The sequence below is a fragment of the Brasilonema sp. UFV-L1 genome (assembly GCF_012912105.1).
GTDB lineage: Bacteria > Cyanobacteriota > Cyanobacteriia > Cyanobacteriales > Nostocaceae > Brasilonema.
Genome location: NZ_QMEA01000045.1, coordinates 1 through 57,671, shown reverse-complemented (window position 1 = coordinate 57,671; position 57,671 = coordinate 1). Strand labels below are relative to the sequence as shown.

Below are 57,671 nucleotides of genomic sequence, written 5' to 3'. Positions count from 1 at the left end.
GCTTTGAATTGAGCTGCTCCTTCTAAAAATCTAGTACCTTGACATATCCCCTTTGCTAATAATAAGTATTGAATAAATCCCAGCGCACAGCACACTAGTATAAGCACAATTTGCAGGCGCGATAAAAATAGGAAATCCCGCTTGTTGCGGATGAGATAGTAAGCGCAACTAATCAGGGGTACATAGCCCAAAAAAACTTTGAGACCGAGTATTCCCATAGCTATTGGTATTTCCTTAGTTGAGTTAAAGAGTTCAGCTGAAGACGGGTTTAGCTGTTGTACTCCATTAACAAAAACTAGCGTTAGCAAGCATATACCCAACAAAATAAACAATGGAGTTTTAATGGCTTGAGGAATTATCAGAGGTAACCGCTGCTTACGACACATCTGCCAAAGTCCAATCAGCGCTGGAATGTAGAAGGAGTCTTTTGCTAATTGGAGTATAGGACTATTGCCAATGTAGTATGTAATAGTACCTGAAAAGGGCACGTAAATCAGGAAGGCAAAAAAGGCTTGGCGAGGATACTTGTAAGACAAAGCGATCGTGATGATTCCCAGTAAACCTGGGACTGCTGTCTTAATTCCTCCGACAAAAGCCATGAGAATGCCAAAGAAGAGACCGCAAAAAGCAGTAGTAATGAAAAAATTGGTGAATTCTTTGCGCGCTTTTGCAGCTTTACGCTTTTGGGCTAAACGTTCTTTGAGACTAAGGGTTGTAGTTTCCTGACTCTTCTGTTTTTTTGCTTTTTTGTATTTGTTGGATTTTAATTTTCCTGTCAGCATGGCGTTGCTGTATATTTAACCATAAATTCATTAGCTGTGGGTATTTTTTACGAAAAAGGAGCGAAGCCATGCTTACGCTTCGCCTCCGTTCAAGAGTCAGAACTTAGTTAAGTATTCTTTCCGACTGGTAGATGAGTCCCTTTATAGATGATTTTGAATGTAGTGCTTATGTTATAGCGAAATTCTTGCTCAATGGGTACAAAAAATCAACCGACTATATGATATTGACTAGAAGCTAATTTTTTCGCAACATGTTGATGTCGATGGTGATGACCGTACCCTGGATTTGTCCACTTGTCAGAGCATAGTATGAGACAAATCCACGGCTTGGACTGTCGAAGAGATACCCACGACGTGAGGCTGGAATTTTACCTTGCTTGACCAAGGACATGAAAGCTTCAAGATATCTGCGTATACTTTGACGATTACCCGGAGTTGCTTTTGTATGGTTTTTAATCAGCATCATGAACAAATCCAAGCTACGCTGATCTTGTCCGTCAATTAAACTACCGTTTTCTAGGAAAGAACTTGCTACAACTTTTCCATCAATTTGTTGCACTTTGAATAGAGTGTAATAGCGCGATTCTTTTTTGGGATCGTTCACATAGCAGACCCAGGAACCATCTGGATTTTTTATAAAACCTTGTTGCGTAAGATAGGAAAGCACAGAATTAGTTGGCTGATTTTGTGGAGTCGGTAACAAATCTGCCACTGAATCAAAAGAGCAAATTCTTTGCAGTGTTCTGTGTTGGGGAGCAGTGGTAACTTCTTCTGCTAGTGCAACAGAAACACCAGTAAACGCAGACGCTAAGACAGCGAATGCGCTAAGTAAACGAATAATTCTATTCATGTTTTTTACTTTTAAGTGATTATTTGGACATCTTTTCGTAGTGGTCAGACGTCCCATTTTAGTTCTTAATACTTATATTCAATACTCTGATGATATTTCCGGAAAAAAGTCTTGAGACACATTTAATCTATTTGGTCTCGTTGTTAGTATTTGTCTATACTTATTGAAATAAAAATAACTAATAACAATCTATATATACTTGAATTAAATTTTACTAATTTTCACTTTTTTAGTTAGCTTATTAACAATAAAAAATAGAGGCGTCAGTCGCTATTATTCAGTAATAATTCTGCTAAAGTTTCTACCTGCGTGATTTTATGAAATTCTCTACTGCCTTAAAACAGTACACAGTACACAGTAAACAGTGACCAGTACACAGTACACAAGTCAGGAGTCAGGAGTCAGGAGCGGAGCCGGAGCCGCTCCGCCTCCGGTCAGAAGTCGCAATTCTTTATTTCTTCCTTCTGAATACTGAATTCAGAATTGCTGAATTCTTCTTCAAACTGGTAACTGATAACTGGTAACTGCTAACTGGTAACTGACAACTGGTAACTGTTAAAATGGTTAAGTATTTCTATCAAGGCTTAACGTCTTTCCTGATCCACTTATCAACATTTTGAGGTTGATAATTTGCCAATAAATCTAGCAAGTTTTCTGGTTCAGATGCTTCCAATACTAAAGAGCGATGAATAGGACGTAAAAATTCTTCAGTCACTGCTTGGTCAAAAAATTTCAGCAAAGAATCGTAGTAACCTTTGATATTCAACAGAGCAAAAGGTTTTTGGTGTAACCCTAATTGTGCCCAAGTGAGGATTTCGCAAAACTCCTCCAGCGTTCCGTAGCCTCCAGGAAGTGCTACAAAAGCATCGGACAGTTGCGCCATCATAGTTTTACGTTCGTGCATGGATTTGACAATATGCAGTTGTGTCAGTCCAGTGTGAGCAATTTCTTTTGCAACCAGAAAATCTGGAATCACACCAAGAACCTCACCACCAGCTGCTAAGCATCCATCAGCAACTGTACCCATTAACCCAACATTCCCACCGCCATACACCAAACCTAATTTCCGTCGCGCCAGCGCTTTACCCAATGCTATAGCCGCTTGTTTGTAAGCTGGTTTCACACCCATACTAGAACCACAAAACACGCAAATGTACTTCATTGAGCTTGCCTGTAGAATCTAAACTCCATACATTATTCTTTCACTGTCTCCTGTTCCCTGTCCCCTGTTCCTTCTTTTACTGCTTTTAATTTCGGGTAAGCAATGCGTTTGTGATGGAATTGCTGCCAAACTTGCACGAAAATTTCGGCAATTTGCTTCATTTCCTCTCGTGTTAACCCTGAATCAACTAGTTGATTGTCTTGCCATCTGGCGCGAAGAATATTGTTAAGCATTGTTAAGGCTTTTTCTGGTGTGGCGTCTCTAAGCGATCGCAGCGCCGCTTCACAAGAATCCGCTAACATCACAATCGCTGTTTCCCGTGACTGGGGAATTGGGCCATCGTAGCGAAAATCTGCCTCGTTTACTTTTAAACTTGGATCTAGAAGCGCCATTTGCTGTGCTTGGTAATAGAAATAAGCAATTTGCATCGTTCCCTGATGCTCTGGAATAAAAGCTTGAATTGAGGAAGGTAAACTGTGCTTCCGCGCCATCACCAATCCTTCACTCACGTGCTTTTTGATAATGTCCGCACTGATCCAAGGGTTTTGGATTTCTGTGTCGTGTTTATTCGGTCCCCCCATTTGATTTTCAATAAATGCCATCGGGTCGTGCATTTTACCGATATCGTGGTATAATGTACCGGCTCTGACAAGTTCGACATTGCATCCTAATTGTTTGGCAGCGGCTTCAGCAAGAGTCGCCACAAGCAAGGTGTGCTGAAAAGTCCCAGGAGTTTCAGTCGCAAGTCTTTTCAATAAAGGGCGGTTTGGGTTTGCCAGTTCTGCCAAACGGATAGGAGTCACTAAGTCAAAGAGTTTTTCTAGATAAGGACTCAACCCCATACCCACAATACTCCACACTAAGCCAGAGAAAGCAAAGAATGCAGTTTCTTGCAGGATTATGTAGTACGAAGGAAATCCCAATGTAGCACTCAGCAGGAGTTTGATGACGAGGTAAACACCGCCCTCTGTTAAGGCGATCGCCACACTTAAAAGTGCGAGTTCTTCACGCGATCGCAACCGTTGTGCAACGCAACTGCCTAAAATTCCTCCTGATAAACCAGCGAAAAGAGCAATTTTACTTATTTCTAGACTCATGGGTAACACGAGTGACAGCAGTCCGATAACAGTGACGCCCAAAGTCGGTCCATAGAAGCTACCCAATAATAACCCAACAGCACTCCAGGTCGTATAAGGTGTACCCATCATCAGTACTAGTGGTACACTTAGAGTCAGCAGTAAGATTAATAGGCGATCGCTCTGCCGGAATCGGTACTTGATCCGCCGTTCTACAATTGCAAAAATACCAACAGATGCAGTGACAACGCTCCCTAATTGTATCAATCCCAGCCAATGAATCTCGCGCTGAATCAAGTGGTAATGCTCTAGTACATCAAAGTTCCATTCACTGAGCTTCTGTCCTTGACGGACAATCACCTCGCCCTTGTAAACGGTGACAATGACTGGTTCTACCTCAGCAGCTAGCTTTGCAGCCGTAAGCTGAGTGCGCAATTCATCTTTCTTCAGGTTTGGTTTAAGTACAGCTAACAAAACTTTATTAGCCAAAGGTTCAGCTTCTTTTGGTACCAACGTCTGCACTTGTATACGGACTGCATTTTGTTGGATGTTTTTTGGTAACCCAGGTGGAATACCTTGGGTGAGAATCCGCTCTAAACTTTGCTGGATTCCCATTTTTGTTTTCGCCCAATCTTCATCTGACAAGCTCAACACAGAAGCTTCATCGTAAACTGTATCTGGTTTCGCGCTCACCAGATTTGTCAGCTGAGTCTTTGCTTGAGCGTATCCCTGGCGTATTTTTGCAATTTGAGCAATCAGTGAAGACAAGTGTTGCTTGGAAGTCGCAATGCGATAAGCATCTAATTCCGCCACCGCTTGTGCAAAGTCTACATTTTTGAACAAATCATTTGATTTTGAGTCTTCAGTGTTAAGTGCATAAGCATCCCAAACAAGGTATTGTGACGTTTGTGATAAGACAACCGCATCTGTATCAGATGCTTGTTGTGATCTGGAAAAAATCTCAGACTGTGATAACAAAGCAGAGACTTTTTCTACATCCTTATGTTCTCTTTGACTCCTCTGTTTTTGAAGCAACACTCTTGATTTTTTCTTGTTAGTACTTTCTACAGCTAACAGAAGTGCTTCCCATTCCCAATGGGAACAAGAACGCAAGTAGCGCTGGGTAGAGAAAGATAAAATTAAAGTGTCAAAAAAAGGAAAAGATCCCACATAAGCTCGAATTTCGTTTCCCTGTTCCAGAATCTGTTGTAAATTTTGCTCAATTTCTGTATTGATGTTTGTATCTATCATCAGTACTGGTAAGGAACTTTTCGTGGCGGCTTTGCGCTTTTGGGCTGTTTTTTTCTTATTTTCGATTTTTGCTGTATGTGGTGCTCTGATTGTTTGTGGTGCAACAGTCTCCACCTGCAACTGGGGTTGGTTATATAACTTTTGCCCCATAACCCCTGTCAGAGAGACAACTGTGATCACGAAAACAATTGAGGAACGCTTTGCTTTCACCCAGCGCGAACCTACTGCGTCAATACCATTTTTATTTTTGATCAATTGTGTCATTGAGCTTGACACTCTTGCTGTTGAGCAGCCGTCTTTCCCATTTTTTTTTGATGATGTAGTATAATAGCGCCGCACTTTGTACTGTCGCCGCCAAAAAGTCAACTTCTGGGTCAAGGATTGAAAAAATTGCTGCGTTTTCATGACCTGTGACCGCAGTTACTCACCTTGATAGGTTAAAACAAGACGATCTGGAGCGAGAACATACTTGAAGCTGATTTGCCACTATAGCTACCTACAGACTTTGATTTGGGGTTTCCTTTCTTATACTAGTATTAAAATTTACTTTGATAAATGAAGATTTCAATCACTTTGTCATGTTTAGTTTTTGGCACCTAGTCACGTTGACTGATAAAAAAATGTTAGCGCGACCGAATGACGCGAGGAGCTGCTGTTGCTTGTAAAGACATTAGACGAGGTTTCATCAAACTGCTTTCCTCTATAACTTCATCTGCATGCGGAGCAATGTTATACACTCCTGACCATACAGCTATCATTGCATCAGATAATTCTAGCATTTTAGAAGCGTTAGCCAGCCGTTTCGAGTCTTTTGCTAACCTTTGTTGCGTAAGCATGACTTGCCAGGTAACAGGAATACCTACTGCGCTATTGTATGCTCCTGATAAAGCACCAGTCATTGCACCTATTGCAGAAGAACGATAACGAGCTTGAGTGGCTCGCAAAACGCAAAGACGAAAGTCTTCTATGGTACTAACAAAGCAGTAAAAAGCCATAGCAATGATGTGACTTAACTTTTCTTCCTTACCGAATTCTGCTTGTACCCTTTCTAAGCCTACACCGTGTTCTAACAAATGATGAACTTCTAATAATTGTTGTGGCAAATTGGTCTGTGTTTCCCCAATAAAGGAGATAGTCTGAGAAATGAGGTTTTTTGGAGAGAGTTTTTCCGTCAGAGATTGAGCGATCGCATAGCCGACTGCTAGTGTTCCATCCCGTATGAGTGGATCATTTTGCCAAATTTCCGTCGCCAGCAATAAGTTATCGCGTAACTTTGTCGTGTTGTCATGAAAAAATAGTGCCACTGGTAATGTGGCAAGAATTGCCCAATCGCTATTTTCTAAGTTCGTAAATTCTTGTTGCTGACGCTGACGCCAAAGATCAGCGTCAAATCTACCTAAAGAAATTAAATTTTCAGAACAGAAAATTGCCATGTCACTCCAGTGCAAGGATAGTATTTTCAACGTGTCTGCACCCTGTGACTGCTTTCTATGACTTGAAGCTATTTTTTCCCCAAGAATTGCCCCAAGTATTGTTCCTTTAAACCGACTTACAACAGAGTAGCGCATGTTATCAATTAAATAAAAATTAAGAAGAACACATCAGCTCAGAACTCTGCTGCTAGGAATACATCTCCATACCCCTTTGGGGAATTCAAAATATGGCACTATGTCCACAGGACACGCTGCGCGCCTAGAGTGCCTGCGCTTTGCGCATACGTGCTGCGCTGCCCTATGCACGCATTCACTCATTCAAAAAAAAAAAAAAGAATTCTTAATTTTGATAACGCAGCGTGCCCTACGGGCATACTTTGAATTTTGAATGAGTGAATGTTTGAGTAGCCAGTGGGAGTTGTATCCTTGTTTACTACTCATAATTCTGGAAAGCAGAGCGTAGGCGTGGCTCCACTTTAACACACAGATTCAGTATTCAGAATTTTGATGAAAAAACCCGGTTTCTTATAGTTTAGCCAACGACAAATCGGTCTTTTTGAGGACTATTCTGGGTTTTCGGCATTCGTGAATCGGTGTTCTAGCTACAGAGTATGGGCAAACAAAACGTTACCGAACAGAAATTGTTAAGTTCTTTATTTCAGTCAAAAGTGAAAAGAAACACTATTGTCTATCCTTATAGGTATGACCTCTACTAGAGGTTACACCAATGCCAATTACTTCTAGGAAGGCAGCTCCTCTGTGTTTAGAGCAGCTTATTTCTCCCGTCTCCTCCGAGCAGAACTTTGAAAGGTTCTCCCCGCCCTGGCTCACTTTTGACTGACTTTTGCCTTTTTAGTTTCTTATATGATGCACCAATGCCTGCAAGCCTAGTAAATAACTTTGTGCCCCAAAACCACTGATTTGCCCAATTGCAACTGGGGCTATATATGAATGATGACGAAAGTCTTCTCGACGGTAGATATTACTCAGGTGTACCTCGACCGTAGGTAAGTTAACAGCAGCCAGCGCATCTCGCAAAGCCACGCTCGTGTGAGTGTATGCCCCTGCGTTGATTAAAATTCCCTGATGCTGTCCCAGTGCTTCATGAATAGCATCTACCAAAGCGCCTTCGTGATTTGACTGTGTGTGAAATACGTTCGCCTGTAATTTTTTTCCTTCTTCTTCTAACAGGCGATTAATTTCAGCCAAAGTCAATGAACCATATATTCCTGGTTCTCGCTGTCCCAGCAAATTTAAGTTTGGCCCATGCAGCACGAGAACGCTCACATGCTCAGCAGTTAAGTTTAACACGTTAAGCTTCTTAGCGACGGCGTGAACGGTCTTCTACAGGAATCGGAATAAGTTCCGGTTCCTGTTCAGCCTCTGGTCCCAAAAGGGCTTCTATCAGCTTGCGTGCCAATTCCTTTAGTTTTTCTAGCACGTTTTCTATATAGTCCATTGAACTGACCGCTCCTGAGATACTACCAACTATGTTTATTATCGTTCACGGAGTAACCAGAGTATTTTTGCACCCCTAGCTTAAAACTATGATAGTCTACACTCTGTGAACTTTGAAAATTTGATGTTGTTTTCTCTTCTACATTTTAGATTATCACATCACCACCAGTACAGACATCCTCTTACTAAGGAAGGTGAAGAGTTAACTCCGTCACCAGGCGCATGGTGGGGGGTTCGGCAGTTACTTTACTTGGGGAGACCGCGCCACATGCGACAAGTCGAGTCTGTCGCTTGCGGGGGTCTCGCCCCCCAACCCCAAAGGGGACCGGTGAAGCCCCCCAACCCCGTGGAAAAATTCGGTAAAAAACGGAGTCAGCACGCCAGGTCTCTCAACGCGCTTAACCCGCGCACGAGACTGGCTCCTTTGTCTAGTTTCACTGTCGGCACCCACGAGTACTCGTTCTAATAAGGCTGACTCCGTTTTTTATGGATTCATGCGTCCCCAGAGGGGACCCCTAATACCGTTTCACTTTAAGGTTGATACAAATAGGAAGCACTTGGGTTGCACAGAAGAGGAAAAGAATTTGTATCACGAATTTCGTGAAACGGTATTAGGGGCTAGCCCGTTCTGAGTTCTTTGTTCGGTTATTTTTTTTTGCGGTGGTACTTGATGATTTGGTTGTTGATTTAGAGTTAGAACTCCTCGATTTACTTGTTGTTTTACGAGTCGATTTTGCTGTGGATGCTTTGGATGCTAACCACTCCAGTGCTGAAGCAAGAGTCACATCATCTACCGATACACCTTCTGGAATTCTGGCGTTCGTTTTACCGTGCTTAATGTAAGGTCCGTAGGGACCGTTATAGATGTTGACTGGTTCGCTATCTTCTGGATGAGAACCTAATTCCCGCAAAGCTGCCTTAGACTTGCTATTAGTGGTGCTGCGTCCTTTTTTCGGTTCAGACAACAACTCTAAAGCACGTTCTAAAGAAATTGTCAATATGTCATCACCAGCTTTGAGGGAGCGGTAGTCTTTTTCTCCACTTTGGTTATGAACAACATAAGGTCCAAAGCGCCCCAAATTTGCTTGGATTTGAGCGCCTGTCGCCGGATGAACTCCCAGTGTTCGGGGTAGTGACAAAAGACCAACAGCCTGCTCAAGAGTGACGTTTTCCGGCGTGACTCCTTTGGGTAAAGAAGCTTGTTTGGGTTTTGGGTTTTCCTCAGTTTTGTCACCCAATTGCACATAGGGACCGTAAGGACCAATGAGCACATAAATCGGCTCGCCAGTTTCGGGATGACGACCGACTTGTTCGGGACCTACGGTTTTTTGCCGTAGCAGTGTTTCTACCTTTTGGGGGTCAAGATCCGCAGGAGTAAGATCTTTGGGAATCGAGGCGGTGACAACATCATCACCATTCTCTTTTTCTATGTAAGCACCATACTTACCAATACGGACTTTGGCATCTAGGTTTTCTAGTTCTACTGTCCGGGCAACATTTGCATCTATTTGATTTTCCTGTTCTTTGACTAAGGTTTCTAGACCTTTGTCTCCGAGATAGAATGTCTTAAGGTAGGGTAGCCATGCAGCTTCACCGGTCGCAATATCATCTAGGGTTTGCTCCATCTTGGAAGTAAAGCTTGGATCAACAACATCTGGAAAGTGTTTTTCCAAGAGTTCCGTGACAGCAAAGGCAGTAAAGGTAGGTATGAGGGCATTACTCACCAATTGGGCATAACCTTTATCAATAATAGTGCCAATGATGCTAGCGTAGGTGCTGGGACGCCCTATGCCTTCGCTTTCCAGAGTTTTTACTAAGGTCGCTTCGGTGTATCTTGCTGGCGGTTGGGTTTCGTGACCGATTGCTTCTAAATCACTGCAGTTGGGACTATCTCCCACTTTGAGGTTAGGCAAAATGACTTCTTGGTCTTCCAGCGCTGCTTCTGGATCGTCAGAACCTTCCACATAAGCACGCAAGAATCCAGGAAAGTCAATGCGTTTGCCAGAGGAGCGAAAACCAGCATCTTCTACTAGCAGTTGTACGATGATTTGAGTTTGGCGAGAGTCTGCCATTTGGCTGGCGACAGTCCGCTTCCAAATTAAGTCGTACACTTGGAACTCCCGACCGCTTAAACCTGTTTCTTGGGGAGTGCGGAAGGTACTACCTGCGGGGCGAATTGCTTCGTGGGCTTCTTGTGCGCCTTTGGATTTGGTGGTGTACTGCTTAGGTTGAGGGCTGAGGTAATTTTTCCCATAAAGTTTTTCTACACAGTCACGGGCGGCGGCGATCGCCTGCTCTGACAGATGCACCGAATCTGTACGCATATAGGTAATATATCCTTGTTCGTACAAATTCTGGGCTATGCGCATCGTATCCCGTGCGGAGAGGCGCAGTTTACGGTTAGATTCCTGCTGTAGAGTCGAGGTGGTAAAAGGTGGCGCCGGTTTACGCGTTACAGGACGTTCCTCTATGTCTGTGACTTTCCAGGTTTTCCCTGTGAGGCGTTCTTTGAGGGCTTCTGCTTGCTCCTGATTGAGTAGAATGACTTTGCTGTCTGGGGGAATTTTCCCTGTGGCGGGGTCAAAATCGCCTCCATTCGCCAGCCTTGTTCCTCCGAGTGTGACCAATTGAGACATAAATGATTCTCCTTTCAGAGAATCAGGGGGGGTTAACGTTGCTTTCAAATCCCAGTATGATCCTTGGCGGAAAGCACGACGTTGGCGTTCCCGGCTGACTAAGACCCGTACCGCAACAGACTGAACGCGTCCTGCAGATAATCCCCAGGCGATTTTTTTCCACAACAGGGGAGACAGGGTATAGCCTACAAGTCTATCCAAAATCCGTCGCGTTTCTTGAGCACGAACCAATTGTTCATCAATGTTACGACAGTTTTTCAAGGCTTTTTTGATGGCGTCAGAGGTAATTTCATGAAACACCATCCGCTTTGTAGGAACTTTTGGCTTGAGCAACTGGTATAAATGCCAGCTGATGCTTTCACCTTCGCGATCTTCATCTGTTGCCAAAATCAGTTCATCTGCTTCTTTGAGGGCGTCTTTAAGCTGAGTGACAACTTTCTTCTTATCTTTAGGGACGACATACAGCGGTTCAAAGTCGGCGTCTACATTTACCCCGAGCTGTGCCCATTTCTCCCCCTTGACATTGGCGGGAATTTCAGTAGCTGATTGGGGAAGGTCACGTACATGACCCATAGACGCTTCCACCCGGTAGTCTCTTGGTAGGTAGTTGCGAATGGTACGAGCTTTGGTCGGAGATTCGACGATGACGAGAGTTGACATGGAAATTTCAAAAAGAATAGCTGCTAAGCTAAACAGTCAATTGAAATCGTTAAGAGCACATTGGTCAAGCTAAAAGCTGACTCTTACGGAATATGTGATTTCATCCTTACACAAATTGCCTGCAATAATGCAAGTCCCACTAGCCGACGTCCAGCAACTTCCGGATCGAAAGGTAGGGACATGCCTGCATGTGAGTTTTCAGTTATCTCAATCTTTAACTTATAATCAGCAAAATTGGCGACTATAGTTTTTAAAATCCCCCAAGGTGAACAAAAAAATTTCTTGTATGACTTTAACTTGCTTGATTGTGATAGTGTGTACGAGCAACTAGATAAGAGTTGGTAAAGAATCTGCGCTCCCAACTTCCTTCACCTCCTCATTTTTGAAAAGACTCATTTTTCTGCATCATGACATAATTCCATAGCATCCAGATTTCTGTCGGTCATCAAAATTCAATCAAACTTAATAATCTTGAGTGATGCGGAGTATCGTAAAGCGTACTATCACTGCCCCACCGCTACATTGATTACGCTTTCAGGTAAAAAACCAGGTTTTTTTGAGTTCATCTTACGAAAACTCCGTTTTTCCAGCAAAAACCGGCTTTTTGGGATAACTGTACCGGTGCTTTAGAAATTATACGTCTTTGTTGAAACTCTCAAAAAACAAGGCGACACAGCACAAGGAAAAAGAATTTGACTTGTTTGTTCTATTCGTCCCTGGTGCTGTGCCCCCCAAGGGGCGCTTTTGACATTCATTTCTGAAGTGACCAACAAGGATAAAACAGGCAAAAACCTCGCTGATCTCTGTTTTCTCCTTTGCCTGTGTTCTTTGACTTCTCCCTTATGCCTTTGTTTACCCAAAGGAACTTTTTGTCGAAAACTAAATTCTTAAAAATAAAAAAGAAGTTAATACTAAATTAATTTGTTCTTGCTATATATTTATCGACTGAGCACGGTAATTTTTATTAAAAAAACTGTAAAAGTCATCTGTCTTAGGAAGTATTTAAGTAAGTGATCTACTATATAGAAAATATAGTAAAAGGTAATAGTCAAAATCAAAAACAAAGGCTAGATTTAACCTTTATTTAAGAAAAGCTGTGTTAGCATAAGTGTAGAGAAGTAAATTCGGCGATTCTGACCTTGTTATTATCAATTACTGCAAGCAGCTCTCCGGATAGACATCTCTTTATATTTGGATTCTGGAGAGTTTCATGTCAATTTACGTAGGTAACCTATCCTACAGCGTTACACAGGAAGATCTGAGCAAAGTGTTTTCTGAGTATGGTGCTGTAACGCGAGTTCAATTACCCACTGACCGGGAAACTGGTCGCGCCCGTGGCTTTGGTTTCGTAGAAATGGAATCAGAACAAGCGGAGGACAAAGCGATTCAAGCCCTAGATGGTGCTGAGTGGATGGATCGTGTGATGAAAGTCAATAAAGCCAGACCACGCGAGGAGAAAGGTGGTCGCTCTAGCGGTGGTAGCTGGGGTGGCAGAAGCAACGGTGGATATTCTGGTAGGGGACGCTATTAAGGCTTGAAGTGATTGATGAATCAAGCTTCACCAGCAATTGTCGAAAGGCACAAGAAGCATTCGCCTTGCGAAACTTAATATGCAACAGGATTAGCAGTTTCTAAAAAACTGCTTCCACAGCTTTGTATGCAAGCAGATCAGTCTATGGCTGGTCTGCTTAATTGTATGAGATCAACTTTTCGTTAGTTTTACTTCGGTTGTTCAATCGGACTGACTAAACTTAAACATAATTTAATCTGATGGTAGGAATCCCCCAATACATTAAGTGGATGCAACACGAGCAAAAGACAATAGAATGAACACAGTTAGACCATTATGTCTGATAGCCAAAACCAATACAGCTCATGGATTTTGCTAATCTTGCATCAGCGTTGAATGCTGGAACAATTCTGCCAGAGGGGATTGTGATTGTCACCCTCTTGGGAGTTTTGATTGTTGATTTGATTTTAGGGCGGACATCCTCGCGCTGGATTGGATATCTAGCAATTGCAGGTTTACTTGCTTCTATCGTCGCCCTGTTCTTTGAATGGGAGAGTACAAATCCCATTTCTTTTGGCGGTGCCTTTAATGGTGACGACTTAAGTATCGTCTTTCGCGGCATTGTAGCATTATCTGCCGCTGTCACCATTTTGATGTCGATTCGCTACGTTGAACAAAGTGGTACCGCTTTAGCGGAATTCATAGCGATTTTGCTCACTGCGACTCTGGGAGGAATGTTTCTATCCGGGGCGAGTGAGTTGGTGATGATTTTCATCTCTTTAGAAACCCTGAGTATTTCCTCTTATTTGCTCACAGGTTACACTAAGCGTGACCCCCGCTCTAACGAAGCAGCACTGAAATACCTATTGATTGGTGCTTCGAGTACAGCAGTGTTTTTGTACGGAGTTTCACTGTTGTACGGTTTATCGGGTGGAGAAACTCAACTGAGTGCGATCGCCAGTGAAATAGCGACATCTGGTTTTGGTCAATCTCTAGGTTTAGTGATTGCTTTGGTTTTTGTGGTTGCGGGTATTGGCTTTAAAATCTCCGCTGCACCTTTCCACCAATGGACACCAGACGTTTACGAAGGCGCACCCACGCCAGTGATTGCGTTTTTATCAGTTGGTTCCAAAGCTGCTGGGTTTGCTTTAGCCATTCGCTTGCTGACAACAACCTTCCCTCTCGTTGCTGACGAATGGAAGTTTGTTTTCACCGCCCTCGCGATCTTGAGTATGGTGTTGGGTAACGTCGTCGCCCTCGCCCAAACCAGCATGAAACGGATGCTGGCTTATTCTTCCATCGGTCAAGCCGGGTTCGTTATGATTGGCTTAGTTGCAGGAACAGAAGCAGGATATGCCAGCATGGTATTTTATCTGCTGATCTACCTGTTCATGAACTTATGCGGTTTTAGCTGCGTGATTCTGTTTTCCCTGCGGACAGGAACTGACCAAATTGCCGAATACTCTGGTTTGTATCAAAAAGACCCACTTTTGACACTTGGGTTGAGCATTTCTCTGTTGTCCTTAGGCGGTATTCCACCACTAGCCGGATTCTTCGGTAAAATTTATTTATTCTGGGCTGGTTGGCAAGCTGGACAATACGGACTAGTTCTGCTGGGGTTAGTGACTACTGTCGTCTCCATTTACTACTACATCCGCGTAGTCAGGATGATGGTTGTTAAAGAACCTCATGAAATGTCTGATGTGGTGAAGAATTATCCACAAGTCAGTTGGAGTTTACCTGGTTACAGACCTTTACAGGTGGGCTTGGTGATGACATTAATCGCCACTTCTATCGCTGGAATCTTGTCAAATCCAATATTTACTTTGGCTAACAATTCCATTGCTCATACTTCAATTTTACAACCGACAACAGTTGTAACTACTCAAGTGAGTGCAGTAAATAACGAGTAGGTTAGTCATGTCTTGATAGTTGCGCTTATGCGCAACTACCAACGCCAGAATTTTGTAGAGTAAAGAATTGGTGAATTCAGTCATGGCCACTAACGGGCTTGCACTCTATTTATTGATCGGGTTATTTATCGCGATATCCTGCGTTCTTCGTTCTTCTTAATAACAAGCTATGCTAATTTTATTCTGAATTCTGATTTCTGACTCGGTGAATTCTGATTGCATGACTTCCTCACAACAAGCCCAACTGAAATCTGAAATAATGGCAATGCCTACGTGGTTGCGTCGTTCAATAGGCAAAGCTAGCGAACTTTCTACAGTACAACGTATTATTAAGCAGCACCAAATTCATACGATTTGTGAAGAGGGGCGCTGTCCGAATCGAGGAGAGTGCTACTCCCAAAAAACTGCAACTTTCTTACTCATGGGTGCTACATGCACCAGGTCTTGTGCTTTTTGTCAAGTCGATAAAGGTCATGCGCCTATGCCTCTTGACTCTGAAGAACCGGAAAAAGTGGCACAAGCAGTGCAGCTTTTAGGATTGCGTTATGTTGTGCTGACTTCTGTCGCACGAGATGACTTGCCAGACCAAGGAGCAAGTCATTTTGTCAAGACAATGGAAACGATTCGACAGCTAAACCCAGAAACTCAAATTGAGGTGTTGACACCAGATTTTTGGGGTGGTGCAGGTGCTGGACAGCAAGGTCAACGTGAGCGTATAGATAAAGTTGTGAAGGCGAAACCAGCTTGTTTTAATCATAATATCGAGACAGTGCAACGCTTACAAGGACCAGTGCGCCGAGGAGCAAAGTACGATCGCTCGCTTTTTGTCTTGCAAGTTGTCAAAGAAATCGATTCTTCTATCCCCACCAAGTCAGGTATGATGCTAGGGCATGGAGAAACAGTCGAGGAAGTTGTTCAGACAATGGAAGATTTGCGCAAAGTGGAATGCGATCGCCTAACAATCGGTCAGTATATGCGCCCCTCCTTGGAACATTTGCCCGTCCAAAAATATTGGACACCAGAAGAATTTGATGAATTAGGCGAAATAGCACGGAAAATGGGATTTAGCCATGTTCGTTCTGGTCCTCTGGTTCGCAGTTCCTATCACGCAGGCGTTGAAGAGTAAGCTTTACCAGATGCTAAACCATTCTCTACGGGTCTTAGTGCTACATTTTGTTTATTTTTGCTGATTTGTGCTGCGAAATCTACAAAAATATTCTTGAAGAATCTCGCTATACATGACAGCTGTTTGGTATTTGTTAAAAAGTCTTTAAAGTAGGAGAGAACACAATGACTGCTGACGCTAAAACAGTTCCCGCTGCCAAAAAACCAGGTGAAGACGTTGCTAAAAGTAATGCTAAAGCTCCTTATCCCTTTCGTTTGGGTTGGGCTGTGGCGCTGTTAGCTCTCAACTTGCTCGTAGCTGCCTATTATTTCCATATTATTGAATAATTAGGTAGAGCGATTTCATTCTATACACGACCACCCGGAAATTAATTTCACAGGCTTTTAGCCGAAGTCCGTTTTAACGGACTAAAACGGTGGTTGTTGAAATCCCCATCTTTAAGCTGACCAACGGTAAGTTAAAGTGGGGAAAATCTAACTTTTGGTGTTGCTTAAATCGTACCTTTGAATAAACCTTTGGGACGAACGAGCAACACTAAAATCATGATTAACAGCGCAACCCCTTGTTTATACTGAGAACCCAGTGGAGTAATAGCACTTATTTCCTGAGCAATACCAATGAGAAAAGCTCCTGCGATCGCACCGTAAGGGTTACCAATTCCTCCTAAAATCACAGAGGCAAATAAAGGTAAAATTAAGTACCATCCCATATTTGGTCGCACGGCTCCAATTAAGCCATACATACTTCCACCCAAAGATGTCAGACTAGCGGCAATTACCCAAGTCCACAAGATAACTTGGTCCACATTTATACCGGAAACGCGAGCTAAGTCCAAATCGTCAGCCACTGCCCGCATTGCTTTGCCAATTTTGGTATTTTGTAAAATGTAGTGTAGTACTACAATTGCGACGACGGCTAGGAATAGAACTAATAATTTGTTTTGTTCGACTTTGACACCGAGAATATCCATTGCGATCGGAACAGGCAAATCGTAAGTTTTGTTACTACCACCCCAAATCAGGATAATGCCATTACGAAGGAATAAGGCAAGCCCGATAGAGATGATAATGAAAGTGGTAGAAGTCGCACGGATAGAGCGCATATAGGACCATAGCAACTTTTCTGATAACAGCATTGCTGCTACGGTGCCAATCGCGGCGATCGCCATAGATAACCAAATATTGACACCACTCGTATTTACAAGCAGTGTTAGATAAGCTCCCAATGTCAAAAAGTCACCGTGAGCAAAGTTAGATAACCGTAAAATTCCGTAGGTGAGAGTCAGTCCAACTGCAGCTAAAGCAATAATGCTTCCTAAAGCAATACCGTTAACAATTGATTGAGCAAGTAGTGTATTCATAGTCTTGAGTGAGTTTTCAGTCATTACAGCATAGAAATGACACAAAAGAATCTGTGGTGTATAAGTTATAGCTGAAATTTCTAACCAAGGAGAATAGAGGCGTCAGTCGTCAGGAGTCAGAATTCTGTCTTCTGACTTCTTCTCATCTGTATCTTTTTTCCTCATTCCTTGATTGCCCTCCTAAAATAGAATTCATGAGCTGCGATACCATTTGGGCAAGATTGGAAAATGATGCGAAAAGAAAAACTTGAGCAATTAAAAGCATTATTTTTAGAAATGGAGCAGGCTTTGATAGCCTACTCTGGTGGAGTGGATAGCACAATGGTCGCGAAGGTAGCTTATGATGTTTTAGGCGATCGCGCTTTAGCTGTCACGGCTATGTCTCCCTCGCTGTTACCAGAAGAGTTAGAAGAGGCCTCTATTCAAGCAGCGACAATTGGGATTCCTCATCAAATTATTTCCACACACGAGATGGAAAATCCCAATTACACCTCTAACCCTGTCAACCGCTGTTATTTTTGCAAAAGTGAACTGCACGACACCCTCAAACCCTTAGCTATTGAATTGGGTTATCCGTATGTGGTGGATGGAGTCAACGCCGATGACTTACATGATTATCGCCCAGGAATTCAGGCTGCAAAAGAAAGAGGTGCGCGATCGCCTTTAGCAGAAATCGGTATTACCAAAGCAGAAGTTCGCCAAATTTCCAAAGAACTCGGTTTACCTTGGTGGGATAAACCGGCGCAACCTTGTTTGAGTTCACGCTTTCCTTACGGTGAAGAAATTACCGTAGCTAAGTTACAACGAGTCGGTAGGGCAGAAATTTATTTACGCAAGTTAGGTTACCAAAATTTGCGAGTGCGTTCTGAAGGAGAGACAGCACGAATTGAATTACCACCAGAACAAATTAAAGAGTTTGTTTTTAAAAACGATTTGCAATCAATTGTTTCTGCTTTTCAGGAGTTTGGTTTTATTTACGTAACATTAGATTTAGAAGGTTATCGGAGTGGAAAGTTAAATCAAGTTTTGAATCGAGAAATTTTGAGCGTTAAATGATAATTATTGCAGCATTCTCTAATTAAATCTCGTCCGCCCAGAACTCAAGTTCACAGGCCTTTAGCATAAGTATACTTAAGTAGACTGAAAACAAAATTTGGGAAGAATTTAGTCCTCTTGAGAGGACTTTTGCTATTAGCCTGGGGTTTCTAACCCTAGGCGATCGCGTGAAAGCCCGCTAATTATATAAATTAGTGAACTTTGATTTCTTAAGAAAGCATTTTCAATTAGAATCCTTACAAACAAACATTTTAAATTTTAAATTTATGAAACATGATTGGCGATCGCCTAGCGGCTGCAAAGCAGCATCGCGCCAGGTAAGGCTCCCAAGAGGAGCATCGCGAAGCGGGCGCAAAACGCATTCGCTATTTTTATTCACCTTACCCCTATGTATTATGGGAAGTTTGACTTTTGTAAATACAGTCAAAGCCCAAGAAGTAACTTCTGATGGAACTGTGTCTACCACCGTTACCAGCCCTGATGGAAAAAATTTCAACATCAATGACGGGACAACAAGAGGAGGAAATCTTTTTCACAGCTTCAAAGAATTTTCAGTTCCCACTGGTGGTTCGGCAACTTTCAACAATGCAGCCAATATACAAAATATTATCAGCCGGGTGACGGGTGGTTCGATTTCTAATATTGATGGTTTGATTAAAGCCAATGGTGGAGCTAATTTATTTTTACTCAATCCGGCAGGAATTATTTTTGGACCAAATGCCAGTTTGAATATTGGTGGTTCATTTTTGGGAAGCACGGCGAACAGCTTCGTGTTTGATAATGGGTTTGAGTTTAGCGCTACTAATCCACAAGCACCACCACTGTTGACTATAAATATTCCGATTGGGTTGGGGTTTCGGGATAATCCAGAAACGATTCAGGTACAGGGATCTCAATTAGAAGTAGGAGTAGGTCAAAATCTAACCCTATCAGCAGGCGATATAGATATACAGGGTAAACTGCAAGCAGCGAGTGGTGCTGTTATTATTGATGCTCGTAATAATCTAACCATCAATGGCGCAGTGGATGTCTCCGCAAAATTCTTTGTTGATCCAAATGGTCAACTTGTTATCAATAGCAATGGTGGAGACGTTCGTTTGACGGCTGGCGGCGATATCATTACTCAACCAGGTACTACCATCGAATCAGTTGGTTTATTGGGTGGTAATATTACTCTCAACAGTAGTGGTAATCTAGCCATCAACAATAGCATTATTGATAGTGTTTCTTTCGGTAATGCTCCTGGAAATCAGGTTGGAGGTAATATTGAACTTTCCGCTCAATCAATTGCTCTTACCGATTTTGCTCGAATAATTAACTTGACAACTGGCTCAGCTAATAGTGGAAATATTAATGTTAATGCTAATGATACTATTAGAATAGTCAGTACCAATATCTCTAATATATCTCAACCAAGTAACCAGTTAGTCAGAAATCTTCTGGAAAGCTCGCCAAGGTTATCTGAAAACTTGTCTGGAACCGGGTTAGGAATCGTTACAACTGGAACTGGTAATGCTGGTGATATCAATATAAAAACCAGAAACTTGATTATCCGTAATGATAGTGATCTTTTGACTGGATTCCAAACTTTCAAACTTCCCCAGGAGACTCTAGGCGGTGATATCACAGTTAATGCCGATGAATCAATAGAAATTGTAGGCAATAGCCCTGGATCATTTACTCCTGAGTTAACTGAATCAGCAGTTGATATTCTTAAGAAGACTAAAACGGGAATAACAACATCAAATATTAACGGTGGTGTACCTGGAAACATAAATATTAATACTGGACGATTAATAATCCGAAATGGAGCAGCAATAATATCAGGAGATGAAGCTAGCTCTTCTGAACCAAAATTTAATGGAGGAACAGTAACAGTCAATGCGACTGATTTGGTGGAATTGCGAGGACAAGCAGGTTTAGGGACTGGTACTTTCGGCAAACGTAATGCTGGGGATTTAATTATCAATGTACCAACAGGCAAAATCTCCTTGTACGATGGAGCGTTTATTACTGCTGATACTGTTGGTTCTGGCGATGCTGGAAAATTAACTATTAAGGCAAACGAGCTTTTCGTGAACAATGGTTCGCGCATCGGTGCATCAACTGGTGCTGAAGGTTCAGGAGGAACTGTAGAAATCACAGCCAAGTCAGTAGAGTTGGTCGGTACTTCAGCTGATGGTAGAATTCCTAGTGGAATATTTACTTCTACGACTTCAAGCTCAAGCGGTAATGGAGGAGACTTAAGCGTAACAACTGAACAGTTAACTATTCGAGATGGAGCGCAAATAACAGCCAGTAGTCTTGGAAGAGGCTATGCTGGCAACATCGTCAATATCACTGCTCGTAACTTGAGACTAGACAAAGGCTCAATTACTACTACTAGCCTTTCCGGTAATGGAGGCAATATCGAAAACCTCCAAGTGCAAGACTTATTGCTGTTGCGTAACCAGAGTCTGATATCTACAACAGCTGGTACACCAAAGAGTGGTGGTGGCGATGGTGGTAAAATCACTATCAATGCCAAAGATGGCTTCGTAGTCGCCTTTCCTAGTGAAAATAGTGATATTACTGCCAATGCTTTCAACGGTAGCGGTGGGAAAATCACAATTAAAACTCAAGGTCTGTTTGGAATCACCCCACTCAGTCGGCAAGAACTTGAGCAACGTCTGAATACCACAGATTTTACTGTACTAGACCCAAGAAATTTACCGACCAGTGACATCACCGCTATTTCCCAAAATAATCCAAACTTGAGTGGTACTGTCAACATTAACACCCCAGATGTTGACCCCAGCCAAGGGTTATTTGAATTCCCAGAAACTGTCACCGATCCCGCACAGCAGATTGCCCAAAATCCCTGTCTACGAGCAGGTGGAGAATTTATCATCACTGGACGTGGCGGATTTCCACCTGATCCAAAGGAAGTCCTCAGTGGTGATAACGTACGTGTGGATTTAGTCAAGCCTGTCGCCAGTACAGTCAGTTCCAAAAGTACAAAAACTCATCATCAGCCATCTACCAGTTCAACTGACAAACCCATAGTACCAGCAAGAGGGTGGATATTCAATGAAAAAGGTCAGGTGGTGCTGGTCGCTTATGATCCTACCAAGACTGGTCCACAACGGGAACAGCCAACACCTGCTAGTACTTGTGCTGCCATGAGATAGTCATAAGTGCGAATCCAACGTAGGGTAGGCACTCTGCCCATCTTGCCTCGTTCCCAGTCTCTGGCTGGGAATACCTATTAGGAGGCAGAGCCTCCCTTACAAAGCGGCTCTGCCGCTTTGCATGCATTTCCAGGCAGAACCTGGAAACGAGATTTTTACGAGATTTTAACAATTACGAATTATTTTGACTTTACTCTTTCTCTGCGACTACAATTTCACCCTTTTTATTAATCTTCATTGAGTTATTGGGAAAATCTTTATTATTCAAATAACGCAACAGTTTCACTGTCCTAAAATGCTGGTCAATATGAGGAATTCCTTGAGCATTGAGGTGTACAGGGATAACTTTCCCGAACACAAAATCGCCTTGTGAGTTAAGTTTCACTTCTAAAATCATTGAGTAGCCAGTTTCACCGGCTGTCGATAAAGTTCGGTATCCTAAAAAGTTTCCCAAAGAATAAGCAATAAGTTTCCCATTATATCTTTCAATAGCTCTTGGAACGTGAGGACCATGTCCGAGTACTAAATCTGCACCTGCATCAATCATTGTTCGAGCAAACTGGATAGAATTTCCTCGGTTTTCTCCATAAAAAAACTCAGTTTTATTCTGAACGCGCAGTGCGTCAGTTCCTTCAGAACCTGCATGCATTGAGACAATTACAACGCTTGCTTGTTTCTTAGCTTTTTGTACTAGTGCTTTGGCTGTTTTTAAATCGTGAATAGAATTATAAAATTTATAAGGAGCAAACCCAATCATTCCTACAAGAACATTATTCACTTCTAATAAGAGAATTTGATTTTTATGACCTAATGTTTTGATACCAACACCCTTAAGATTCTTAACTGTGTCTTGGAAACCCACTGAACCAAAGTCTAAAGCATGGTTATTTGCTATATTCATCACATCAAACCCAACATCAGCAAAAAGCTGAGCATAGCTTGGTGGTGAGCGAAAGGCAAAAATTTGTCCTTTACTGATATCCTTGGAGCTATAGGGGTGGTTTGTTAAACTACTCTCAAAGTTACCAAACAAAAGATCGGCTCTTTGTAAATGTTTTCTCACTGAGTTTGGTAGAAGCAGATTGCGATCGCGTGGAAGTCTGTAGTCAGGGTAATTTGTGCCAGGAATAATATCTCCAACAGCTTGAATGGTGATAGTGTCACTAGATGTATACTCAGGTATCGAGAAAGGAATTGGTTCTGTATCGGTAGATGGTGTAGAGGCATTTGTTGGTTGCGATTGTCCAAAGCGAATGAATAATCCTATACCAATACCAAAGCAAAAACTGAAAATTAGAAAACTCAATGGGAGTAATTTATTGAGTTTTGGATTTATCATACTTGCGTTCCTCATATTATGGTGCAAGTATATCCCAGAAGTTTTAATTATCAATGTATAGTGGACATTATTTGTAAGCTAAACTTTAAAGAATTTGTAAAAAAATATCTCTCGAAATAAGAAAGTTCACATAACGGTATTCTGTCGATAGAACAAATACTTACGTATCGACAGTATTACAAAAACTATGAATCCATTTATCTTGCATAATTTCAGTAAAAATCTGTGGGAATTTATTATCAGGAATTCCTGCGCCAAAAACAGGTGATGAAGAAGGCAGAAGGGAAACTACATAAATATAAATTCAGGGATTTCAAGCTTCGACGCCTTTTTTCTTCACTCTAGAGGGCTGGTACAGTAATCCCAAAAACCTTGTTTCTTTAAGGTGGCTTAACGAAAAATCAGTCTTTTCGATCACACAAACCTGGTTTTTTACCTCTATGGGTGACTAATGTACCGGTACTTTAGGAGTCTGGTAAAAATCTTTTTTCCTTTTCAATACCATAAGTTGAGCCTTAGGGCACACGCAAGAAACGCTGCGAACAATTCATCAAAGGTTCACTCTAAGAGCTATATTGAATACAAATAAGAACAAGTATAATTCCACCCGCAAACCATACCTCATTAACAAGGTAGGAACAGGGAAGTCAGTGCGGTGCGGTGAAATAAGTGCGAATCACGGTGAGACCAGTGCTGCGGGAGGGTTTCCCTCCGCAGGCATCTGGCGTTAGCGCAGCGTGACCGAAGGTCATACCCGAAGGGCTTTCTCACGCCCGGTGCAACGGGTTCGTCACTCCGCCCTTGCTGGTTAAGCGACAGTCAAAGCAAGTGCCGTAAGCCCAAAGTACATGCCACAGGCATACGCGCAAACGTCCAAAGGACATACCCGTAAGGGCTTTCCCATTGGGCGGTTTCGGTTTCCTCCGCTCTTGCAATCTAGTGTAAAGAGGTTGAGCTTATTGGGCAACTGCCATGATGAGATAGATATATGCTTAGAGAGCAGCTTGAAGATATTGAAATTCAATTGTTATTAGAAGGCATACATCGTTACTACGGGTTTGATTTCAGAAATTATGCCTTAGCTTCACTGAAACGGCGAATTTGGAACATCATCCGAGCCGAAAATTTAACCAGTATTTCTGGACTGCAGGAAAAAGTTCTCCATAACCCCGAATGTATGGAGAGATTTTTATGTAGCCTTTCGGTTAATGTTACTACTATGTTTCGTGACCCCAACTTTTTTTTGACATTTCGGAAAAAAGTAGTGCCGTTATTACGAACTTATCCATTTATTCGCATTTGGCATGCTGGATGTTCTACTGGTGAAGAAGTTTACTCTATGGCAATTTTACTGCAGGAAGAGGGACTTTATCACCGTTGCCGACTGTATGCTACTGACCTGAATGAGATGGTTTTAAGACAAGCTAAAACGGGAATTTATCCATTGGACTTGATGCAAGACTATACTCAAAATTATTTACAATCAGGTGGAAGAAAATCTTTTTCAGAATATTACACAGCAGCTTATGACCATGCTATTTTTGCTTCAAATCTTAAAGAGAATATGGTTTTTTCACAACATAATTTAGCAACTGATAATTCTTTTAATGAATTTCATATTATTTTATGTCGTAATGTTTTGATTTATTTTAATCAATCTTTACAAAATCGAGTTCATAATCTTTTTCATGAAAGTCTGGTTTCATTTGGAATTTTGGGTTTGGGACGTCAAGAAACACTGAAGTTTACTCCACATGAGCAAGACTATGAAGAATTAGAAGGTGGAGGAAAGCTTTACCGTAGAATTCGATAATAATTCATAATAAAGTCGCTCATAGTTGTCATAAACTACTAATCATTAACCCTTAGTTACTCACTACTAATGACAATTCAACTTATTGCCGTTGGTGCATCCTTAGGAGGGTTACATGCCCTTGAAGTTTTACTCGCGGGATTGCCAAGAAACTTCCCGGTACCTGTGGCAATTGTTCAACACCGTTACAAAGCTTCTGATCAGAAATTAAGAGCTGCATTGCAGCAGTACTGTGCTTTAGTTGTCACTGAACCACAAGATAAGGAAGAAATTGTGCCTGGTTACATATATTTAGCACCAGCAGATTATCATCTCATGGTAGAAGTAAAAAACGACACAGCTTCTTGTCCAAGCTTTTCCTTATCTGTTGATGCTCCTGTGACTTATGCACGGCCGTCAATCGATGTGCTATTTGAAACTGCGGCAGATACTTATGCTGAAAAATTGATTGGTGTCCTGTTGACAGGAGCAAATCATGATGGTACTCATGGGATGGCAAAAATTAAAGCACGCGGCGGCAAAACTGTGGTACAAGAACCTTCAACAGCGGCTTGTTCGACAATGCCTAAAGCGGCAATAGCAGCTGGAGTTGCAGATAAAGTTCTACTTTTAGCAGATATTGCGCCTTACTTAGTTAAAATTTGTCATCTTTTTTGAGAGTTTTTATCTCATTCTTCATATGAAAGAGCTCTGAACTAAAATTGTCAATCAGAACTAAAATTTATAACTTAAGATAGTGGGAATAAAATAAGTACACGCGTCACAGTCAATAGAAAGACGTGAAAACGTTTCGATATCTTTCTTAAAGCGTACAGATAGAAATGCCATTTGAACCAAAAGTTAACGTTCTGCTGGTAGATGATCATCCAGAAAATTTATTAGCCCTGGAGGCAATTTTAGATAGTCTGGAGCAAAATGTGGTGAGGGCTACGTCTGGTGCTGAAGCACTGCGATGTTTACTCAATCAGGACTTTGCGGTGATTCTATTAGATGTGCAGATGCCAAATATGGACGGGTTCGAGACAGCAGCCCTGATTCGCCAGCGAGAGCGATCGCGCCATACACCGATTATTTTTCTAACAGCATTTAGCACCAGTGACAACATGGTGTTTAGAGGATATTCCCTTGGGGCTGTGGACTATCTCTTTAAACCTATTCATCCAGAAATTTTGAAATCCAAGGTAGCTGCATTTGTTGATCTGTTTCAGAAAACCGTCAAGATCGAGCGGCAAGCAGCACAATTGATAGAAATGAACACCGAACTGAGAAAGCGAGAAGAGATGTTTCGTTCTTTAAGTGCTTGCTCACCTGTAGGTATTTTTCTAACAGATACATTCAGAAAATGCACTTATGTCAATCCACGATATCAAGCTATCTATGGAATGACACAGGAAGAGAGTTTAGGCGATGGTTGGACACAAGCAATTCATCCAGAAGATAGAGAGCGAGTTATTGCTGATTGGTATGCTCTGTCTGGAGAAGGAATTGAGTACAGAGGAGAGTTTCGCATTATCACTCCGACAGGAGTTGAGCGTTGGGTTCATATGTCTTCGTCACCCATGCTTTCCAATGAACGAAAAGTCATTGGTTATGTCGGCACGATAGAAGATATGACAGAGCGCAAACAAGCACAAGAAGAACATATCAAGTTCATCCGCGAACAAACAGCACGACAAGAAGCTGAAACAGCAAACCGCCTCAAGGACGAGTTTTTAGCGACTCTTTCCCATGAACTTCGTACACCTTTAACTTCTATACTAGGTTGGTCTAGACTGCTGCGCCAGCGAAATATGGATGAAAAAGCCATTACACGCGCTCTAGAAACAATTGAACGTAACGCGAGTTTGCAGGCACAACTTATAGACGATATTTTAGATGTCTCGCGAATTATGCGTGGCAAGCTGCAACTCAATCTCTGTCCGATTAACTTAATACCTGTGATTTCAACCGTTGTAGATAGCGTACGCTTGGAAGCCCAGACAAAAAATATTCAACTTGAGTACATTATTGAACACACTAACACAGAAGACGAGGGGACAAACAAACAAACCAATTCAAAATCACCGAAGATGACTGCTAGCCCAGCGTGCCCAGAGGGCATAGATTGGAGCCTCGCTGAGCGAGGAGCGATCGCTTACGGAGAAAACCACATCTCCAACTTTTCTCAAAATTCAAAATCGCGTAGCGTTGCTCGCTCAGCGAAGCAATCAGAAGTCTCTCCTCCATCCCCTTCACCTCCTCACTCTTCCACTCGCTTTTTTGTTTGTGGTGATCCAAACCGCTTACAGCAAATCACTTGGAATCTACTGAGTAATGCACTCAAGTTCACACCCCCAGACGGAAGGGTAGAAATACGATTGTCAATCAGTACTGAGTTCCCGGTTTTGAAGAGCCACTGCGTTGTACAGCCAGCGCAGGCTCCTCAATACTCAGCACTTATTCAAGTGAGCGATACGGGTAGTGGTATCAGTCCAGATTTTCTTCCTCATGTTTTTGATCGCTTTCGCCAAGCTGATGGCAGCATCACCAGAAGCCAAGGTGGGCTAGGACTAGGACTGGCAATTGTACGTCATTTGGTGGAAATGCATGGTGGAAGTGTTCGTGCCGAAAGTCCCGGAGTCGGACAGGGAGCTACTTTTAGTGTGTATCTGCCACTTATAGATACCAACACAGTACCAGAAGAAGAGGCACACAAAGAAGAAGACGAGGCAAAAACAAGCGAAGAACTCTCAGATGCTAAACTGACAACCGACTACACAACTAAGTCAGGAAATACCTCTTGCAATCCAGGATGAACTAACTTATGGTCTTGCACGTTCACACCTTTGGCTAATGCTGGGTTATTTGTCAGTGCGTTTATCCCTGAATTTGCTAATTGTAATACATAAGGTAGGGTACTGTTGTTCAATGCTTGGGTAGAAGTCCAAGGTACTGCCCCTGGCATATTAGGAACGCCATAATGTACCACACCCTCTTCAAGATAAACAGGATGAGTGTGGGATGTGGGGTGTAAAGTTTCCACGCAACCACCTTGATCAACAGCAACATCAACTATGACAGAACCAGGGCGCATTTGTTTGACTAAGTTGCGGGACACAAGGATGGGTGCTCTACGTCCTGGTATTAAAACAGCACCGATGAGTAAGTCAGCATCTTTGACTGCGGTTTCAATGTGAGCGGAGTTGCTGTAAAGCAGTTCGACTCTGGAACCAAACAAAGTTTCTAGATAAGCAAGGCGCTCAACATTAACATCTATGATTTGGACAGCCGCACCCATACCCACAGCAATTTTTGCGGCTTCTGTACCGACAACACCGCCACCGAGAATCACGACTTTACCTGCTCGAACTCCGGGTACACCCCCTAGCAAAACCCCTCTACCACCTTGCTGGCGCTCTAGGAATCTTGCCCCAAATTGTACGGATAACCGACCTGCAATAATGCTCATCGGAGTTAACAGAGGTAATTTGTTGCTACCTGATTGTTCTACAGTTTCGTAGGCGATCGCCGTCACACCACAATCAATCAGATGTTCGGTTAACTTTCGGTCAGCTGCTAAATGCAGATATGTAAATAAAATTTGCTCCTTCTGCAAAAATTTATACTCTGCAGCTAGTGGCTCTTTGACTTTAACAACCAGTTGGCGATTCCAAGCTTCCTCTGTGGTGGAAACTATTTTAGCGCCAACGCTTGTGTAGTCATCATCTGTAAATCCAGCCCCAATACCTGCTTGAGTCTCTACGAAAACCGTATGACCGTTTTCTTGTAAGACTCGAATACTAGAAGGACTTAACCCAACTCGAAACTCTTGGTCCTTTGTTTCTTTGGGAATACCAATTTCCATTTATGACCTCTTATGAATTTTTGTATGGCTTATAGTTTGTCAGTCTCATCCTTAGTCTTTTGAATCAGAAACTACGAATTCGACAAGTTGTTGTGAGCGAAAAGTTGTAACTACAAAAACAGCACTGAGCGTTGAGGCGACAATTGCTGCTGATACTACTACTGTACTTCAAACTTTTGCTCTTGACGATTGCTAAAGTACTTCTACAATAAACTAAGAATCGTAAATAATTGTAAACAGTGACAATCCTGCTAAATAGCTTATGCTGTATAGCTCAGGTGTATTGTCACTTAAATATCGACTTAAAAGTTCATTTGTCAAAAAGAGGTTTTTATGATGACACAGCCACAGCCAAGTGTAACTCCCAAGTTAGAAGAGCCGAAGTTAGGGTTTAATGAATATGCTGAGCGTTTGAATGGTAGAGCCGCAATGATTGGCTTCTTGCTCATGGTGGTAATTGAATATGTTACCAACCAAGGAGTATTATCATGGCTTGGTCTGAAGTAGGATTTTGACGAAGAAGGAGCAGAGCAAGGAAAGCGCAGCCTCCGTTCAGAACTCAGAATACCTTTTTTGGGACTGAGGGATGAGTATTAGTTTGAAGTAAGTACAAATGACCAAAAGCTCAAACCAGCTGGGTATCTCAGCTGGTTTTGACTTAATCATGCCTTTTTAGAGTCTCCTCGACTTCAGAAAAGTATAATGAAGTTGAGGGTATATCACAAAAGCGTCAATATGCGAGTGAGATATTCTCAATAAATGTAAGTATACATCAAAGGTGAACAGGAACAAAAAAGCTAGTTATGAATGCTGTATTCCCTCGTTTTTTGAAGTCAGCCTACCGTAAAGAACCACTTATCAGTGTATTGATTACGATGGGGGTGATAGATGCATTGATTGGTGGATTTGACGATAACTGGTCGTTGTTCGCTTTTGGCTTGGGAACAACAGGGATAGCGTTAGCCTACAAATGGTGGCGGATTCAGCAACGCCAACCCTTGCCTGAAGAGCCTGTCGTGCAACATTATCTGCCTTCTCGCTCGTCAAGTGCTGCTTTACCAATGCTGAGTGTTTCTAAGAAAAAGCCACCATATCATTAGATTTTGGCTCTGAAATTTGAGATGAAGAGTCTATGTAGTTGCCGGGATATACGTTTCAAAAATCGTATTATCTATTACGTATAACGTCAGTATTGTCATTTACGGGCGGGTCTTTTTCGCCCTAAAATGTGCTACAGGCGAGCTTGAGATATTTGAAATAGATATTTGAAATATATGGATAATCAGGATAAATTCCTACCCCAAATCGAGAATGCAAAACATCTTGGGGGGCGCACAAAGGCATTTCACTCTCAAATAACTAGTGCCAAAAATTTTGTGATATTTATGAGCGTAGCAGGTGCTGTTGCCCTCACTCCCTTAATCCGAATACCATCTGCTATCTCTGCTCCTGTTGAAGTTGAACTAGCACCAGTCACCCAACCGACGACGAGCGTTACGAATCCACAACTTATTTATACATTTACAGAGCATTCCGGAACTATTAAATCTCTTGTCTTCACCCCAGATAGCCGAATTCTGATCAGCGGCGGCTATGATAATGAAGGCATCATTCGCTTATGGGATACAACAACTGGCAAAAGGTTTGGGATTATCCGCAAAGCGCATAAAACTGCAGTTGAGTCTATAGTTATTTCGCCAGATGGTCAAACTCTTGCTAGTGGCAGTAATGACAACACCATTAATCTTTGGAACCTAAAAAACAACAAATTTACTCGCTCTTTTGTTGAGCATACAAGCAATGTCTTATCTTTAGCAGTGACGCCAAATGGTAAAATCCTTGTGAGCGGTGCGTCAGATGGTATTCGGATGTGGGATTTGCTACAGCAACGCCCACTTGCGACTTTGGCACGCTTTGATAATTTGATTAATACCGTGGCAATTAGCCCTGATGGTCAGACGTTGGCAAGTGGTGACAACATTGGTGTGATTAAGCTGTGGGATTTGAGTAGTGGAAAATTAATCCGTACAATCTCAAGAGCACATTCTAATACAATTACTAAAGTGGATTTTACACCAGATGGAAAAACTTTGGTCAGTGCGAGCCGCGATCGCACGATTAAACTCTGGAATCCTTCCACTGGAAGATTAGTTAGTACTTTGAGCGGACATAACAACTGGGTGAATGCGATCGCCATCAACCCAAACGGACAAACCCTCGCCAGCGCTGGCAAAGATGGAATAAAGCTATGGAATTTAACAACAGGCGAGTTAATAACAACATTTTATGGACATTCTGACTGGGTGAGCAGCATCGCTTTTAGTCCTGATGGAACAAAGCTTGCCAGTGGTGGATTTGATACAAGAGTTAATGTTTGGCTCGTAAGTCCGTAAATCACCAACCATGACTTTTTTTATAGCTTTGTTGCCACCTCAGAAAATTCAAGACTACGCTAACCAAATCAAGCAATACTTTGCTGATAAATATGCCAGTCGTCACGCACAAAAATCTCCACCGCACATCACCCTACAACCGCCCTTTGAATGGGCAGATACCGAGGTACCAAGATTAGAAAAATGTCTTGGAGATTTTGCCAGTCGTCGAGAGTCAGTCTCGATCACACTGAGTGGGTTTGCTGCCTTTGTCCCACGTGTGATATACATAAATGTCGTCAGAAGTCAACAACTGCTGACTTTGCATGCTGATTTGATGGTGCATTTAGAGAGTTACTTGGGAATTGTTGACAAAGTTGGGAAAACCCGGCCCTTTGCTCCCCACATGACAGTTGCATTTAAAGACTTAACGCGTCAGAACTTCAAAGCTGCTTGGTCTGAATTTGAAAAGCGTGAATTACACTTTGAGTTTACTGCTTCTTGCTTAACGCTGTTGCTGCACGATGGTAGGAGGTGGAACGTTACAACTGAGTTTCCTTTTTGTCTTCTACCATTTGACGTAAAGTCATCAAGTTGCATATTCTGTTATTAATAGAAATAAGATTCGGGAATATCCATTGAGGAATGACCAGAGCGATAGCTAGCCCCTTAGGGGGCCGGAGCTAACGCTTGCCTTAAGCGCAAAGCGCACGCTACGCGCTCCGGCAGATCGCTTGTTGATTGGACTTTAGGGTAACCAGAGCGTAGCGTGTGCTGCTGCCTTACTTTGCGCAAAGCGCACGCTACGCAAAGTAAGGCAGATCGCACGATCAAGATGATGCGGTTGGGGAATAGTGGTGGTATTCACAAAGCCCCTTTCCCATCAACTTAGTTATTGGCTCACCTTACCATTTGGGCGTTGAATAATCTTTTCTACCACCCGCCGCTTTGCCTTTGGATCAATAGCCACTAAGCGTACATACTCATTACTATATTCTCCAAGACAGGATTCCACAGTTGATATGGCATCTTGTTCACCTGTAATTAGGCTTGTGACACAACTTTGCCAGGAACCTGTGCGGAAGCGGCGCTCATCTACGTGCTCAATGCCAATTCTGTAACCACCAGACAAAATTTCACGTATCTGTTCTTGTGTCTCCAAGCTCAAATGGGTATTTGATACTTGCTGTTTTTGGTATCCATTGGATGTTGTACCTTGGCTTGGGCTATTGCTTGACGGCTGAGTTGTTGGTGTTACAGCACCAGAAGATGCAGATTGATTACGAGAGTACAAGCTGCGATTATACTCCGCAACAAGTCGGGAACTCTCAACTCGCTGTTGTTCACCAAACATGAAGTTGCCCATCTCAATTAAGCCAGACAAGCTAAAATTAGGCTTTCTAAATTGTGGTGGACCTTCTATGCTGTTAACCACACGTTGAGATACGCGCTCAATTCCTATTTCGTGTATGAAGTTGCGAATTTGTTCATCATAAATTCGGGCACGCAAAGCGCTGAAAAAGTCTATCGATTGATTTGGAAATGTATCGACTAGCTTTTCAACTTCCTGGCGTGCAAGTCCATCTTCGCTAAAAATTCCACCGACAATGCCGATTTTATCATCTCGGTCTGGGTCCCAGTAAAATTTCTCCATTCGACCATCCCGAATGAGTGGCGCATAGAGGGTAGAAAAATCATTACCTGTGACAATAATCGGTACACGATGTAAAGGCGTTGCATCGTAACTACCCGGAAGTTGTACATCGGTAGGATTGTCGGCAATATTCATCAGTGTGGCATTTACCAACTGAGTGTTGACTGTATATTGAGTTCCTTCATCAAAGCGTCCAGCACCTGCATCCAAATCATTAATCATAATCACGCACATTTTGCCGCGTACGCGAATCAGTTCTGCAGTTTCTCGATAGCGCAGACGAATCAGACGTGCTGAATCTCCAGCGTCTGGACTTTCCAGTTCGCCGCCGGAGATGTGAGTCACTTCGATACCCATTCTCTCAAAAACTAATTCACATTGAAATGACTTGCCTTCGCCTTTGCGTCCGTGAATACCTAAAATTAAGGGGACTCGAATACCAGGAAGGTCGAGGTAATTTTTGGTAATGTGAACTGCAAGTTTATCTAAAAAGCGGGGAGAAATGTAGTAGCTCATAAATCTCGCCAATAATTTCAATCCATGATCAGGATTGGTGACCCTTGCCAATCAAGAGTTTACAATTGTTTCAGGTTAGCTTGATTAGCTTCTTTAAAACAATCTTAATTTTTCTGATGACTATTTTTCCTTAAACCTCCGTTTGGATACTTCACATCTGTTGAGGATGTGCAAGAAAAACGGGGTAATTTTGCAGTCATTCAATGACCCCACCTAACTTTCGGTATAGGTGGGGTCATTGAAAAGCCTATAAAATTGCTCAAAAAATTGGTCAAAACACAAACTTGGCTTTGAAACAACGTGACCTTAGATCTTGGATCTGAGTAAAAAACCGGGTTTATTGAGAATGCCTGCTCGTAGAAACCTTAATTTCTCTCGAAACCCGGTTTTTTGGGTCTTGTTGAAAAGAATACTAGATATCAGGTGATTTCTAGCTTAGCTTAACATAGTTAATCTCCAATAGGGGGAGCAAGAGCTACACGCGGAGTTCCACCACCACCAATACTATCTGGACCATTGTTATCAACAATGTAAAGTGCTTGGAATAGGTTCATAAAGTCTTCATAAAACAAACCACTTGAGCCTTCAAAATCGTAGCCAAAAGCCTTGCGAAATTCTTCTGTAACTCCTTGCTCTACTGCAAAGTAGTGAGAATCCCAGCCTGCGTCGTCAACGACGTAAGCACCATAATCTTGCAAGGCATGAAATAACTTTTTCGCCGCAGGTGTTTGTAAGTTGAGATTTTCTTCAGTTACGTTTGGAGGAATTGCCAGTAATGTCCCCTGTACCAAAGAGGGGTTTTTACCATGATATTGATTGGCTGCATTGGAATCTGCCCTATCTGCTGGCCAGCGATACCCAGGATTAGACCCAGAGTAATAGAGGTATTTTTCTCCCCAAATGACAACTTTTAAGGCGTGATGAATTGGTTGTTTGCTGATCAGTTCACCTTGACGAATAGAACCACCAATAGAAGAAAGACCAGAACCAAAATGTGCCCCGCCGATTCCATCCCCGTAAATATCAACATTTGGATAACGCCAACCGTAGACTGGACCGGCTTTTTGACAGCGAGCAAGAGGTTCAAGCTGTATTAGGGTTTTCCCATCAGGCATCAGGAAGGCTGATGCATTATTAGGAGTGTGATAAGGGTTGTTTGTCGCGTCTGGAATAATGAGGTCATCTGGAATTGGCAGCCAGGTATTATCCAAAGATTTCGTGCCTGTACAGCGTCCTTCAGCCCAAGCACCAGGAGCATAAACTTCACGCCACGGATATCCGTTCCATGGATTTTCATCCTTGGATTTGAAGAAATATTCTCTATCGGCACCAGCATAGGCCGCTCTAGCAAAGTTTGCGCTGATGTATCGTGCATTCGAGCCGATTGGCATATTCCAAGGCGATGTGGATGCAAATGGCCAAAGATATTTGTGACGTGTAGAGGGTATAGAGGTTTCACTAGAAAAACTAGGGGTTGCAAAACAGCCAATAAGCAGAGCAGTAATAACACTAGCGACAAACGCAACTGTGTAAGACAGCCGCTTACGACTTGTCAAACGGTGAATAATGCTCACGACTCAGCCACTCCTCAGTTATGGATGTAATAGTGATCACTCTTGGCTTGGCTCATCAGAATAATGTGCCGACCAATGAATCCGTAATATTCTACATAACGTTCTGTAATTTTTTCAAAAACTGTACTTATGTGAATTAAACTTTATAAATATATAAAAAATTTATTTAGAAGTTGTTTACAGCTCACATATGTGCTTTAAACATTCATCAGCCAGGGAAAACACCCAAGTTTGAACAAAGGCATAAGGTTTAGGGAGATGTGATCATCATCGTAGTTGGTTGGGACAAAAAAACTTCCTTGTCTACGCGAGATGCTTCAACGCATCGAAACGCGCAAGAGTCCACTGACTCTCCTTGTCCATGCCTTCACTAACATGTTTTACCATACCCGGCACAGGAGGAGCTCCTCTTGGAAGAACTACTCGTGGTCATATCCACTGCGCTAATGGTTGATAAAAATTTTCTATCTTAAGGTTGCTTAAGTATATATACTTTTATGTACTAATATAAAATAATAGATAAAAAGTAACGTTAAGTAAAGATTAACTAAATAACAAGGAACAATAAAGGAAATGCTAATGCATTTGTATAGCCCACAGGGCATCCTTGTTGAGCTCTAGAAAGTAAAACCTTTTTCAGTTAAAGAGGAAAATAAGGGAGTGAATTGGCAGACCCTTACACAAGAAAATAATCGACGCTACGATCCAAAGGCGATCGCCCGCTACTACGGCTACCGTCCCTGGCTAGCTTGGATGCGGGCGATAAAGGTTATTTGGTTCTTTGCGGTATTTATTCTGAGTCTCAAGTGGGATGAATGGCAAAATCAAGAGGAACAAAACAAGTTCAAACGAGCGACTCAATTGCGCCAGTTGCTGACTCGCCTAGGTCCTACCTTTATTAAAGTAGGTCAAGCCCTGTCAACACGACCAGACTTGATACGTAAAGATTATCTCAACGAACTGGTAAAGCTACAAGACCAGTTACCATCTTTTGATAACGCACTCGCCTACAAAATTATCGAAACTGAACTAGAGCGTTCAATTGACGAAATTTTTAGCGAGTTATCCCCATCTCCGGTTGCAGCGGCTAGCTTAGGTCAAGTTTATCGCGGTCGTTTGAGAAGCGGTGAAGAAGTGGCGGTGAAGGTACAGCGCCCCAACTTACGTCCAATTCTGACACTCGACCTTTATCTCATGCGATGGGCAGCGGGTTGGTTAAGTCCTTGGTTACCCTTAAACTTGGGTCATGATCTCACAATGATTGTGGACGAGTTTGGCACCAAGTTATTTGAAGAAATAGATTACATCAACGAAGCTCGCAACGCAGAGAAATTTGCCAATAACTTCCGCGATGATCTTCGAGTGAAAGTACCAGAGATATATTGGCGTTATACCAATACCCATGTTTTAACTCTAGAGTGGATTAACGGTTTCAAACTGACCGAAACAAACAAAATCCGCGAAATTGGTTTAGATCCAGAGTTAATCATCCAAATTGGCGTCACCTCTGGTTTACAACAACTCTTAGAACATGGCTTTTTCCATGCTGATCCACATCCAGGTAATTTATTTGCCATGCCCGATGGTCGTATGGCTTACATAGACTTTGGTATGATGGATCAGTTGGATGAAACAACAAAAGAAACTCTGGTAGATGCACTCGTACATTTAGTTAATAAAGAGTACAACGAATTAGCTGAAGACTTTGTTAAGCTAGGTTTTCTGACTCCTGATACGGATATTCACCCTATAGTACCAGCATTAGAAACAGTTCTGGGAGATGCTATTGGTAAAAACGTTGGGGATTTTAACTTCAAAACGATCACCGATGAGTTCTCGGAACTGATGTATGAATATCCTTTCCGAGTTCCTAGTAAGTTTGCTCTGATTATTCGTTCTCTGGTGACTCAGGAAGGAATAGCTTTGAGCCTCAACCCAAATTTCAAAATTGTGGAAGTCGCATACCCCTACGTTGCAAGGCGCTTACTAACAGGAGAATCTCCACAACTGCGGCGACGTTTGCTGAATGTGCTTTTCAAACATGATAGATTCCAGTGGTCTCGGTTAGAAAATTTGATTGCGATCGCCCGCACGGATAGTAACTTTGACGTCTTACCGACAGCTCAATTGGGATTGCAATATCTACTTTCTGATGAAGGTAAATTTCTCCGACGACAGTTAGCGCTTGCTTTGACTGAAGATGATCGTCTTCATACAGAAGAAGTCCAACGCTTGTGGAATTTAATCAAAGATGACTTACAACCAACTCGCTTATTCAACGTAGCGATTGGAGTTTTGACAGCGTTTTCTAGAGAAGGAGTCGCTGCTGTTCTACCGAAATCCTTGAAACAGTGAACAGTTATCAGTTATCAAGCAACAATGACTGATAACTGATAACTGGTAACTGTTAAAAAATCTTTGTCATTCAGAATGACAAAATCACAATTTTACACTCAATAATCACAGGAGTTTTCATGTACTATATTCCTCAACAAGCACCCTATTTTCTATTAATTGTTGGATTGTTTGCAGCCGTTACCTCAGATCTTGCGTTATGGGGAACATTGAAATTAAGTGTTCAGAAATGGCAAGACGATGGTGCAGAAACTTCTGGCTCTCGTATAGCAATTAAAGATGTATCTATACCATTTATAGGAGTTACTATTGGTCTTTGTGTGTTTCTCTGTTCCGGTTTTGAAATATTTGGTCTTCCGCCCTTACTTGCTTGTGGAATTGGTATACCAGTTGCTCTTCTAACTGCTTTGCTGATTTGGTTACAGTTGGGAAGTATGCTAACTTTTGTAGAACGCCAAGGGATACAAGCTCTAGATTTAGATTCTTAGCAATAAAATTAGCGACTTCCAGAAAACAAATTATTCCATCAAGACTGATAATTACTGTTAAAGGAGTGAAGGAGGTGTTGTCAACAGCCCCTTCACCTACATATCCCAATATGGTTCAGGGGAAATTTATTTTTTGAGGCCGGTAGGGGGAGAGAAAAAGGCTTAACAGCAACTGTATTGCTCCATATTCAGTCTCCACCGAAAATTTTTCGAGCTAATGAATGTTAATGAATTTCAGCAACATCCAATGTTTTAGAACGCACCATCAAACAATCATATTCAGTAACATAACCTTCAGGAGTACGAAAGGCAGCAAATAAATCAACAAGCTCAAAACCTAGGGACTCATAATACCTTAAGGCATCCAAATATGATGGTATGTTAATGTAATTAGGTCGCACAGAGATTTCAGATTGTAAACACAGAATTCTATCTATACATTTACTTGCACCCTTAACAACTTCAATGTCATATCCTTGAGTATCCATCTTTAGAAAGATACGTGGTTCAGGTACTAAAGTAAGGATATCATCCAAAAGAGAGTCTAGAGGTTTGATCTTGACTTCGCAGGAATTAACAGTTTTTGGCATACTAACATTAGGAACTAGAAATGAGCTCAGTTCTGAATAGAAGTTCAAATTAAAGGTAGCCAAAGCATCCTCACTTCCAAGTCCCAAATCATATCCTCGCCAAAGGGTATCGTGTTTAAAGTTCTTTTGAAGAGTAGGAAAAATTTCTGGATGTGGCTCAAAACTGAGAATCTGTCCTTTATAACCGACTTTCCTGATGTTTTCTGCAAAGTAACCGATATTAGCTCCCACATCAAGGACACAGTTAATTCTTAATTTCTTCAAAAGAGCCGCTAAGTAACTTTGGTAAGAAAATCGACTTATTTTTTCTTCTACAGATTTGGGTATTTTATAGCCTGCCGAAATCAAAGAATAAACTATGTCTCTCAACATTGTAACAAGTTCCTTTAGCAACCTGGGTAAATCTGTCAACAGTCAACAATCAACAGTTATCAAACCTCTGCTATGTGCAAAAGCATAAATATTGACCTTTTATTTGATGCGTGTAACCCAAATCAAAAGGTAATAGAGACAGGGGTATTGATAGATTGTTTTGAACGATACCAGAGCAAATGCACCTTGTCAAGAAAAACGCCTAATTCTACTAGTTTTACGTGCTGATAAATGCCAACAGCAGCCGCCCGAATGCAGGGCGCGGTTCTGTTTGAGCAGGTTTTACCCAACCTTGCCAAATCCTCAGGATAGCATGCTCCAAAGAGCGGCGCTGATTTGTTTTCTTTGTAGGGATATTCTGTATTCTTTTTAAAAATTAGCTTTTATTTTCCTGACTTGATTTTTTAGATTTTCCAATGTTTGCTCCCACTGACTTTTCTTTGGTTTTTCTGGAAAAACTGCTGGTGGAAGTGCAGGATTAAGATTGCGATAATATTCCCAAATCTCCCAATAAGGACAACCAGGTTCAATCCGAATACCAGCCCAGTGAAGATATTGCAGTGGTTGATTTACTAAAGGATCAATCAGTCTATTTCCCTGAGTTTGAAAATGTTGACTTCCTCCCCAATTTCCTGGTGCTTTCCCTTCTCTGTTGACAATGTTAAAGCGAGATGGAATTCGCTTCAAGAGCATGTAGTTGATAATTGGTTGATCGGAAGTTTTTTGGGAAAAATCGAAGTATTCTGGATGTGCAGCACACTCAGCAAAAGTTTCATACAAATCTTGTTCCGAAATCAGATTTTTCTTGGAACCCCAAAAACCACCATTAAAAATATCTTTGACTTCATCTTCAGTAAAGACTTTTTCTTCTATAACTTTCGGTGTGAAGACATTCGTAATACCACCTGCATGTTGATAATCACAACAAATAAAATCATATTTCTTCAAATAATTAAGATTATCAATAATGTTTTCAAAAACCACTATATCTGTGTCTATATACAAAAACTCATCAAAAGGACCAAACCAACAAGCTTGCTTGCGAAATTGATTTGGACGAGCGAAAAATTTGTTTCCAAAAACCTCATGTAATTTGATTGATAATCTATCGATAAAATCTAAGTCTTCATAGATTTTTACTCCATAGTATTTGGTGAGTGTATCAGCGATATTGTGATACTTATCATCATAAGGAATCATGACAATTGGTGTTTCTGCATCATGCAAACGGATACTATTGAGTAGTGCGATCGCATGGTCAGTCACTTTATCATTCGCAATAATATAAATTCCACGATTCATTGAATAATCCTCAACTTGCTAATCCTAGTTTTCGTAAAATGCGTGTCGCTAAACTCGGTGGTGCATTGTAAGCTTTCGGCTTACTCTTAAACTTTGGTCGCTTGTCTGGTTCATACAGATAACGATAATGCAAGAAAATTTCCCGGTAAGGAAAATCAATATTTTCTCCAGAACAAACACGAGTAAATAACCCAGACGATAAACCGATATAGTGGATATAAGTTAACGGATAACCTTTGTCATACAAGATATTATCTCTTACCTCAAAATGAGGGGAGGTAACACAACAGCCAGTTCTTTGATTTTCCGGAAGCTGAAGGGCAAAATTGTAGCTAGATATGCCTGACTTCATGACCATGTAGTTGAGAATTGTTTGGTCGGGAGCATTCATATACAAAATTTCTGCTTCATCTTGTTTGAGTTGTGATAGCAGATAATTACGTTTTTCTTGATTAAATATACCCTTTTTGCTTCCATACATACCGGCGCAAAAGATTTCAGAGTTTATGCGAGCAAGCGGGAAAATATCTAATAATTTATTTGACTTAACGTTGTAGACATGGGTAGGATCTTTATATTGAAAGTCATAAACAACGAAGTCATTCTGATGTAACTGCTGAAAGATATAATTTAAAGAATTCAAGACTAGAATATCAGCATCGAAATAAATAAATTTATCAAACGGACCATCAAAACAGCAAAAACGACGATGCATTCCCAGGCGATAAACTCCTGTGATACCGTTTTGTTCCCAAGTTTGGAAAGTACTAGGATGAGTTTGCCAGACTTGGGTGGCGAAATCTTCCCAACGCTCAATAGCTGTTGTATCTGCAAATATTTCTACATTGCTTCTATTTTTGACTTCGTCTTTGACTTTTTCTAATCTATTATCGTAAGGGACAATACAAACTGGATAATGTTTGCCAGTATTGGTGTCAGCATTAGCTTCCAGACTATTTAAGAAAGCAACTAACTGGTCATAAACAATATCGTTAGCGAGTACGTAAATACCTTCAGTCATTCAAGTCTCCACAAAATTCCATATTTGCCATCATCAGGAATAGTTTTTCACGTAATCAGAGAGCCAATTTAACAAGTTTAACTTCTGCAAAATAATTTCTCTTGCTTCGGCGAGCGCACTCTTAGCTGCATACCAAGCATCAGTTGTCGCTGTCACTTCTTTAATGTAAAGAAGTCCTTTTTCATCCAAACTTGGTAATCTCAAAAAACTACCAGGAGGTAATAATTTATCTGCAGCAGGGCCTCCATAGTAAATTGGTAAACACCAAGCGAGCAAAGCATCCCATAACTTTTCACTCACATACCAATTATTTTCAGCATAGTTTTCAATCGCCAAGTTGTAATAATATGGAGCCATACCATACCATTTGTTACTCAATTCTCCGCCTCCTTGTGCCCATTCTGGTAAACCACGACCGTATAAATCAAACTTCAATTCGCTGTTTCGCAATCGTTTTAAAAACTCCAAGCGCTGACGATGGTTAACTGTACGACTAATGCCAGATGTCACCCAACTACATAGTCTAACTTTTTCTGGCGATGGCATATCATTTAACTCACGAAATGAGTTAGAATAATACCAAATGGCAGGCATATAGTTCGGCGTGGGTGCAAAATCATCTGGTCCAGAAATGTAACTGCAGTATGCTTGAGCCTGTTGATAAGATTTTTTATTCAATTCAACCACTTCGTCTAAAGGTGGCTCTCGTAACAGGTAAATGACTCGCTCTTTGGGAACGTTTCTAAGTTTATTTTGTAGCGTTTGCTGTGCCTTTTCGTATTCTAGTTGTGCCTTTCTATTCTTCCAAAACCACAACTGCTTTTGCGGTGGTTCCGGAAAAGATGTGTAGTTATACATTAATAAGAAATCTGGCGTTGGGGCTGTAGAATGGATTTGAATATCACCCCAGACACCAAAGGGATGAGGAGTTTGTTGCCATAGCCAATCTGGTTTTTGATCTAAACCAGGATAGCTGCTGATCATGCCGATAGTTTTGATGCTCATTTTTCATTAATTTGTGGATGATGAGGAGAGAGAAGGGAAGTCTTAATGTTTAACAGAATAGGAATCCTATATGGCAATCCTATCTGAATTGTGAAAATTACTTTTTTTAACGAACCGCCAAGACGCCAAGAACGCCAAGAGAAGAGAGAAGAGAGAATTTTAAGAATTATTTAGGACTGCTATAGTTAAGCAATGAGAGGAGGACGAAGGGATTCGTCAACGTAACTCAAGATTTTTGCGGCTCGATTTTCCCAAGAGAATTGCTTCACAAAGTTGATAATATCTTGATAGCCTTCGGCTTTCCTGGGATGAGTTTTTAAAACCTGTGCTATTGCTTCGGCAAATTTACTAGGATTATCTGGTTCGCACCAAGCAGCAATGGCGTTAGTATTTTTAAATTCCATTAAAGAGGGAATTTCTGTTGCGACAACGGGATTTCCAGAAGTTAAGTAGTCAAACAGCTTCAGAGGAGATGTGAATGTTGCAGCTTCTCCTGAGCAATGGGGATGAACTAAGATATCAGCAGCTTGCAGTAAAGATGGTAAATCTTTGTGCAAGAGATATCCTATGAATGTAATGTTGTTAATCTGTTTTTCTTTGGCTAATTGCTGATAATGTGCAACTTCTTTCTCATCACCACCTGCACAGGCAATTTGGATATTTGGCATGAGTGCAGCAACATCTACGAGGATATCAATACCTTTAAATTTTCTTAATGCTCCTGCATAAATGACTAAATGTGAATCTTTATTTTTGAGAAGTTTTTTGCGCCACTCTGCTGCTTTTTCTGGCTGTCTGATCAGAAACGAGGAATTATAGCCATTATGTACCGTAATGACTTTTTCTGGTGGCATTCCATGTTGTATCATGTGTTCTCGGACTGTATCAGTCACTGTGGCAGACACTTGAAAGAGTGGATGATTGACAATTTCTGGCTCAAATTGCTTATCTTCGTAATGGTGGTGTTCGTAAATTGCTGGGACGCCATTTTTAATTGCTGCTTTGATGAAATTCCAGTTCCAAGCGTGGACAAGTTTGGTTGTCGAAAGGATGTGGAATGGGAAATAATATTTTGTGGCGATTGTGTTGGAGTCGGTGATTTTTGTTTTAATATAATCTATAGGCCAAGGCATGGGTAGAGGAGCAACTTTGAGCTTTTGCTGGATGTTGTAATATTTGATGAGTGCTTCTGGTGCTTTCCTTGGTTGATATGGAATAGCTAAATGAATTGGGTTGAAAGCTGCTAATCCTTTGCGCGGGTATACCAAAACTGATGAGTACCCCAAGTTTGCAGCACCGTTTGCTGCGTTGGTACCCACTATAATATGGGCTTGTGGTTTGGGTATATCTTCTGTTAAAAAGAAAACATAGTTTTTCACAATAGCATTATTTTTCATAATTTTGAAGTTTGAAAAGTCGTATTTTTACAGTTATCAGTTATCAGTTATCAGTGTTCACTGGTTTAACGCTATCCTCAAAATTTTCTAATTTATTGAGCAGATGCGTCGTAGTTTGATACGCTTGTTGGAGAAATTCATGATGTTGCTTTTGAGGCGCTTTGATCACATCATCGGTTAGGGAGTCTAGAGAACGAAGTATAGGATTGAGAGTTACCCGAAACTGATTGCAGATAGTTGTCAAATCTTGATTTGGGGTGGCTATGCTGTGATTTTGCTCTGCGGGTGATAAAGTCCAGTTCGTTTGCAGGTTAAATATATCTTCCAAAACATCAATACTGTTGAGAACTTTTGAGGTTAATTTGTAAGATTCTTCAATTAGTTTCTGTCGCTGTTGAGGATTGTCTTGCTTATCATCTAGTAGTAAGCGCAAAGAGTCAATCAGAGAGTTAAGCCGGGTGCGAATTTCACCACAGATGCGGATTAAACTTTGCTGGCGTTTGGTACCTGTTTGGGCTTTATTGGCAAATTGCATTGCATACAGACGCGAGTAGTAACCACCCTTTTGTAAAAGTTCCTCATGGTTTCCCACCTCCACCACACTTCCTTGATCCAAAACAGCAATTTGATCGGCTTTTTGAACTGTGGAAAGGCGGTGGGCTATAACTAGTGTTGTGCGATCGCGACTGAGATTATCTATCGCGCTTTGCACCAAACGTTCAGAAACAGTATCCAAAGCACTCGTGGCTTCATCTAAAATCAGAATTTCTGGATCTTGTAGCAAAGCACGCGCTATAGCAAGGCGTTGTCTTTGTCCTCCAGATAACATCACGCCGCGATCGCCAATAATCGTGTCAAATCCCTGGGGCAATTTGCTGATAAACTCATAAGCATTTGCCTGCTTTGCTGCGCTGATAATTTCCTCTTCGCTTGCTTGCGGATGTCCATATGCAATGTTATTCCGCACTGAGTCATTGAAAAGAAACGTATCTTGACTGACAATTCCCATCGCTTTTCGCACCGAGAGCAAGTCGAACTCACGTAAATCGATGTCATCAATGGTAATACAGCCAGATGTCGGGTCATAAAATCTAGGTAAAAGGTCTGCTAATGTTGATTTTCCTGCACCAGAACCACCTACCAAAGCCAGCGTCGTACCCTGCGGTAAGTATAAGTTTACATCTTTGAGTACCAATTTATCATGACCGGGGTAGGCAAAGGAAACGAACTGAAAAAACACTCCGTTCTTTAATTTCGTGTAAGGAATTTGACCGTTACTCATGACTGGTTTATTTTCCCAGCGTAAGAACTCAGTAACTATATCCACGCTGCTAGCCATATTGGCAAAGCTACTGCGAAGAGTATTTAACTGAGAAATCAACGGTAACACTCGTAGTAATATTAATAAATATGTGAGTAATACTGCTGAAAGAGAGGAAATTTGGTCTGCAAAGAAGGTGCGACTTAAAAAGACAATCAGTATTAAGCCTGTCACACCCATTAACTCACTCAGTGGTGCGATCGCCTCAGAGTGAACCTGAGATTTAAAATCAGCTTCTTCACGTTTGTGAATCAGTTTCCTAATACGTTCATATTCTCTTTCTTCGCTACCTGTTGTCTTTACCAGACGAATCCCGTTTAAAGTTTCTAGTATAGTTATCGAATATGCTCTAGACATATCACTAAGCTGCTTACCAAAGAATTTGGAACGTGATATGGCATACTGATTAACTAACGTCACTAAAGACAGCAAAATAGTAGCTGCGATCGTCAACTGCCAAGAAATTGATAGTAGTAACCCGACAAAAACTAAAATCGTAATCCCTAAAATAACTAACTTGATGCTATTTCCTACAGCACTCGCAGCACGGCTAATTTCTCCACCAAGACTGTTGATGATGTCACCAACTTTCATCTGGTTGTAATAACATATATCAACTTGTAGCAATAATATTAAACCAGCTTCGCGCATATCCGAAGTTAATTTGCGCGTCAAAGTACTAGATGTAATGGTACTAGCATAAGTGGCTAGATTTTTCAAAAAAATTGTGAAGACAATTGCTCCAGCCATCACCCCTAAGCGGTAGCTTTCTGGAATACTATCAAAGGGAGACATAATTTTTTGAAGAATAGCAGGAGCACCGCTGAAATCTACTTCTTGTCCCACTATTTTTAAAATCACTGGTACAATCAGAGCAGTACTAACACCATTAAATAAAGCTCCAGAAAAACCCAACAATATCGTCAGGACAATCAACGCTGGATATGGTTTAGCAAATCTTAGTAGTGTTTTGCTGCTAGACATTGGGGATTTGTCTCACAATTTATTTTTTGCTTAACAGAACTGATCAATTTCTTTTTGAATCAGACTCCTGCTTGACTGACAAAACTCTTGAAAGTCTTGAAAAACTGATTTCAATCTCCGTTTTAAACCTTGGTAACTGTGTACTATTCACTGTGTACTGATTTCAATCACACACTCTAAATACTCACAACCGAACAATCATAGACTCTAAAGTAGACGCCATAGTCTCAATACTATATTTTTCTACACATCTTTCTCTTGCCTTTAAACCTCGCTTTGAAGCTGACTCTAAATTCTGAAATATAAAATCAATCTGACTGGCAATTTCTTCAGGAGAATCAGGGTTAACCAAATAACCAGTTTCACCTAAAATTTCTGGAATGTCTCCAACTCGAGTTGATAACACAGGTTTAGCCATTGCCATTCCATCTGTTAACTTTAAGGGAAATTGGGCACGAGCAATTATTGTATCTCGCTGCGGGACAACCACAACGTGAGCAGCTGCTACAACCTCAGGCATAACCTCAACAGGACATTTAGGCAACTTGATAATCCAACGTCCCCATCTTTGAATGAGTTTATCATCATAGTCATCATAAGGACTGCCACCGACAATCACGAGTCTTAAATCTGACTGGTTTAACAGATCCAACGCCATTAAAACATCTTCAACACCTTTATGCGGTCGTGGTGCGCCTGGAAACATTAAAATTTTATAGTTAGAAAGACCATAACGAATTCGGCTTGCCTTGGAATCGTAGATATTTGGGTTGAACATGTCGGTATCTTTACCATTAGGCAAATAAACACCGCCAAAACGTTCTTTGAGGAATTGAGTATCTATCGTGACTGCATCCGCCTTTTTGACTAAACTTTCCATCCATTGTATATAAAGTGGATGATCAGGAAATCTCAATGCACCATTTTTCTTGAAAATATCCCTGGCAAATTGCTTAAGACTAGGACGATATTTCCACTCCATACCTCCATACCAGCTTAATTCCCAGTCATCCATATCTAAAAGCAAAGGACGACGGCTGCTGATTTTTTTTATCAGAGACAAACCAAAACTTGTCACCTTTGGTTTGACTGCATAAATAATATCTCCATCTATTTTTTGTAAAACTTGCCGACTGTAGTTTAAAAACTCAGGATAGTTTTTCCCAGGAATAGAAACAATTCTGATTTCATTGGGAGGAATCGCATAAAGTTCTTTCCCAAAAAGGAAACCGACAATTTCTACATCATAGTTAAGCTTTTTGAGGACTTGTGCTAGCAAAAATGCGCGAACACTACCACCACCACTTAAGTCACTCACAACTAATGAAATCTTCATGATTGCGAAATAAAAAAATAATCAACCACGCATATTCATTAAATTCCCCGACGAGTAGCGACGCAAACCGTGATAGAAAACACCCACACCCACCAACAGTACCACAATTGACCCAGCAACTGCCAGCAAAGTATGCATCAGTGATAACTTCCGCAGTGCTTCAATTGGCAAGTAAGTGACGAACCCAGCAGGAATCAATGTGTACAGCAATAGTTTCACCCATCCCTCAAATAAACTTGCTGGATAAGTACTAAACGTGATCATAGCGTTTCGCCACTGCTGTGTGAGTCCTTCAGAATTACCCAGGTAAAAGCTCAAACTTCCTGTCAGCACACTAAAGCCCACAAAAAGCGCTGCGGCTGAAACTGTTAAACCTGTAAACAGTATAAAATGCACAATATCAGGCTTGACAAAAAACACATAAGCCCCATATCCAAATAATAAATCTCCCCAAGATGTTGCATTCATTTGCCCTAGCAATAAGTGCGATAGTAGGGTACGCGGGTACAACATCCAGACATCTAATTGTCCTTGTACAATCAAACGTGTTAGGTGCCAAGCATTACCATAAATAGCATGAGCTAGACCAAAACTTGCTGCAGTCATTGCCCATAGAGTAATCACATCTTGTACAGTCCAACCTCGTAGCACAGGGAAGCGTGTAAAAAAGAATCCCCAAAATGCTACCCACACTATATTATTAAGAATCATCGCCACAACTTCTGTGACAAACGCCCCGCGATACTCTAAATGAGCATTCAGGTTGAGGCGAATGTATGCAGCAGCTAGTTGCAAGTAAGAAAGTATACGCGAGAACATCTCAACCTCCATGCGCGTGGATGCGTTTCACTGCGGTGCGGTACACAAGAGCGACTAATAAACTTAGCACACCTATGGCGACTCCCTGTCGTAGTAGCAATTCACCAGCAAAAGCTAAGTCAGGACGTACGAATAAACGAGCCGGACCATATAAAATACTTGCAAAGGGTAATGCTTTGAGCAAGGGTTGCCATGATTCGGGTAGTAGTTCCAAAGGAATGAGCATACCACCTAAAATCATTGTGATACGAGAGTAGATGAGCATTATCCCCGAAGTGTTTTCTAGCCAGAAAGCTCCTAAACCTACTAAGAAGGTGGTTAAAAAATCCAGGACAAATGCGAGTGGTAGCGCCAGTACAAATAATAAGATACCACCCAAGCTTAAAGGAATTGGTCCGACAAACAAAAGCGCTAGTCCTACCGTAATTGCAATATTCAAAGCAAAGCGTACGGTGCGCTCTCCTAGCGAACTCCACAGACGATATAAAGGATAAGATACTGGACGTATGAGTTGGACTGCAAGTGCTCCTGTCCGTACATCTTCATCTACTTCTGCAGCCACTTGTGGACTTGAAAGTACTATAGATTCTGTAATGCCAAGATACCAGAGCATTTGAGATAACGTCAAACCACCCAATTGTTCAGCATTTGTTTCTGCATAGGTGACACGCCATAACTGTAAGAAGATGTAGAGAATGACAAATAGAAAAATTCCTCTTGAAGCGACTTCTGCTAAGTAAGCAAGATTAGAGCGAGCTGCTGTTAAGCTAATCCAAGCATATTTATTTATACTATTTATCATCCTGTTGTGACTCCTTCGCTTGGGTTTGCTTGAGAGTAGATATGAGCAATGACTTCTTCTAAAGGTGGATCTTCAATAGCAATATCAGCAACTGAGCCTGCTTGTAGAATGTGATTCATCACCGCTTCAATTGGCGTAATCCGGGTATTCACTTCCAGCTTAAGCGCATACTCGCTCTTCTTGAGTAGTGTCACTCCTGGTAAAGTTATCTCAGGAGTCGAGTTATGGAATCTCACGCTGAGAATTTTTGAGCCGAGGTACTGACGGCGCATTGCTGAAACTTTGTCATCAAGTACCACACGCCCATGATTGATCACGACTACCCGCTGTGCAACTCGTTCAATATCACCCGCGTCGTGACTGGTGAGAAATATTGTTATACCTTCGTTGGAGTTCCATTCCTGGATGAGGTCGCGTAATTCCTGACGAGCAATCACATCCAAACCTATGGTAGGCTCATCAAGGAAGAGTATTCGTGGTGCATGAAGTAAACTAGCTGCAACTTCAGCACGCATCCGTTGACCAAGCGAAAGTTTACGTACTGGAATGTTCCAAAACGGTGCCAAATCAAAACGCTCAACGAGCACATCGCGCCGTTTGATGTACTCTTGACGCTCTAGACTGTAAATTCGCGCCAGTAATTCTAAGGTGTCACGCGGTGGTAGGTGATACCACAATTGAGAACGCTGTCCAAACACAACACCCATTTTGTAAGCTAGTTCGCGCCGATTTTGCCAAGGATTGAGTCCTAGCAATTTGGCTGTTCCAGATGTTGGGTGTAAAATGCCCGTGAGCATCTTGATAGTTGTGGACTTGCCTGCACCATTGGGACCGATGAAGGCGATCGCCTGACCTGCTGGTACACTCAGACTAATATCATCTACTGCAACAATTTCTTTGTGGATGCGGTTGAGTCCCCAACCACGACTTAGGGTAAACGTCTTGCGTAAATTTTCCAGTTCCACCGCACTCATCATCGATAAACCCCTTCAAGTGGCTCATACTACAATTGTAGTATGAAAAAGGCTAACTTAATATTGTAGAATGCGAAATGCCAATGCCGTAGTCTTACTATGGTGATCTACACAAGTCAACTACCTACACTGCCCTCCGTAGGTATCTGGCGTCCCCAACACCAAATCAAAGATTATGGTGTGGGACTCCTGCCCGATTTAGTTGAATTTTGATTACAAGTTACAAATCTTACAAAGCATCTGTCACTGAAATCACCATTTATCTCAGTATATGAATAGTAGATTATCGCATAGCTGGGCACCCTCTCCGAGTTGGTTACGCTTTTTAGTCATTGTTCTACTCCTATTGGGCGTGTTTTTTCGCTTCGTCAACCTTGACCGAAAAGTATACTGGTTCGATGAAACTTTTACTTCTTTACGGATTTCTGGTTATACAGAAACAGAAGCGATTGAGAATGTCTGTGACGGTCGTGAAATTGGCATTGAAGATTTACAGAAATATCAACGTATCACTCCTGCAAAAACCTGGAAAGATACAATCAATTCTTTGGTAGTAGAAGACCCCCAGCATCCACCACTGTACTACCTAATGGCGCGATTTTGGGTGCAATGGTTTGGTAGTTCAGTTGCAGTAACCAGAAGTTTGTCTGTTTTAATTAGCTTGCTGGTGTTTCCTTGTATCTATTGGCTATGTATAGAATTATTTCAGTTCTCGCTCGTGGCATGGGTAGCAATTGCACTGTTAGCCGTGTCACCATTTCATGTACTGTATGCACAAGAAGCGCGGCAGTATGGTTTATGGACTGTGATCATCTTACTCTCAAGCGCAACACTGCTACGGGCAATGCGACTAAAAACAAAGCTTAGTTGGGGAATATATGCAGCTACCGTGGTAATAGGATTATACACATTTCTGTTTTCTGGGTTGGTGACAATTGCTCATGGTATTTATGTATTTACCACTGCAAAGTTGCGATTCACCAAGATGGTGATTGCTTATCTACTAGCGGTTTTGGCAGGACTTTTAGCTTTCACGCCTTGGATTTTGGTGATTATGACGAAATCAACCCAACTTCACAAGGCAACAAGCTGGACATATGAACTGAGATATTCTCTGTTACAGATGATCAAACAGTGGGTTCTTAACCTTAGCTATTTTTTCGTTGATTTCGACTACGATTTGCAACGTGTTTATGATGGCTCTATATCGAAATTAATGGTGAGGATTTTGATTCCTTTTATCTTAATTTTGGTAGGATATTCGATTTATTTTCTCTGTCGTAAAGCTCAAAAGCAGGCTTGGTTATTTGTCTTAACATTGATTGGGGCTACAGCTCTACCTTTAGCAATACCAGATATAATTTTGGGAGGGGCGCGGACGCAAGTTCCTCGGTATCTCATCCCTGCTTTTTTGGGTATTCAATTAGCTGTTAGTTACCTTCTGGCAACTCAAATCACTTCCACTTATGTTTCTGTTTATGTTTCTGTTAACATCTGGCGACAGAAATTCTGGCAGTTTGTGATGATTGGGCTGCTCTCGGTTGGAGTCATATCTTGTGTTGTGATGTCTCAAGCAGAGAGTTGGTGGTCTAAAGACCTTAACATTTATACCCCACAAGTAGCGCGCATTATCAGCCAAGCTTCTCAACCGCTTTTAATAACTTCCTGTCAGGGAATTTGGCCTTTAGGTGATGAACTATCTCTGAGCTATCTGCTTGCTCCAAAAGTACGGCTTCAGTTGGTGAAAGAGCCAAATTTACCAAAAATTTCTAATAGATTCAGTGATGTATTTTTATATAATCCTAATCATAATCCTCCTTTACAGATATTGTTTGAGCAGATTGAAAAAGAACTGAAATATAAATTCGAGAATGTTTCTCCTGATCAGCTGAAGCTTTTGAGACTAGTACCGATCTTACGGAATTAAAAATCTGGCACTATGTCCCAATACGGTTCAGATAAGCCTTTTTTTCTGGGAGCATCCCAAATGTGTAAAAACATATTTTGTCATGACGCTCGCAATGACCGAAAAAGAAAAGGATACAAGCCCCCAACTTATGGTATGGAGAATGTAAAAAATGTTTTCAAAAGACGCATAGCGCGTTAGCGGAGCGGCACGAAGTGCGGAAAACGGCGTCCTTGTTTCAAGCCCCTAAATTTATTTTGGTGGTTCTTAATTTTGAATGAGCGAATGAGCGAATGAGCGAATTTGAGCGTTTGCGTAGCGCCCCTCTTAGGGGCTAGCGAGTGACAACTCATCTATTGTCATGTTTATTCATGTCTCCTTGCTCAATTTTTTAGCAATCTTAAGCCACTCAGAGTCACCAACACTGTAGAACCCTCATGTCCAATCACACCAATGGGTAAGTTAATACCTCCTACAAAGTTACCAACCAAAAGCAAAACAATAAAACCCAAAGCAACAGTAATATTCTGTTTTACGATCGCCTGCGCTCTTTTACCTAAACGCATCGCTGTTTCTATTTTCTCTAATCTATCTGCCATCAACACAATGTCTGCGGTTTCCAATGCAACATCACTGCCAATCTTGCCCATCGCAATTCCCACAGATGCTTGAGCTAAGGCTGGGGCGTCATTGATTCCATCCCCTACCATCGCCACAGTTTGATACTCTTTTTGTAAACGACGAATGACATCAAGCTTATCTTCTGGTAAGAGTTCTGCATAGACTCGATCAATTCCTACTGCTTGAGCGACGCTGTCAGCAGTTCGCTTATTATCGCCTGTTAACATGACGATTTGTTCAACTCCCAGTTTTTTTAAACGGGCGATCGCTCTTGCTGCTTCTCCTCTCACTTGATCTGCGATCGCAATCACACCCAGCACCTGTTTTCCTTGTGCTACCCAAACGACTGTTTTCCCTTCCTGTTCTAACAAGTCTGCTGAATCCTTCAATTCACTTGCGTTCAAAACCTCACCCCTGCCCCTCTCCTTACTAAGGAGAGGGGTGCCCGTTAGGGCGGGGTGAAGTAATACGTGTGAATTCAACTGAGTATCACTTGGTAAATGAGTCACATACTGCTGGACAAAATCCGCTTTCCCGACAATCACCTCTTGGTGTCCGTTAATACCCAAAATCCCCTGCCCAGGAATCGCTCGTACCTCAACTGATCTTGACAAATTCAAATTTTGAGCAGCCTTTACAATAGCTTCGCCTATCGGATGTTCTGAAGAAGATTCGACAGAAGCCGCAACTTTTAAAACATCTGCTTCTGTATATCCACTAATAGGAAGAACTTGAAAGACTTGCAGTTGTCCTGTTGTTAGGGTACCTGTTTTGTCAAAGGCGATCGCCCGCACTTTACCAATCATTTCCAACTGTGTACCATTTTTGAACAAAATCCCCTGTCTCGCACCATGAGCAATTCCAGAAAGCAGCGTAGGCATAATTGCAGCCATCAGCGCACACGGAGATGCTACCACCAAAAAAGTTAAAGCACGATAAATTGTCGTTTCCCAATCCCAATTCAAGACAAATGGTGGCAAAATTGCCAGCAATAACCCAGCTACGACAATAACCAACGCATATCTCCGTTCAAATCGCTCAACAAATTGTTGAGAAGGAGGTGCTTCTGTTTGTGCTTGTTCTACCAGACGAATCACACGCTGAAGTAAACTACTTTCTGGTGGTTGATGCACTTTCAGCTTCAGCGCCCCATATCCATTAAGCGTACCTGCAAAAACTTCCTCACCGACTGTTTTTTCTATAGGTATAGACTCACCTGTGATCGCAGCTTGGTTAATAGTACTGATACCAGAAACAATCATTGCGTCGGTGGGAATAAGTTCCCCTGGTTTGACAACAATTTCATCTCCCACTTTTAGCTGGCTGATGGAGATGATTTCCTCCCCTTGAGAACGCAAAACTGTTGCTGTATCTTGTGTTAGGCTCATCAAAGAGCGGATGCTGCGTTCCGTTCGTTGCATGGCGTAGCCTTCCAGCGCCCCACTTATAGCAAAGATGAGAATTAAGATTCCCCCATCAAGAATAAGATGATATTCCTTTTGCCACAATCCCAAGATAGCAGCACCCAACGCCGCCACAATCATCAGCAAATCAACATCCAGTTCTTTTTCTTTGAAAAGAGTCGTTAGTCCTTCACGGGCGCTTTCATAGCCACCGATGACGTAAGCTGCGGGTAATAGTAGCAGCGCCCATCCTAGAAAATTGAGATGTAGGGCGAACCATCCGAAAAACAACAGTACTGCACAAAGAATGGCGGCTGTTGCTTCTGTATGTTCTTTGGTGAATTGAGTTAGACGTTGTGGGTAGAGCATGAGAGTGAAATTATCAATACTCTCTCAGGCTAAACCTTGACATTAATGTCAATGTCAAGCTTCACGGGGAGCAAGACTTTTAACTATGCCCACCTTCTTCCTCTCGCTCCAAAATCCGATCAACTTTATTTTCACTAGCCGAAGATGTTAAAAACGAACAATGACTTTACCGCAATTTTTCCCACTATATAAGTATTCCACAGCGTCAACGATAGACTCTATTCCTTTGAATTCTGTTGAATCAACAGCAGGTTTAATCTTACCTGTGGATAATAATTCCATCAGTCGAGACTGTTTCTGTTGTAGATATTCTGAATAGTCAGAAAAGAGAAAGCCGCGTAATGAGGCTGATTTCCATAGTAATTTGTTGTATATTCTCGGACGGTTTACCAACTCTAGTTCTGGTGATAAGTATTCAGAAATATATCCGACGATAACTAATCTACCGCGCCGTGCCAAGTTATCAACACATATATCAAACAACTCACTCCCAACGCATTCATAAACTAAGTCAATGCCTTGGGGATATTCTTTTTTGAGAACTTCATCAAGATTTTCTTGATAATAATTAATCACTCGATGACAGCCAAGCTGCTTGAGAAATTGAACTTTTGTTTGTGATCGGCATGTTCCAATCACATGAGCACCTGCAAGCAAGGCGAGTTGGACAGCATAATTACCTGTGCCACCCGCTGCAGCTGTTACCAATACCACATCACTGCTTTTGATTTCTCCAACAACTTCTAAACCAATTGCAGCAGTCATACCACTAACCACAACAGTCAGTATTTCTGGAGTCGCTTCTTTAATTGGAATAACTTGAGTAGCATCAATTGCAAAATACTCGCGGTATCCACCTCCTATTTGAAAAGTAATAACATGATCACCTATGTGGAGATGCTGTACATTCTTACCAAGAGCAACGACAACAGATGCAGCTTCAACTCCTACATCGAATGGTGGTGTATTTACAAAATACACCCCAGCAGCAATATTGACATCGGAAGCATTCACTCCAGCAAACAGATTACGCACGACAATCTCATTGGGAGCAGGTATAGGAAAATCAGCTTCAACAATATCGACAGCGGTTCTAAAATCTCGGCTCAAGTGTTTGACAACTAGTTTTTTATAAGTCTTGGGGTTCATCATTATTTCCAAATAATTGGTATCAATTTAAATCTCACTGTAGGACTTGCTACCTGAAAGGGTTGTCGCATTCTAATGTAAAATCATATTCAGGCTACAATCGCATAAATAATAATGAGTCAAAATAACGCGTTAGTCATAGGCATCGACTGTAGCACAACAGCGTGTAAGGCGATCGCATGGAATCGGCAAGGGAAAGCCGTCGCTTTTGGAAAAGCACCTTATCCACTATTACAACCGCAAGCAACTTGGTACGAACAGGATGCGGCACGGTGGTGGCATTCTACCTGCGAGGCTATACAACAATTACTAACTCAAATAAACGTATCACAAGTAGAGGCAGTTTGCATAACTCATCAGCGGGAAACTTTTGTGGCAGTAGATCGGGAGGGTAAACCTGTTCGCAATGCGATCGCCTGGATGGATAAACGCAGCCGTAACCAAGTCGCTTTCTTAGATGAAAAATTTGGCGGACAATACAACCAAGTGACAGGTAAACCCGTCTCTATGACACCTTCTTTATCTAAAATTATCTGGTTAACCCAACATGAACCAGAAAATGTTGCCCGCACCCATAAATTCTTAGATGTTCATGGCTTCTTGGTGTATCACCTAACCGGAAATTTTCGTACCAGCTTGGCTTGTGCTGATCCAATGGGAGCAATGAATATGGAAGCTCATTGCTGGGCAACAGATTTACTCACATCACTCGAACTGCGAGAAGAACAATTTGCTGAATTAGTTCCACCAGGAGAAGTTATTGGCTATGTCAACGAGACTGGTGCTGCTGCGACAGGATTACCGAAAGGTTTACGAGTGATTGCGGGTGCAGGTGACGGGCAGTGTGCGGGTATAGGCGCTAATGCTGTGGGCAATAATCGGGCTTACCTCAATTTAGGTACAGCAATAGTTAGCGGTATTATCAGCAAAGAGTATTTTGTCAATTCATCATTTCGCACCATGTATGCACCGATTGCAGGATCTTATTTTCTAGAAACTGTTCTTCTTGGTGGTGTCTTTACTCTTACCTGGTTTGTCGAAAAGTTTGCCAGCGACTTACACAACTGCAATCTTAACCTCAGTCCACTAGAGATACTTGAAACTGCTGCAGCAAAGCTATCTCCCGGCGCTGAAGGATTAATGTTAGTCCCTTACTGGAACAACGTTATGAATCCTTACTGGGATCCTAATGCTGCTGGTATTACCATTGGTTGGACAGGTACCCACGGTAAAGAACATTTTTACCGAGCGATTTTAGAAGGTATTGCCTTTGAGCAAAGACTGGTAGGCGATGCAGTCATGTCAGCCACAAACCAACGTTTTAACGAATATGTCGTCATGGGTGGTGGTAGCACAAGCAATCTTTGGTGTCAAATTTTAGCTGATGTAACTGGTATACCAATAGTGCGTTCTACAACAGTTGAAGCGACTTGTTTAGGAGCAGGGATTCTCGCAGCAGTTGCAGTTGGATGGTATCCTGATATTGGTGTAGCCGCAAAATCTCTGACTCACACTGCAGAGCGTTTTACGCCTTCCCAAGAAAGGCAGGCTATCTACTCTAAACTTTACAGCGAAGTTTACAAGCCATTATTTCCTAGCATTCAGTCGTTGGTAAACAAGCTCACCGATTTAACAACCACTGGCACTAAATTATAGTCTATAGTCAAGGAATTTTGACAAAATGGCGAAAATTCTTATTCTGGGTGCAGGTGTTATGGGGACTGCTATCAGCTTCCCTCTAACTGATAACGGACATATTGTTCATCTAGTAGGAACCCATCTGGACAGTGATATAATTTCTAAGCTTCAGGCTGGTTATCCTCATCCTGGGTTACGCTTAAAAGTTGCTGAAAGTGTTAGACCTTATACCTATGACAAATTAGCTGAGGCAATAGAAGGTGTAGATTTAGTTGTCTTAGGGGTGAACTCGAATGGTATCGAGTGGGTAGCACAAGCCCTGAGTCCCGTATTGTCTCCAGAAATTCCCATCCTAGCAGTCACAAAAGGATTAGCAGCAGATGGTGAGAAGTTATCTATTTTGCCAGATGTTCTCCGTGCCGGGTTGCCTGTAAAATATCAAAATGATGTACAAATAGCTGCTATTGGTGGTCCTTCTATTGCACAAGAATTGGCAGCTCGTCGTCATACTTGCGTGGTATTCACTAGTACGAATCAAGCTTTACTAGACAAGCTAGCTGGGTTGTTGCGTACAAGTTACTATCACGTCTGGACAAGTACCGACATGATTGGGACTGAAGTTTGTGTCGCCCTCAAAAATGTCTACGCCTTAGCAGTGGGCTTGGTGATAGGATTCTTAGAAAAAGAAGGTAAGGCTGCTAATGGTGCTGATATGCATAATCTAGCCGCTGCAATCTTTGCCCAAGGAATGCAAGAGACAGCTTATTTAGTTGAAAAAATGGGTGGTAACTCCCACAGTGTTTATAGTCTTCCTGGTACTGGTGATTTGTACGTAACCTGTCAAGGTGGACGTAATAGCCGTATGGGTAGGCTTTTGGGTTTGGATATGCTCTACAGTCAAGCAAAAGCTGAACATATGCCAAATGATACCATAGAAGGTGCTTCTTTAGCTTTAGCTATTGGACCAACTGTGGAAGCAATGGTGAAGCGAGGAGATTTAGATGGAGAAGCTTTACCTTTATTGCGTACCATGATTGCAATTGTCTGTGATGATGCACCTGCAAATATTCCTTGGGATAAATTTTTTGCAAGTGCTGCGAAAGAATTTATAGGTAGTTCACTTGTCCCATGAATCTCTTTCGGCTTGCAAGTCACGGTTAATTTCTTCGACGCTTCTGAAGGTTCCTCTGCTACGCGCCTGCTCAATCCATTCCAGGATATTTTCCCGCACTAATTGCGATCGGATCGCCTCTAATTGCAACTA

43 protein-coding genes (1 of these 43 running past the window's edge) are annotated in these 57,671 nt (G+C 41.8%); 18 read left to right on the top strand and 25 right to left on the bottom strand.

The window, feature by feature from the left end; all coding sequences use genetic code 11:
* The 8 genes from hpsL to topA form a co-directional block, all read right to left on the bottom strand.
* Positions 1-782, bottom strand: the beginning of a protein-coding gene (gene hpsL / locus DP117_RS14895; RefSeq protein WP_169219078.1) for a hormogonium polysaccharide biosynthesis protein HpsL. Its footprint begins 886 nt before the window's first position; only the first 782 of its 1,668 coding nucleotides appear in the window; its start codon is at positions 780-782; its stop codon lies off the left edge, out of view.
* 235 nt (positions 783-1,017) lie between these two features.
* Positions 1,018-1,632, bottom strand: a complete 615-nt coding sequence (locus DP117_RS14890; RefSeq protein WP_169219077.1) for a hypothetical protein — start codon at positions 1,630-1,632, stop codon at positions 1,018-1,020.
* 577 nt (positions 1,633-2,209) lie between these two features.
* Positions 2,210-2,794 carry a TIGR00730 family Rossman fold protein gene (locus DP117_RS14885; protein ID WP_169219076.1) on the bottom strand — a complete coding sequence of 195 codons (585 nt, stop codon included), beginning with the start codon at positions 2,792-2,794 and terminating at the stop codon, positions 2,210-2,212.
* 32 nt (positions 2,795-2,826) lie between these two features.
* Positions 2,827-5,526: an HD family phosphohydrolase gene (locus DP117_RS14880; protein ID WP_169219075.1), complete on the bottom strand. Its 2,700-nt coding sequence runs from the start codon at positions 5,524-5,526 to the stop codon at positions 2,827-2,829.
* Positions 5,527-5,744: 218 nt separating this feature from the next.
* Entirely contained in the window at positions 5,745-6,554 is an 810-nt protein-coding gene (locus tag DP117_RS14875; RefSeq protein ID WP_348983001.1) for an ADP-ribosylglycohydrolase family protein, read from the bottom strand.
* A gap of 852 nt (positions 6,555-7,406) precedes the next feature.
* The gene (gene aroQ / locus DP117_RS14870) at positions 7,407-7,865 is read right to left on the bottom strand and encodes a type II 3-dehydroquinate dehydratase (RefSeq protein WP_169219073.1); all 459 of its coding nucleotides are present in this window, start codon (positions 7,863-7,865) and stop codon (positions 7,407-7,409) included.
* A gap of 10 nt (positions 7,866-7,875) precedes the next feature.
* The gene (locus DP117_RS14865; protein WP_169219072.1) at positions 7,876-8,013 is read right to left on the bottom strand and encodes a hypothetical protein; all 138 of its coding nucleotides are present in this window, start codon (positions 8,011-8,013) and stop codon (positions 7,876-7,878) included.
* Positions 8,014-8,623: 610 nt separating this feature from the next.
* Entirely contained in the window at positions 8,624-11,308 is a 2,685-nt protein-coding gene (topA, locus tag DP117_RS14860; RefSeq protein WP_169219071.1) for a type I DNA topoisomerase, read from the bottom strand.
* Positions 11,309-12,518: 1,210 nt separating this feature from the next.
* On the opposite strand from topA, the gene DP117_RS14855 reads away from it, so the two are divergent.
* From DP117_RS14855 to psaX, 4 genes are all read left to right on the top strand, one after another.
* On the top strand, positions 12,519-12,839 hold the full coding sequence (locus DP117_RS14855) for an RNA-binding protein (protein WP_169219070.1): 321 nt from the start codon (positions 12,519-12,521) through the stop codon (positions 12,837-12,839).
* 344 nt (positions 12,840-13,183) lie between these two features.
* Positions 13,184-14,731 (top strand): NAD(P)H-quinone oxidoreductase subunit N, encoded by a 1,548-nt coding sequence (locus tag DP117_RS14850; protein WP_169219069.1) that lies wholly within the window; start codon positions 13,184-13,186, stop codon positions 14,729-14,731.
* Positions 14,732-14,951: 220 nt separating this feature from the next.
* Positions 14,952-15,857, top strand: a complete 906-nt coding sequence (gene lipA / locus DP117_RS14845; protein WP_169219068.1) for a lipoyl synthase — start codon at positions 14,952-14,954, stop codon at positions 15,855-15,857.
* A 164-nt stretch (positions 15,858-16,021) separates the two neighbouring features.
* Complete coding sequence (gene psaX, locus DP117_RS14840; protein ID WP_169219067.1) at positions 16,022-16,183, top strand: photosystem I protein PsaX; 162 nt, start codon at positions 16,022-16,024, stop codon at positions 16,181-16,183.
* A gap of 164 nt (positions 16,184-16,347) precedes the next feature.
* On the opposite strand, the gene DP117_RS14835 is transcribed toward psaX, so the two are convergent.
* Positions 16,348-17,217, bottom strand: a complete 870-nt coding sequence (locus DP117_RS14835; protein WP_169219066.1) for a branched-chain amino acid ABC transporter permease — start codon at positions 17,215-17,217, stop codon at positions 16,348-16,350.
* Between the two features lie 228 nt (positions 17,218-17,445).
* Here DP117_RS14835 and larE point away from each other — a divergent pair, with 228 nt between their 5' ends.
* Complete coding sequence (gene larE, locus DP117_RS14830) at positions 17,446-18,273, top strand: ATP-dependent sacrificial sulfur transferase LarE (protein ID WP_169219065.1); 828 nt, start codon at positions 17,446-17,448, stop codon at positions 18,271-18,273.
* A 404-nt stretch (positions 18,274-18,677) separates the two neighbouring features.
* Positions 18,678-21,443, top strand: a complete 2,766-nt coding sequence (locus DP117_RS14825) for a filamentous hemagglutinin N-terminal domain-containing protein (RefSeq protein WP_169219064.1) — start codon at positions 18,678-18,680, stop codon at positions 21,441-21,443.
* A 190-nt stretch (positions 21,444-21,633) separates the two neighbouring features.
* Here the strand turns inward: DP117_RS14825 and DP117_RS14820 are convergent, their stop codons facing one another.
* A complete protein-coding gene (locus DP117_RS14820; RefSeq protein WP_169219063.1) occupies positions 21,634-22,782 on the bottom strand; it encodes a CapA family protein in 1,149 nt (382 codons plus the stop codon).
* Positions 22,783-23,770: 988 nt separating this feature from the next.
* Between DP117_RS14820 and DP117_RS14815 the strand changes: the two genes are divergently transcribed.
* The 3 genes from DP117_RS14815 to DP117_RS14805 all read left to right on the top strand — a co-directional run bounded on the left by DP117_RS14815 (position 23,771) and on the right by DP117_RS14805 (position 27,390).
* A complete protein-coding gene (locus tag DP117_RS14815; protein WP_169219062.1) occupies positions 23,771-24,595 on the top strand; it encodes a protein-glutamate O-methyltransferase CheR in 825 nt (274 codons plus the stop codon).
* A 69-nt stretch (positions 24,596-24,664) separates the two neighbouring features.
* Positions 24,665-25,252 (top strand): chemotaxis protein CheB, encoded by a 588-nt coding sequence (locus tag DP117_RS14810; protein ID WP_169219061.1) that lies wholly within the window; start codon positions 24,665-24,667, stop codon positions 25,250-25,252.
* Between the two features lie 164 nt (positions 25,253-25,416).
* Positions 25,417-27,390, top strand: coding sequence for an ATP-binding protein (locus DP117_RS14805; protein ID WP_169219060.1), 1,974 nt, complete (start codon positions 25,417-25,419; stop codon positions 27,388-27,390).
* Here DP117_RS14805 and ald read toward each other — a convergent pair.
* Positions 27,348-28,439 carry an alanine dehydrogenase gene (gene ald / locus DP117_RS14800; RefSeq protein WP_169219059.1) on the bottom strand — a complete coding sequence of 364 codons (1,092 nt, stop codon included), beginning with the start codon at positions 28,437-28,439 and terminating at the stop codon, positions 27,348-27,350. The genes DP117_RS14805 and ald overlap by 43 nt on opposite strands.
* A 336-nt stretch (positions 28,440-28,775) precedes the next feature.
* Between ald and DP117_RS14795 the strand changes: the two genes are divergently transcribed.
* From DP117_RS14795 to DP117_RS14780, 4 genes are all read left to right on the top strand, one after another.
* Entirely contained in the window at positions 28,776-28,946 is a 171-nt protein-coding gene (locus DP117_RS14795) for a chlorophyll a/b-binding protein (RefSeq protein ID WP_169219104.1), read from the top strand.
* Between the two features lie 296 nt (positions 28,947-29,242).
* On the top strand, positions 29,243-29,539 hold the full coding sequence (locus DP117_RS14790) for a hypothetical protein (RefSeq protein ID WP_169219058.1): 297 nt from the start codon (positions 29,243-29,245) through the stop codon (positions 29,537-29,539).
* Positions 29,540-29,824: 285 nt separating this feature from the next.
* A complete protein-coding gene (locus tag DP117_RS14785) occupies positions 29,825-30,832 on the top strand; it encodes a WD40 repeat domain-containing protein (RefSeq protein WP_169219103.1) in 1,008 nt (335 codons plus the stop codon).
* 10 nt (positions 30,833-30,842) lie between these two features.
* Positions 30,843-31,424 carry a 2'-5' RNA ligase family protein gene (locus tag DP117_RS14780; protein ID WP_169219057.1) on the top strand — a complete coding sequence of 194 codons (582 nt, stop codon included), beginning with the start codon at positions 30,843-30,845 and terminating at the stop codon, positions 31,422-31,424.
* A 279-nt stretch (positions 31,425-31,703) separates the two neighbouring features.
* Here DP117_RS14780 and DP117_RS14775 read toward each other — a convergent pair whose 3' ends face one another.
* Both DP117_RS14775 and DP117_RS14770 read right to left on the bottom strand, forming a co-directional pair.
* The gene (locus DP117_RS14775) at positions 31,704-32,981 is read right to left on the bottom strand and encodes a ribulose bisphosphate carboxylase small subunit (RefSeq protein ID WP_169219056.1); all 1,278 of its coding nucleotides are present in this window, start codon (positions 32,979-32,981) and stop codon (positions 31,704-31,706) included.
* Positions 32,982-33,430: 449 nt separating this feature from the next.
* Positions 33,431-34,555 carry a hypothetical protein gene (locus DP117_RS14770; protein WP_339381251.1) on the bottom strand — a complete coding sequence of 375 codons (1,125 nt, stop codon included), beginning with the start codon at positions 34,553-34,555 and terminating at the stop codon, positions 33,431-33,433.
* Positions 34,556-35,215: 660 nt separating this feature from the next.
* Between DP117_RS14770 and DP117_RS14765 the strand changes: the two genes are divergently transcribed.
* A complete protein-coding gene (locus DP117_RS14765; protein ID WP_169219055.1) occupies positions 35,216-36,910 on the top strand; it encodes an AarF/ABC1/UbiB kinase family protein in 1,695 nt (564 codons plus the stop codon).
* Positions 36,911-37,029: 119 nt separating this feature from the next.
* Positions 37,030-37,398, top strand: coding sequence for a hypothetical protein (locus DP117_RS14760; RefSeq protein ID WP_169219054.1), 369 nt, complete (start codon positions 37,030-37,032; stop codon positions 37,396-37,398).
* 224 nt (positions 37,399-37,622) lie between these two features.
* Here DP117_RS14760 and DP117_RS14755 read toward each other — a convergent pair whose 3' ends face one another.
* The 10 genes from DP117_RS14755 to DP117_RS14710 all read right to left on the bottom strand — a co-directional run bounded on the left by DP117_RS14755 (position 37,623) and on the right by DP117_RS14710 (position 49,324).
* Positions 37,623-38,360 (bottom strand): FkbM family methyltransferase, encoded by a 738-nt coding sequence (locus tag DP117_RS14755; protein ID WP_169219053.1) that lies wholly within the window; start codon positions 38,358-38,360, stop codon positions 37,623-37,625.
* 369 nt (positions 38,361-38,729) lie between these two features.
* The gene (locus DP117_RS14750; RefSeq protein WP_169219052.1) at positions 38,730-39,662 is read right to left on the bottom strand and encodes an Npun_R2821/Npun_R2822 family protein; all 933 of its coding nucleotides are present in this window, start codon (positions 39,660-39,662) and stop codon (positions 38,730-38,732) included.
* 10 nt (positions 39,663-39,672) lie between these two features.
* Complete coding sequence (locus tag DP117_RS14745; RefSeq protein ID WP_169219051.1) at positions 39,673-40,683, bottom strand: Npun_R2821/Npun_R2822 family protein; 1,011 nt, start codon at positions 40,681-40,683, stop codon at positions 39,673-39,675.
* Positions 40,684-40,716: 33 nt separating this feature from the next.
* Positions 40,717-41,688, bottom strand: a complete 972-nt coding sequence (locus DP117_RS14740; RefSeq protein ID WP_169219050.1) for a glycosyltransferase family 10 — start codon at positions 41,686-41,688, stop codon at positions 40,717-40,719.
* 185 nt (positions 41,689-41,873) lie between these two features.
* Positions 41,874-43,085, bottom strand: coding sequence for a glycosyltransferase (locus tag DP117_RS14735; protein ID WP_169219049.1), 1,212 nt, complete (start codon positions 43,083-43,085; stop codon positions 41,874-41,876).
* Positions 43,086-43,128: 43 nt separating this feature from the next.
* Positions 43,129-45,390 carry an ABC transporter ATP-binding protein gene (locus tag DP117_RS14730; RefSeq protein ID WP_169219048.1) on the bottom strand — a complete coding sequence of 754 codons (2,262 nt, stop codon included), beginning with the start codon at positions 45,388-45,390 and terminating at the stop codon, positions 43,129-43,131.
* A 184-nt stretch (positions 45,391-45,574) separates the two neighbouring features.
* Positions 45,575-46,726, bottom strand: coding sequence for a glycosyltransferase family 4 protein (locus DP117_RS14725; protein WP_169219047.1), 1,152 nt, complete (start codon positions 46,724-46,726; stop codon positions 45,575-45,577).
* Between the two features lie 21 nt (positions 46,727-46,747).
* Entirely contained in the window at positions 46,748-47,545 is a 798-nt protein-coding gene (locus DP117_RS14720; RefSeq protein ID WP_169219046.1) for an ABC-2 family transporter protein, read from the bottom strand.
* Position 47,546: 1 nt separating this feature from the next.
* Positions 47,547-48,347 (bottom strand): ABC-2 family transporter protein, encoded by an 801-nt coding sequence (locus DP117_RS14715; RefSeq protein WP_169219045.1) that lies wholly within the window; start codon positions 48,345-48,347, stop codon positions 47,547-47,549.
* Positions 48,344-49,324, bottom strand: a complete 981-nt coding sequence (locus tag DP117_RS14710; RefSeq protein WP_211176115.1) for an ATP-binding cassette domain-containing protein — start codon at positions 49,322-49,324, stop codon at positions 48,344-48,346. Before DP117_RS14710 ends, DP117_RS14715 begins: the two co-directional genes overlap by 4 nt.
* 268 nt (positions 49,325-49,592) lie before the next feature.
* Here DP117_RS14710 and DP117_RS14705 point away from each other — a divergent pair, with 268 nt between their 5' ends.
* A complete protein-coding gene (locus DP117_RS14705) occupies positions 49,593-51,248 on the top strand; it encodes a glycosyltransferase family 39 protein (RefSeq protein WP_169219044.1) in 1,656 nt (551 codons plus the stop codon).
* 362 nt (positions 51,249-51,610) lie between these two features.
* On the opposite strand, the gene DP117_RS14700 is transcribed toward DP117_RS14705, so the two are convergent.
* The gene (locus DP117_RS14700; RefSeq protein ID WP_169219043.1) at positions 51,611-53,620 is read right to left on the bottom strand and encodes a heavy metal translocating P-type ATPase; all 2,010 of its coding nucleotides are present in this window, start codon (positions 53,618-53,620) and stop codon (positions 51,611-51,613) included.
* Positions 53,621-53,767: 147 nt separating this feature from the next.
* A complete protein-coding gene (locus DP117_RS14695; RefSeq protein ID WP_339381250.1) occupies positions 53,768-54,772 on the bottom strand; it encodes a zinc-binding dehydrogenase in 1,005 nt (334 codons plus the stop codon).
* A gap of 111 nt (positions 54,773-54,883) precedes the next feature.
* Here DP117_RS14695 and DP117_RS14690 point away from each other — a divergent pair, with 111 nt between their 5' ends.
* Both DP117_RS14690 and DP117_RS14685 read left to right on the top strand, forming a co-directional pair.
* Positions 54,884-56,425, top strand: coding sequence for an FGGY-family carbohydrate kinase (locus tag DP117_RS14690; protein ID WP_169219042.1), 1,542 nt, complete (start codon positions 54,884-54,886; stop codon positions 56,423-56,425).
* Between the two features lie 25 nt (positions 56,426-56,450).
* Complete coding sequence (locus tag DP117_RS14685; protein ID WP_169219041.1) at positions 56,451-57,539, top strand: 2-dehydropantoate 2-reductase N-terminal domain-containing protein; 1,089 nt, start codon at positions 56,451-56,453, stop codon at positions 57,537-57,539.
* Positions 57,540-57,671 lie beyond the last annotated feature (132 nt).

Coding starts and splice junctions, on each gene's coding strand:
- DP117_RS14890 (WP_169219077.1), bottom strand. CDS start 1,632: ATGAATAGAATTATTCGTTTACTTAGCGCATTCGCTGTCTTAGCGTCT.
- DP117_RS14885 (WP_169219076.1), bottom strand. CDS start 2,794: ATGAAGTACATTTGCGTGTTTTGTGGTTCTAGTATGGGTGTGAAACCA.
- DP117_RS14880 (WP_169219075.1), bottom strand. CDS start 5,526: ATGAAAACGCAGCAATTTTTTCAATCCTTGACCCAGAAGTTGACTTTT.
- DP117_RS14875 (WP_348983001.1), bottom strand. CDS start 6,554: ATGGCAATTTTCTGTTCTGAAAATTTAATTTCTTTAGGTAGATTTGAC.
- DP117_RS14865 (WP_169219072.1), bottom strand. CDS start 8,013: ATGGACTATATAGAAAACGTGCTAGAAAAACTAAAGGAATTGGCACGC.
- topA (WP_169219071.1), bottom strand. CDS start 11,308: ATGTCAACTCTCGTCATCGTCGAATCTCCGACCAAAGCTCGTACCATT.
- DP117_RS14855 (WP_169219070.1), top strand. CDS start 12,519: ATGTCAATTTACGTAGGTAACCTATCCTACAGCGTTACACAGGAAGAT.
- DP117_RS14850 (WP_169219069.1), top strand. CDS start 13,184: ATGGATTTTGCTAATCTTGCATCAGCGTTGAATGCTGGAACAATTCTG.
- lipA (WP_169219068.1), top strand. CDS start 14,952: ATGACTTCCTCACAACAAGCCCAACTGAAATCTGAAATAATGGCAATG.
- psaX (WP_169219067.1), top strand. CDS start 16,022: ATGACTGCTGACGCTAAAACAGTTCCCGCTGCCAAAAAACCAGGTGAA.
- DP117_RS14835 (WP_169219066.1), bottom strand. CDS start 17,217: ATGAATACACTACTTGCTCAATCAATTGTTAACGGTATTGCTTTAGGA.
- larE (WP_169219065.1), top strand. CDS start 17,446: ATGATGCGAAAAGAAAAACTTGAGCAATTAAAAGCATTATTTTTAGAA.
- DP117_RS14820 (WP_169219063.1), bottom strand. CDS start 22,782: ATGATAAATCCAAAACTCAATAAATTACTCCCATTGAGTTTTCTAATT.
- DP117_RS14815 (WP_169219062.1), top strand. CDS start 23,771: ATGCTTAGAGAGCAGCTTGAAGATATTGAAATTCAATTGTTATTAGAA.
- DP117_RS14810 (WP_169219061.1), top strand. CDS start 24,665: ATGACAATTCAACTTATTGCCGTTGGTGCATCCTTAGGAGGGTTACAT.
- DP117_RS14805 (WP_169219060.1), top strand. CDS start 25,417: ATGCCATTTGAACCAAAAGTTAACGTTCTGCTGGTAGATGATCATCCA.
- ald (WP_169219059.1), bottom strand. CDS start 28,439: ATGGAAATTGGTATTCCCAAAGAAACAAAGGACCAAGAGTTTCGAGTT.
- DP117_RS14795 (WP_169219104.1), top strand. CDS start 28,776: ATGACACAGCCACAGCCAAGTGTAACTCCCAAGTTAGAAGAGCCGAAG.
- DP117_RS14790 (WP_169219058.1), top strand. CDS start 29,243: ATGAATGCTGTATTCCCTCGTTTTTTGAAGTCAGCCTACCGTAAAGAA.
- DP117_RS14785 (WP_169219103.1), top strand. CDS start 29,825: ATGAGCGTAGCAGGTGCTGTTGCCCTCACTCCCTTAATCCGAATACCA.
- DP117_RS14780 (WP_169219057.1), top strand. CDS start 30,843: ATGACTTTTTTTATAGCTTTGTTGCCACCTCAGAAAATTCAAGACTAC.
- DP117_RS14775 (WP_169219056.1), bottom strand. CDS start 32,981: ATGAGCTACTACATTTCTCCCCGCTTTTTAGATAAACTTGCAGTTCAC.
- DP117_RS14760 (WP_169219054.1), top strand. CDS start 37,030: ATGTACTATATTCCTCAACAAGCACCCTATTTTCTATTAATTGTTGGA.
- DP117_RS14755 (WP_169219053.1), bottom strand. CDS start 38,360: ATGTTGAGAGACATAGTTTATTCTTTGATTTCGGCAGGCTATAAAATA.
- DP117_RS14750 (WP_169219052.1), bottom strand. CDS start 39,662: ATGAATCGTGGAATTTATATTATTGCGAATGATAAAGTGACTGACCAT.
- DP117_RS14745 (WP_169219051.1), bottom strand. CDS start 40,683: ATGACTGAAGGTATTTACGTACTCGCTAACGATATTGTTTATGACCAG.
- DP117_RS14740 (WP_169219050.1), bottom strand. CDS start 41,688: ATGAGCATCAAAACTATCGGCATGATCAGCAGCTATCCTGGTTTAGAT.
- DP117_RS14735 (WP_169219049.1), bottom strand. CDS start 43,085: ATGAAAAATAATGCTATTGTGAAAAACTATGTTTTCTTTTTAACAGAA.
- DP117_RS14730 (WP_169219048.1), bottom strand. CDS start 45,390: ATGTCTAGCAGCAAAACACTACTAAGATTTGCTAAACCATATCCAGCG.
- DP117_RS14725 (WP_169219047.1), bottom strand. CDS start 46,726: ATGAAGATTTCATTAGTTGTGAGTGACTTAAGTGGTGGTGGTAGTGTT.
- DP117_RS14720 (WP_169219046.1), bottom strand. CDS start 47,545: ATGTTCTCGCGTATACTTTCTTACTTGCAACTAGCTGCTGCATACATT.
- DP117_RS14715 (WP_169219045.1), bottom strand. CDS start 48,347: ATGATAAATAGTATAAATAAATATGCTTGGATTAGCTTAACAGCAGCT.
- DP117_RS14710 (WP_211176115.1), bottom strand. CDS start 49,324: ATGATGAGTGCGGTGGAACTGGAAAATTTACGCAAGACGTTTACCCTA.
- DP117_RS14705 (WP_169219044.1), top strand. CDS start 49,593: ATGAATAGTAGATTATCGCATAGCTGGGCACCCTCTCCGAGTTGGTTA.
- DP117_RS14700 (WP_169219043.1), bottom strand. CDS start 53,620: ATGCTCTACCCACAACGTCTAACTCAATTCACCAAAGAACATACAGAA.
- DP117_RS14695 (WP_339381250.1), bottom strand. CDS start 54,772: ATGATGAACCCCAAGACTTATAAAAAACTAGTTGTCAAACACTTGAGC.
- DP117_RS14690 (WP_169219042.1), top strand. CDS start 54,884: ATGAGTCAAAATAACGCGTTAGTCATAGGCATCGACTGTAGCACAACA.
- DP117_RS14685 (WP_169219041.1), top strand. CDS start 56,451: ATGGCGAAAATTCTTATTCTGGGTGCAGGTGTTATGGGGACTGCTATC.